The organism is Acidaminobacter sp. JC074 (assembly GCF_022496765.1).
Lineage (GTDB): Bacteria > Bacillota > Clostridia > Peptostreptococcales > Acidaminobacteraceae > JABXKX01.
On record NZ_VANV01000009.1, the window covers coordinates 172,586 to 230,256 of the forward strand.

A 57,671-nucleotide genomic window follows, 5' to 3' on the forward strand; every position below is an offset into this window, starting at 1 on the left:
GCCAAAAGGCGTCATTTTCTACATCCAGCTAATTTTTGCTTTATTTCTTGGTACCGTACGTTTATATTTAATATCTGGATAACCGACTGCAAGACAGGCAACAATCTTTTCCTTTCGACCAATAGATAACTTCCTTTTGATCTTTCTACTAAAGTTGGCTACATAGGTAAAGAAACCTACATATAGTGAACCCAATCCATATGAATCAGCCATCAGTTCCATAGCCTTAGCAGCAAGACCTGCATCTAGATGATGCTCCGCGACAACAAGTATAACAACAGGTGCATCTTTAAATAAAAAACCTTGGCTAAAATCAAAGTCCTTAATATAATTGTTACCAAATACAGCAAGAAATTTCTGGAGCTTTTGAAAGATTGGCAAAACCATATTTTCATAGGACGTGATTTGATCTTTTAAAACAATGTATCTGACAGCTTGACTGTTCTTAGCAGTTGATGAATACCTGCCTGCCTCAATGATGTTCTTAACAATGTCATCGTCGACTGCTTGGTCTTTAAAATGCCTAATAGAACGAAGACCTTTTAACTTATGTAATAACTCTTCACTTGATAAGCTGATGTTACCATCTATTTCTTCTACTTCCGACATATCATAACCCTCTATAGATACAGCCTCAGTCGGACATATGGCTACACAGTGGCCACACATGATGCAGTTCTCCTTTATAACAATGGCCCTATTGTTTTCAATCTTTATAGCAAGACTTGGACAATCCTTTACACAAAGGCCACAGCCTATGCACTTATCATCTATACATACTTTCTTATCCATTAACGCTTCCCTTCTTATAATCCGTTAACAACTTCATATGATAAACCAAATCATACAAGTCATGAATCTTATCATCTAGATCCATGGCATAGAAGTTTTTAGTCCCTTCTTTTCTTATGGTGACCACACCTGCTTCTTTTAAAATCTTTAAATGATGTGAAACAGCTGGTCTTGATAAATGGGTTCTTTGAGTGATTTCTCCGACTCTCATACCTGTTGTACATGTTGTTTCAAATAAAGCAAGTATAATGGACTGCCTCGTCGTATCACCTACAGCTCTAAGCAGGTCTTGATTCTTCTTAAAATCTTCTTTTAGCTCTTCTAGCTTTTGATCAATCATAAACTACCTTTCGTTCAAATTTTTAAACCATTGCTTGTATCATACCACACATTCAAATAAAAGAAACATTGGGAAAGAAATTCAAGACCATTAGAATCAAATAAGCTAGTGGAGGTAATTATTCTGTCGGAATATCCGTTAATACTTGAAGGTTTAATACTTTTATCAGTTTGTTGATTCCATATTCAATAGAATTCACATGTAAATTTGAAACATTGATAGGTAAGTATTCTTTTATAACATCAGTCTCATTAAAATAAAACTTACTAATATCGGCAACTTTAATACTTGCTTTTTCTAGCTTCTTTCTTGAATAACCTTTTGATAATATTAAACAAGTTTGTACAATTGATGATCCAGTCGTGGAGTAAGTTCCTCTTATCATATGAGTTTGAAGGCTTTTTCGCATCTTAATTGATCTGTTGGTATAAAGTTGTCTCATCTTCATCAAATGTCTCTCATACATTCTATTATTGATGTATATACATAAAGTGGCTTGAGCTAAAAGAGAAGTACCCATATCACTATAATATTTCTTTTCTTCAAAATCTCGAGTTAGTCGGCTAGGTAATACTGCAAAGCCTACTCTCAAACCTGGAAATATTATTTTTGAAAAACTACGTAAATAAATGACATGAGTTTTATTAAAGTCATAGGTGATTAAAGGATCATTTGATTTATCCACTATATAATCTGCCATATAATCATCTTCAACAATATATACATCATACTTATAGGCTAATTCAATAATCTTTCTTTTGTCAGAAGAAGTTATACTTGTTCCAAACACATTATGCACTCTTGGCATCATATAAAAAAACTTAATCTTGTATGTTGCAAACATACTTTCAAGTTCTTCTAAATCTATACCCTTTGCATCTCTATTTATGGTCATTACTTGTGCACCATTTAATTTTAAATATTCAATATAACGATGATAAGTCGGTTGTTCAATCAAAATAGTTGATCTATTATTAGGTAGATCCATCTCTGATAAAATGGATAGTCCTTGCTGTATACCAGTTGTAATAACAATATTTTTTTCATCTGTAAATATAAAATCTTCAGTAACCAGCTTCATTACAGCCCTTTTCAATGGCAAATAACCTTGAGGTTCACTGTATTCAAATAAAGAACTTCTATGTTGTTCAATAGCTTGATTGACACACTGTTGATAATCTTTATAGGGAAATAACTTCTGATCGGGTGATGTTGTTTGAAAATCAATTAGGGCTACTTCATTATAAACATCTTCTTTAGTGTTTGATAAGTAAAACCCACTTTGAGGAATAGAATATAAAATACCTTTGCTCTTTAAATAATTTAGAGCTTTTAAAGCTGTTGTTTGATGACACTGATACCTGTCACAGATCTCACGAACCGATGAAAGACGGTCTCCTTCTTTTATGTTTAACCTTATTATACTTTCTTCTAACTCTTGGGCAATCTCTAAATATCTATACATATAATCTCCGAATTGTAGCGCTACAGTTTATTTTTGTTTCATTGTATCATACCTCACCTTATGGTTCAATTAAGCTACAAGAAGGAGGTTCACATGAACATAAATAAAGCTCATATTGCCGCATTTGGCTATTCAATTTTTGTAGGTATATCTTTTTTAATAACGAAACTTATGATACCACACGATTCTCCGAGCATCATACTTGCTCATCGTTTCACCATCGCATTTGTCGTCTATCTTGCATACTTTTATTTGACTAAGACAGGTATTCAAATAACACGAAAGAAAATGCTTTCCATACTCCCCCTAGCACCATTTTATCCATTGATGTTCTTTATCTTACAAGCTTTCGGTTTAAAATATGCAAGCTCTTCTGAGGCAGGTATTATATTTGCAACCATTCCAATTATTACAATGCTTCTAATATCACTGATTGGTAAGCGACCATCACTTGTACAAAGTTTGAGTATCCTCTTATCTGTATCGGGTGTACTCATAGGTTTCATCGGTAATTTTGATACTCTCAACTTCTCAAGTAACTCACTAGGCATATTGCTTTTGTTTATGTCTGCATTAAGTTTTTCAATATATACAATCCTTGTGAAAAAAGCAGTGACAATCGTCAGCATACACGAACTAACCTTTGTAAACATTACCATCGGTTTTATAGGTTTTAACATCATAGCACTGATTGAATCAAATGATATGATGATATTTTTTATAGAATATCTACAAGCATTTAAATCCGTGACCTATGCAGTTTGTATCCTCTATTCAGGTGTAATCGCAATGATTGGAACTTCACTCTTTTCAAATTATGCGTTAAAGCATCTGTCTCCTTCAAAGTTCAGTGTTTATACCAATTTATCTACATTAATCAGCATTGTTTCTGGAGCGGTATTTCTATCTGAACCACTCTATATCAACCACTATATTGGCAGTGCATTTATATTAATTGGCGTTATTAGTAGCAATTTCTCGAACATAATTGAAAAGAAAACACCTCTCCTACTAAAAAGATCCTGAACAATGTCAGGATCATTTAGTATTAACAAGGACTCAAACCTAGTCATATATTTTCTTAGAGATTTCTAAACCAGTCTTACTTACAGCTATACCTCCAAGGGCAGTTTCTCTAAGGGTTCTAGGTAGAGATTTACCTACCTTATACATGGCCTGTACCACTTCGTCAAAAGGTACAATAGAATTCACGCCAGCAAGAGACATATCTGCTGAAATCATAGCATTAACAACGCCTGATGCATTTCTCTTAGCACATGGTGCTTCTACCAAACCAGCAATGGGATCACAAACCAGTCCCATAACATTTTTGAGTGAAATGGCTGCTGCATTAAATACTTGTTCAATGCTGCCTGATCTAAAGTAAACCAGCATACCACTTGCCATGGCTGCTGCAGAACCACACTCGGCCTGACAACCGCCTTCTGCACCTGAAACAGTTGCATTTGATGTAATGAGTTCACCAATTAAGGATGCAACCAGTAAACCGTCCATCATTTCATTTGTACTAAGGCCTAGCTGCTCTTTGGCTGTAAATAGTGCTGCTGGAATGATACCACAAGAACCTGCTGTAGGGGCTGCACAAATTCTACCCATGCTGGCATTGACTTCAGATGCAGACAAGGCCTTACTCATGGCCATCATAACCCATTTGCCAGAATAGGAAGCCATACAGTCCGATACCTTCTTGGCATCGCCACCTATGATGTGACCTCTATAGTTTTCAGGATCTTCTATGGCATGGCGTGTAGACTTTTCCATTACCGACAGGACCTTATAGAGTTCTTCATACACACTGATGCTGTCCTTTTCAAAATACTCATATTCTTTTTTAAGGATGGTCTGAACAATGCCTTCTTGGTTGGCTAGTTTTATAAAGTCTTCAGCATTCTTATACATCTCCAACTCCTTTATCTACTTCAATGTATTTAACACTCTCTACATGAGGTATATTTTCAATCAGTTCTAAAACACCCTCATTTAATGGATCGTCTAACTCTATAATAATAGAAGCTTCTTTATTTTTAGACGTACGACTGACTTCCATGGTTGCAATGTTGATGTTTCTAGTTGCAAAAATAGTGGTCAAAACACTAAGGACACCTTTTTTATCCTGGTGTCTAATAATCACCGTCGGCAAATCACCTTTAAAGGAAACCACAAAATCGTTGATTCTTTTAATAACAATTTCACCGCCTCCTAAAGAAGAACCATAGATCTTGTTGATAGATCCATTGTCATTATAAAATATCATACCAACACTGTTTTCATGCATGCCTTCAAGTTCTGTTTCCATAAATGACACTTCAATATTTCTAGCTTTTGCATGTTCATAGGCATCTCTTAGTCTTACATCATAGGGTTCAAAGCCTAAAATACCGCCAATAAGGGCCTTGTCTGTACCATGGCCTTTATAGGTAGAAGCAAATGAGCCATGTAATAAAAACTCAACTTTTGAAAAGGTCTTATGATTTATGTATTTTGCGACAAGTCCAAGCTTTGCTGCACCTGCAGTATGGGAACTTGATGGACCGATCATAATAGGTCCCAATATATCAGAAAAAGAATATTGACTCATATTACACTCCTTTATTTCTTTATTTAATATTAAAAGTAACACAGAAAGTGTTTATTAGCAACAAAAAAAGAAGCCACATAACATAAGTTATGTGACCTCCAAGCTTATTATAAATATTAGGCAGCTTTCTTAACACTTTGTTCTGCTGCTCTTTCTTTTATCATGAATGAAATACCTAGACCAATTGCTGCCGCAATTGCAGAAATAATGAATGTTGTTGTGTAAGATCCAGCAAGTCTCTTGATAAAGATACCTGTTAGAGCTGCCAAACCATAAGCTTGATAGATAACCCCGTAGTTTGAACCGTATCTAAATGAACCGAACTCTTGGTTTGTAAATGTTGGGAAGAGTGCTAAGAAACCACCATAACCCACTGCAACACCAGCTGCTCCTAAATAGAAGATAACTGTTGAACCTGAGATAAAGCTCAGTGATAACAATGAAGCGATTGTAATAACAAATACAACCTTTAACATATTTAAAGTACCAAATTTATCAGAAAGTGTACCTGATACAAGTCTACTTGATGCATTGGCAATTGCTAATAAAGAAATAACGCCACCAGCTACAGAAGCTTCTAAACCAGCTACTTCAATACCGATATTCTTAGCTGCACCAAGAACCAGTAAGCCTGGAATTACAGCCAACCAGTACATTAACCAAGTTAACTTGAACTTCTTAGTTTTAACCATCTCAGCTGTTGTATAATCACCTTCACCACGTGTAGCAGAAGCCTTAACAAAGCCAGCAGGGTTGTTTGTAAGTAAACCACCTACAATAATTAAAGCCATTGAGATGATACCTAATGTCATAAATGTTTCTGAAACTGTGTTTGTCAGTAATGATCTTGATAAAATCTCCTTGAAGATGATTGATCCACCACCGAATACACCTACAGATAAACCTGTAATCATACCCTTGTATTTAGGGAACCACTTGATTAATGTTGATAATGGACATACATAAACAAAACCAACACCAGCACCTGTGATCACACCATATGTGATAAACAATAGACCAGGCGATCTAACAAATGATGATAAAATCAAACCACCACCATATAAAACACCACCAATAAGAAGTGCCATTCTAGGACCTTTCTTATCTACTATACGGCCAGACAACAATGTAGAAAATGCAAATACAAATTGTGCAAGTGCATATGGGAAGAAAGTTGCGTCACTGCTCCACCCGTACTCTGTTTGTAATGCCGTACCAAAAATACTCCATGCGTATAAACCTGCGATTGTTACTTGAGCTAATAATGCCCCAATTAGTACAAGATACTTATTTTTAATCGTATACATTTTTACCCCTCTCTCTTACAAATAATTGCTGATAAGAAGACTATAAACATTGGAGTAGGTCCAATGTCAAGATATTTTTTCAATTTTCTAATAATTATGCTAAAATAGGTTGTAGAAAGCGAGTAATTATGAAGAATAGATTTAGAATAGGTGAGCTTGCAAAAATCTTTAATATAAGCACAGACACCTTAAGACATTACGATAAGATTGGTTTATTAACGCCAGAACAAGACGATCAAAACCAATACAGGTATTACGATATAACAAGCATGTTTAAGCTCAGTAGAATCTTATTTATTAAGAATTTAGATATTTCTCTCAGTGAAATTGAAGATTACATGAACAATAAAAATGCTGATAGGCTTCTCAACATGCTTAAGAAAAAAGATGAGGAGTTGGAGTTTAAGATCCAACAACTGCAAAATCTTAAAAATAAAATCAACTCAAAACTAGAACTTTTTGAACAATCCAAAACAAAGCTGGATTCCATATACATTCAAACCATCGAAGACCGCCATGGTGTTTTTATTAAAACAACAGGCTTAGAAGATGAAACAGAAATCATTGAAATCTTTAAAAATACTGGTCATTATTTAAAGTCATCTTCCTGGTTGGTAGAAGGGGAAGTTCATACCTCTTTGCCAAAAGAAGATATGGAAATCGGCATCTTTAATCAGTTCAGATACTTTGTCGAAGTCAATCCACTTGATCTAGACATCAAAGACCATATTGTCTGCCTACCCAAAAAAGACTATGCTTGTATGACCGTTATTGGTCCTTATGAAGATCTGGTAAAACACTACCGAACCTTGGTGGACTGGATCAATGAGAATGGCTATTTGATTGACGGTGATTCTATCGAAAACAACATCGTAGACAACGATTACTCAGAATCTGCAGAAGAGTTTATTACAGAGCTTCAGATACCTGTTAGAAAAATAGATTAAGGAGTTAAAGTGACACAAGAGTTTAAAATAACATGCCCCATGGAATACACTATGAACACCATAGCCGGCAAATGGAAACTGGTGATTTTATGGCATATTTATGACAATGAAGTTATTCGTTTTAATGAACTGATGAGGTCTGTTAACGGCATCACCCATAAGATGCTGTCTAACCAGTTAAAAGAACTTGTTAATGATGATATCATTCATAAAGAAATCTATAAAGAGGTACCTCCAAAGGTTGAATACTCTTTAACGGAAAAAGGTAAAACCCTGATTCCTATTATGGATCTTTTGTTTGACTGGGGTAAAAAAAATAGACCTATTATATAGGCCTGAATAGAATTAACCGCCACTAGCTGGAGATAAAAAGGCAACCTTGTCTCCTGTTTTTAGTGGTGTTTTATATTTCTTGAGTTTTAAAAAATTTACATCATTGACAAAGGTAATGGCATTTTTTAATTGGCTTTTACATGAGATGCCAGAATCATTATGTATGACGTCTATTAAGTCTTTAACTGAGTTTGCTTGTAACTTCATCTGTGATGTCTGCATCAAGCTTCTCAGACTTCCATAAAAATAAACATTGATCATCGTATAACCCTAACTTCCTTAATGTCTTTTCTTTTGGTATCCCCTCTTGGTCCCAACCTCTGCAGGCATAGAACTGCTTTTTAAGTGATTCAAGAGGTACTTTTGCATCACTCACACCTGCTTGCGCTTCATGGGTCAAACGTTTTGGAAGCCCATCGTCTGAAGCTTTAAGACCTCTTTTTAAATTGATCATCCGCTCTAAGTTAAAGCCTCTCTCTCCTATTGTTTTAAATCTACCAAGATCCATCTTCATACCTGTTGCAAGCTTGATGCCCTTACTGTGAGGAATCATCGGAAGGTGAATAGGCAAGCTTTTCATATAGTTCAACCTCTTGATAATAAAGGCTGTTATTGGTGTTGTTAATAGCTTGTTTGCCACTGAAGTTAAACCTGAGTTGGGTTTTTCTAAAATATCTTTTGGCAACATCATTTGAAGGGTGAATACACATTGTCCTGCCGCTGAACAAGCTTCCATCATATCTTGACTAAAGATGGTAAATTCAGCTTTGTTGGTTGTCTTATATGGATTCATATTCATACTGAGTCCTTCAAACAAGACAATATAACCTGCATTCAAATGACAGCCTCCCCTATTAGAAACCGCATAACCGAGTCCTTGACCAACAGCACCTCTTGGTTCATAAGCAGAAAGTTCCATACCCTTAGAATGAATGGCAAAGTCATGGCCACCATACTTGTCAGAAAGAAACTTTACACCTTCAGCCAAATCATTGCCAATGCCCTCTCTATAGGCTATCATTCTAATAATTTCAGAAAGATTATCTATTTTACCGAATTCAAGTCCATTGTCCCAAAGACCTTTTTCATTAAGTTCCATAGCAAAGGCAATAACACCAGCAGTACTGATAGAATCCATACCATACTCATCTAATTCCAAGTTCCATCTACAAATGGCTTCTAAATTGTTGTTTAATATATTGGGCCCAAACAAGCCAATGGTTTCAAGTTCTGGACCTTTTACTATTTTATCATGAACTTTAACCTGCCTACCACACTGTATGGGACATGTGATGCAGCCTTTTTTTTTAATTACATGATTTTCTTTTAGACTTTCACCAGATACCTTATCAAAGTCATTGTACCTGCCTGCATTAAAATTTCTTGTAGCTAGTATATTGTTATGATGCATGATGGTTAAAAGCCCCGCTGTTCCAAAAGTCGGTAGCTGTTTCCCTGTCAGTGGATGCATCCTTAACTTACTTATCCAATTCTTATAAAATGACTTAATCGTCGAATCGTAAACCTGTGTTTTAATTTTTCCAAATGTTGCTATGGCCTTTAAATTCTTATAACCAAATACTGCACCAATACCACCACGTCCAGCTGTTCTCTCTCCTGAAAACAAACCGGCATACTTGACTTGATTTTCACCAGCAGGACCTATTACCAGCTTGCCATACCGCTTGGGTAAGGCTTCTTGTACCTGGTCTACATGCATGCCCCACAAGCTCTTTGCATCATGAAAACTTATAGAATCTTCTGTCAACTCAAGCCAGACCTTGTCTGAGGCTTTTCCAGATATAATCAGCGCATCATAACCTGTTTTTTTAAGCATCAAACCGAAATCACCACCACAATTGGATGAAGTAATAAGACCGGTTAAAGGTGAAATGCTAGAGACATTAAAACGACTTGATGCTGGTGCTCCCGTACCTGTCATTGGGCCAGTGGAAATGACCACTATATTTTCTTCTGATAAGGGTTTAATCTTATCATCCAATAGATCATAGATGATTTTAGCTGCCATGACCTTGCCACCTAGAAAGCGCTCACGATCACTGTCTGTCCAAGGATACAAACTTGTTTTTTGTGTGGATAAATCAATTTTTAGTACTTTACCAGCATATGCTTTCAATCCAGCCTCCTTTGAGTGAATATTCACTCACTCCTATTATACTGACAAAGCTTTTCTTTGTAAACAAAATAAATCCCGGTGAAATCAATCACCAGGACATCTTTTAATCTTCAAATCTGTTGCCTTTAATAAAACTTGAACCCCTTCTCATGACTTCACCCATCTTTGACATGACAAAATCATAAGAATTTTCATCGTGTGGTTTTGTACAACCCGAGCAATCCTTCACACCATGTGTTGTAGAGAAATTACCACCGCATTCATCACCTAACATGAAAAGTGGACAATAACAAAACAAACAGTTAAACTTATCCTCATCAACGCCCTTGTGACATGGAAAATACTCGCACTTTTTATTTTGATTAAATTTATAGTTTGCCATACTTGCTCCTTTATATATTGTATTCGTTACTGAATCCATCATACCACTAAAGCAGCTTATTAACTACAACTTTTCTCAAATTAAAGTCTCTTTAAAAGCCTTTGGAGACATACCTTCGTAATGCTTAAAGAACTTGGTCATATTGGCTGCTTCATAAAAACCTAAGATTTCTGAAATCTCATAGTTCATCAAATCACCTTGACTGAGATATCTTTTTATTTCAAGAATCACTCTCTTGATAATAAACTCTTTTGCTGACATGCCAACAACTTTTCTTGTCACCTGGTTGATGTTTTTTTTAGATAAGTGCATCATATGAGCATAATCTTCTACATTTCTTGTCTCGAAATAGTGTTTTTCTACAAAATCTCTAAATACTTTAAAATGTTCATATTCCTTAGAGCTATAAACTTTCTCTTTTACTTGGATATCACCCTTAATAGACACTATAAAGCTTTGAAACAAGGATGCTATTAACTCCACATTCATACGTTCTATACGTTTACTGTATTCCTTATAGAGTAAGTCTAAGAGGATTCGGTGGGTTTGACTAGAAGAAGTCTCTAAGCAGATAACTGGAGACCCTAAAGCTGAGTCTACAAACTCCAAAAACAAGTCCTCACTCAAGCCTTCTACTTTATAAAAAAATGGTTCATTGATATGAAGAATATAGCCCTTTACATCCTTGTTAACCTGAAAACGGTGAACCTGATTTTTCTGGACAAAGATCAAATCCCCCTTCTTATATGCATAAGAATTGAAGTCTACATGATGGTAGCCTGATCCCTCAGCAATATAGAGAATTGCCCAGAAATTTAACCTAAAATCTTTTTCTAACATCCTTTTAGGACGTGTTGAAAAGAAGAGATTTAAATCCACAATCTCAAAGTCCAATGTCTTTTTAGTTTTATAGTCCACACGATCAATGGTATTCATCATAATCCTCCTGACTAAAGACGTCAATCACGACCTTTTCAAGACTCTTGTTCTTATCTTTCATGAGCAACCTCCTGGATACTTGTGACATTCAGTCATGAGAGGAATGGAGGTTAACGGTAAGAAGCTTGAGTAATTATAGCCATCTGCCTTCTGGACCAACTCACAATACTTATGATTGATACCTTGCACTGTTCCGTGTTTTGTTTTGATATTGAAATAGCCACTTGTTCTACAAGACACAGTACCATAATGGGTTCCCTTTTTCTTACCGTTTGGTACATTCGCTTTGACTAAGTCACCAGTCTTAAATCCATGATGATATTTCTGTCTCGGTTTATAAGCTCTTGGAAAACCATACTTATCGAGTAGTGTCCTAGAATGAGAACCTCTACCACATGCACTTATTTTTAGGACCTTCAAATCCTTAGGTCTATCAAAAGACTCTGGTATCTCACCAACACATAAAGCATCATAATAATGTGTCTTTTCAAGACCCATCTTACTTCTGTTAAACTTGGTTCTCCCACCACTTGACACTTCTAAGTGCTCGGTTTTTCTGCTAAGCATTTGATAGGTCGCTTTTCTAGATGTATTCACTCTTGCTGCATCTCTATAGAATCCCGGTCTTCCTTTTGATAGCACCATTTCTATATGCTTAACCCTGATTTGATCAATTTTCTTATGACTGATTTTCAACCTTTGAGACCACTCTTCTAGATTCCTTGAAGCCTTTTCTTGATTACACGTCCTACAAGCAATTGTTAAATTAGATACTCTATCGGTACCGCCATTATTTCTTGATACCATATGTTCTACTTCTAAGATGGGATCTTTACTTTCACCTTTACAATACTGACATGTGTGATTAGTTGTGTAAAGTAAATACTCTCTGACTTCGTATCCGAATAAAGTTCCTTGTTGATATTCTATTCCTGAGATATCAGGCTTCTCCATTAACTGAGTATCAAAACGAACCGTCTCCACACTAATGGCCTTGATAGGACATAACTTATGTAAACGATCTGTCATAGTTTCTACGTTGTCAACAGTGGATTGTACAGAAGGTGGTAACCAACCTGCTTTTCTAGTCCTATTTTGGAACCTCGGTTTTCTATACCGAGTCTTACGATTTCTTCTGCTTTTTCTAAAACTTCTACGATCATCTAGATTTGATTTAATAACTTCTGCTCGATGATCGAGTTCTCCAAGAAAAACAACTTTTGCTTCTACTTTGGCATCTTCGACAATGGCAATACCTGTTGTCTTTGCACCTGGGTCAAATTTGAGGATATAATCCTTAGTTTCAGGATCCACGATTAATTGTTTTAGCCTAATCGTAAAAGGCTCTCTTTTGTGTACTACCGCATAACCCTTGTTCAATAACCATCTTGCTTTTGCAGGATGACAAGGGTTAAGCGGTGTTTTGTTCTTGTTTAATACAAAAACCATAAAGTAATTTCCTTTCTCTTAGAGCGAGCTCTAAGGTATCGCAAGAAAACTCGCCTGCCTCGCCAATGTTATCTACACTTGTTAAGCTACACTCACCGTCCGCACCCCTACAAACTGTTTAAAATGTAACGCTAGTGCTGCAAGCTGGCAGAGCACCTGCAGGTAGCATGATGTAAATAACGTAGTACACTAAGTACTTAAGCTGGTCAACTAGGATATAGAAACATATCCTCGACTTCAGACGTGCTACAAGCCTGCGACTTTAGTCGTGGGTTGTTGACAGCTATCCTTTTATTTTCTGAATCAGTTGATGAGCATCAAAGTTTGTATAAATGTTTCCCTTTTCTTTATGAGACTGCCCCGCAAGATTGGGATTCACACGAATCAAGCTAATATTATCATACTTGCTAGACAGTTCATCAAAAGGATATCTAATGATGACAGGGGTATTATAACCGACTCCTAGTTCAAGTAGGACTATTTTTTCATCTACATCAATAAAATCAATATAAGCTTCCCTATTATCCAGGTTTTCTGCTTCTACAAACATATGGTCAATACGGAGGTTTGGACAAAGTAATTCCCCGCACTCCTTACATCTTGGTATGTCCTCTGTTCTAATTTCAGTCTTGTCCTTCCCCATATATTCCAACATCTTATAGATATCTTCTTTATTGTCATATAAGGTTTCATGACATGATTTAGAACATTGAAATTTACCATAAGACCCTTGCATTGAAAAAATCTTATCTTTTGAAAAACCACCCTTGAAAAATTGTCCATCTGCATTGGTCGTAATAACAAAGTAGTGCTTATCTTTAACTATATCATATAAATCTTTATAGGCCTCAAGCTGGTCTGTTCTGTAATATACATTGTAAATATGTCTGGCCCAAAAGCCCCAATAGGTATTAGCACTTTCTTCTCTTAAATACCAATGATGAGCGATACCATCAGAGATGGTTTTGTAGCCTAGCCTCGCATAAAGCGGATAAAGTTCTTTAAAAAGTCCTTCATCGTTATAGTTGAGACCTGCTGAAGCACTTAAACCTGCACCAGCACCTATAACAATACGGTCAGCTTGGTCAATGTTTTTTATTATTTCATCAAGAAGGTCACTTGATAAACTTGCTTTGGTGTTTATATTCATTCTGATTGACACATGCCACATCGCTCTCTGCATATATGGAGCCCATCTTTGCAAGCGGTCAGTGGGTGCCGTAGAATCAGTTGTTTTTATTTGTATCGTAGTCCCTTTCTTGCTATTTGATAAGCTGCCGCATCATGTGAAGAACAACCTAATCTTTTCATTACTTTTTTTCCTTCTTTTGAAGTATTTCTTGGATTGACATACTTAAATGCTACCCCTCTATTTAAACATCTACTTTCTACAGCTTTCATATACTTAACAAACGGAAATCCAGATAACATTCGTTTATACTTCTTTGTCTGCCTTCTAAGATAAAAGTTTTTTATGCTTAAAATCTAGATTTTCAATGACGACCATTAAACCATTAATTTCAGCATAATTCGTAATATCTACAGCTACTTTGTTTAACATATCTTTGATTTGATTAGAGGATTTTGAGTACATTTCATACTTTAATGTAAAATGGTTTATTGGATTACCGTATCGGTCGACATGACATGATAGCAATTAAGATGATTGACATTAAAATCGACACCTAATGCCCCTACATAAGGACTTGTAATTTCTTTTGGTGCTTCATATTCTAATGATGCATGAAGATACCATATATCTCTTTTTCTTATGAATCGATAGGATACTGCTTGATAGATCTTTTCAATTTTAAAGCCTTTATTTACACGATAGCCATAATGCTATGTCACTTTTTCCATCATTTCGTTTCCATAATTGAAATCAACGTCCTTAATAGTCAAATATTGTCCATATTTTTTTTCTAAACATCTTGGTATTCTAAGCTTTAGTTCATCTCCAGAATATCTACAGTTTTGGTTACCATTTACTTCATCTTTGGACCCTATACAGAAAAACATATGGTTTCGAGCATTTCCCCATTCTTGTTTCCATTCGCTATGGGATAAACCACAAGGCTTAAATTGCTTCTTGAAAAGCTTTTTAGTGCCGAAGCAAACCCTTATAATGCCATTATCTAAATCATTTTCAAGTTTCATTAGTTTGTGTTGAATGTTGCCTAATTTACGTTTTTTATAATGTATATTACGTTCTAATTGCTTCTTTTCTTTCACAAGGTCTTTAAAATGTGTATCCGATTGTTTAAGGTACTTTAGAGTCAAACCAATTTCTTTACTATCTGATGTAAGTCTTTGTATGTCCTTTGTTAAAAACTCAAGACGCATTTTCTTATCAGAAATCTCATCATTCATCAATTCTATCCTTGAATCTATAAGTCCACTTATATGACAATACATACTATTAAACGGTCTAGCAAGTATGCCATATTCTGATATGTACTTCTTTTTGAGTTGATTTCTTTTCATTTTTTTACATGCTAAATCAACAAAAGTTTACGTGATAAACGCGACCAGAAGTCTGCTACTTCATTAAGTACAGAGTAATATGATTCTATTCTAATTTTCTCCTGGTAAGTGACATTAATTACAGACATAAAAAAATAACTCCTTTGATCGATAATAAATAAATCTAGGAATTATTAATATAAGTAAACATATATATAGTGAAAAAAGAAATTAGATAATAAGAAAATAAATATACTTTATTATACCAAAAAAGACACCAGAACACAAGTTCGGAGCGCTGACAACTTGTAAAAATCATGTCAAAAATTAGAAAAGAGATTTAATAAAAGAATGTTAATATATGCTCGCGTGTGTTCGAAATCGTTTTCTATGTTTTTCTGTACTTTTACATATTTTGCTATGTTTTTTGCAACTGTAGCTAACCCGTCGAAACCAACATTGAAAAAAAAATAACACACCTGCAATGGATGAACCCATAGAAGAAGCAGCGACAAAGTCACTGCCCAATCCAGATATAAAATACACATCCATGGTATGCATGAGAATTTGAAGGACTGAACCTATCATAAGTGGCAGCCCTAATCTTATGATACTTTTAAAGTGTTTAAAACTCATTTTACCTACCTAACAAGAGTGATGCACTTGAATTTCTGTCACAACGCATGCATCTACTCGCTTCATATTTTGCATCTTCTAAAGAATAATTTTTATTGACTTGATCAAAGCTTTTGATTCTCATAATAGGATCTAAAGTATCAATTTCTCTTAAATCGTCATCAAAGGTTCTGATGTTTAATACCTTTTCAGGTATTGTAATCGGTTTACCAGTATAAAGACCAGAACCACCTAAATAGGCATCAATAGACTCAGCTGCTTTTTTACCTTGACCAATGGCATCAATTACAATGGTTGGCTTTAAGACGTCACCTGCTAGGAAAATATCGTCAGCCCCTTCAAGTTCTGGCTGGTCCATTAAAGTAAAAGATAAATCGCGCTTTTGTCCAATTGCCCAAACAATTAAATCCACATTTTCAAGCACCAAGTCACTGTTAGCAAAGACTGGCGAAAATCCACCACCGTCATTATATACATCTAAACAAGTCTTTAAATGAACATTTGAATCCTCAATCCTGTCTATACCATAACCGTGTAATAGATTAACACCCTCTTCTTTAGATTGAAGACATTCTTCCTTACTGGCCGGCAGTATGTTCTCTGATTCCAAAGAAACAAGACTCACCTTGGCACCTAAACGTATACTTGAACGGGCAACATCCATAGAAACATCTCCGCCACCGACAACAAGGATATGACCCTCAAATGAGTTCAAGTCGCCTGTATGAACCTGGCGTAAGAAGTCAATGGCAGCCTGGGAGTCTATAGTTGACTCAAGACTTTTACCTATCGGTGTACCTGTAGCAATTAATACAGAATTATGGCGACTTCTTATTTCATCAAACATCGCATCTTTACCAACTTCAAAGTTTCTTTTTATTTGAACACCCAGTTCCTCAATGGTTTTGATTTCTCTTTGAATCTCCACTGATGGTAAACGGTACTTTGGAACACCATAAGAAAGCATGCCACCTGCTTCAGCATTTTTTTCATAAATAGTAACATCATAGCCACTTCTTCTTAAAAAGTAGCCTGCCGTCAAACCTGCCGGTCCACCGCCAATGATGCCTACAGATAAACCTTTATCATCTAGACAGGTCTCCTTTTCCCAAGATTCTAGGGCTTTTGCAGAGATAAACCTCTGTAAGGCTCTAACACCGACTGTACCCGTTATTTCCCCCCTTCTACACCTGTCTTCGCAAGGTCTTGCACAAACAGAACCACATACAGATGAAAGTGGGTTTTCCTGTCTCATCAGCTTGTAAGCTTGATCGTAATCGTCATCTTTCATAAGGGCTACAAAACCTGGTATATGAATACCTGCTGGACAGGCATTGATACACTGGGCTTTAAAAAGACCTCTGCAGATGCCAAGAGAACAAGCCCCCTTTACATGTGACTCAAATTCATCTTCATACCATTCTAAGAGTTGAGATATATTTTTACAGGCAAGCTTTTCTCCGAGTGTTTTACCTGGTTTTGAAAGGCGTATTCTTAAAATGTCTAAAGTATTTTCATCACTAGAGCCATTTGTAAGGTCTTCTATTAATTGATAGAGCTTCTTTAAAGATTCATTTACAATCCCAAGCTCTCTCATAACAAATCTAAGCATAAATCTTGAATAGTCTACCGGACAAAAGTCATCTAAAAATAAAATGCTTTCTTCATAGAACTTTAGTTCAGAAAGTGTTTTTCTGATATCAAAGCCCTTATAAAAACTTCCAAGACCACCACCTACTTGAATCAAAGAAGGTCTTTTTGATGTAAAATGCTTATAGAAAAGGTCTTTTAAAGTCATGGACTCTAAAACTTCTACTTCTTTTACTTGACTTTGGTAATATAGTTTAAGCTTCATCACTGACCTCCTTATAGTTGGTTTTATAAGCCGGTCTGTCTAAATTATGTTTGTAATAAGTCGGTAGTGAATTCAGTGCATTTTCATAACCTAGCATACTGATAGGACAAACCCTGATACACTGGACACACTCATGTTTGATGGCCATCATATCAAAGCATTTAATATGGTCTGTTGTTCTTTTTACTGTTCCTCTATAACGAGATTCCTCTTTAGGAATAGCACCTGATGGACAGGATTTCTGACACATCCTGCATCTGGCACAAAACTCTTCTATATTGTAATCTATGGGCTCATCAAGTTCCAGGTCTGCATCAATTATAACCGATGTGTACTTAATCCTAGTACCACATTCTGGTGTATGAACAATGCCATAAGTTGAAAAGTTTCCAAGTCCTGCATTGACTGCATGAACAGAATACTTGATAAAACCTTCCCAAGACCTGGCCCTGCAATCATATCCTTTAGACCTTATAAAATCTGCAACTTCATGCACATGTGCTGCACAGTGAGCATACCCATAATAGGCTGCCGTATCATGTTCTGGTTTAGGATATCGGTGGACCACTTCATGTGGCATTTCATAACCTAAAAGTATAATGGTATCAAAAATAATTTCATCATCCACTTCCACAGAAATAAATCGCCTGTCTATCTTTGTTACTCCAACAGAAACAAACCCCCGTGATTTTGCATAATCAAAGATGGCTTTTTTGAGGTCTTTTTCATCCATTTGTTTTTCAGGATGCACCTGAGGAAGGTCCTGACCTTTTGCCTCACGAAGAATTCTTTCATATGACGTATGAAGTGTATCCTTGTACCAATCACTTTCATCGACATATTCATCCATCAGTGTACCAAAAAAATTAGGCCTGTTCTTGTTGTTAAAGGCTGGCGGATCCGGTGGGAAGGGGTGGTTTTTAATAGATAGGTCAAATTCCTCAGTATCCACTATGTTGATATAGGGATTGCGGTCTGTGATGACCTTACCAGGATTGTTGAAATATTTGAACATACCATTGGAATAAGACCATCGCTGGATTCTATTATTTTCTGTAGATTCAAGCATTTCTTTTTTACTTTTGTTCCAGCCATCAACAACGGATTGATAGCTCTCTTTTTTATCATCTTCATATTGATGATAAACTTTTACATCATTACTCATAAACGCTCCTTTATAAAATAAGCTATTGCTATACCTTATGGCGCAAGACTGTCGGTTCCCTAGATGATGATCATTAAATAATGACTTATTATGATTTTAAACGAAAACTAGGTCTGGGTCAAAATTTTACTTGTGAGATTTTCCAAACTATGTGCTATAATGAATTTAGTACATCAAACAAAGGGGTGAGAAAAATTATAAAAATACTAATATGTGATGATTCCATTACTATCAGAAAAAAACTGCAAGGGGCTATTTCGATAGACAAAGAGATCGAATATTATGAAGCTAAAAACGGTGTTGAAGCTATAAAAATGTATAAAGACGTGTCACCCAACATTGTGTTTATGGATATCATAATGCCTGAACAAGATGGTATTGAAGCACTTAAGCAAATTATGACTTATGATCCAAAAGCCGTCGTTATTATGTTGTCATCTGTTGGTACCAAAATGAACTTAAAAGTCGCTTTAGAAAGTGGCGCTAGTGATTTTATTCAAAAACCATGGGATATAAAGAACTTGAATACTGTTCTTTCGAAATATATATAAGCGAGGTTGTTATGTTTAGTGTTTTTTTTGGTCAATATCTTTTGAACCAAGGTGCCATAGATAAAGAAGCATTGAGTAAATTGTTGGACATCAGTAAGAAAACAAGAGTTAAACTTGGTGTACTGGCAATTAATTCAGGACTGATGACTGTGGACAATGTTAACAAAGTCAGCCAACTGCAGCAGCAAACAGATATGAAATTTGGTGAAATTGCCATTTCAGAAGGCCTGCTAACAGAACCGGAGTTAGGTATCCTCTTAAGTGTGCAAGATTCAGAACATTTAAAATTAAGCCAAACCTTAATCGATCAGGGCATGATGTCACTTGAAGAAGTAGAAAAACATCTATCATCATATAGATCAGCTTTTTCTCTAAGCGATGAAGCTTTTGAAGAATTAAAAGAAGGTAAAGCTAGAACCATCATTGATACATACTTAAATTTTCAGCAAGATTCATTTGCAGATCTCTATAAGGAGTACATTACCTTATTCTATAAAAACGTTGTAAGATTCATTGATTCTACCATTCATATTGATCATGTAGAAGTCATTGAATCAAGACAATATGATTATATTATCAAACAAGATATTGTAGGTCCTAAAAGAATTTATACAGGCTTTGGCGCAGGCTCTGATGTTTTAATCAAAATAGCCAGTGAATACGCAGACGAAGCATTTCATTCTTTAGATGATTATGCCCTTGATGCACTGGGCGAATTCTTAAACTTAAATAACGGATTGTATTTAGTCAATTTATCTGACTACGGTGTAGACCTATCTTTGGATATCCAGTCTATATCAAAAAATCATTTAATCGAATCTAATAAAGTTTACTGTATACCATTTTACTCTAACTTCGGTAGATTTGACTTATTGATCAGTTTAAATCCAATAGTATAGAAAATGCGGTGCTCAGCACCGCATTCTTTTTATTTATTTTTTTCTTACTTTACTACAAGAGACGACAGTGAATAACCGTCATTCAAATCAGATATAACAGCATTAAAACCCGCTCTTGTAAAGATGCCTTTAAGCTTTTCATTGTATAAGAAGAGCCCGGTTATGTTGTTGACAGTCTTTACTTCAAAATGACCATCTTCATCAAAATACAAGTTCTCATTATTAGACTTATCACAGAACTCTTGAATGATATAACCTTCTTTACAACAGTCTTCAAGCATATAACGCCACTTGTCTGCATCATACTCCTTACCTGCAAAAACACCTTTAGAAGCATAGTAGTCAATCGGCTTTATGATGTACTTGTCTTTATTTTCAACATACTCATCCATATTTTCTTCCATAATTAAAGCTCTTGTATATGGAATACATGCATCGATATAGTCTAACTCTTCTTTGGTAAAGTACTTTCTTACTGTTTCATGATGAAGTGCCTCAAAGTACTTCTTGGTATGAACAATTTGTGATTTGATAGATCCAATAATACAAGTCTTATTGGCCTTGATGCCCTCAATTAAGTCACCCAACTCGTCGTAATGGTCCATCATATCTCTCGTCACCAGTCTTCTATAAATGATATCAACCTTCTTACCGTTTGTATAAAGATAACCATCTGAGTATTTAAGTTCATCCGGCGAAACAATTTCACAATCAAAGCCAGACTTTATAAAAGTTTCCTTAAAAACTTCAAACTCAAGTGGCGAACCTTTAGACATGAAGTCCATAATAATCACCATTGGCTTTTCAGATGCCTGACCACCATTTTCTATAAATTCCTTATAAATAGATGCCACTTCATCTACCCATGACTGATAAAGTTCATATCTTTCAATGGTATATTTTTCAGAAAAATGCTTCATGGCAAAGTTATTAAGAAGAACATCTGTAAGAGGCGTTTCTTCATTCATAGCAGAGGTCCCATCTGTATTTAACTCACAAAACTTATAGGTCCCATCTGGATAATAGAAAAAGTCAAAACGTCCCATAGGCACCTTAGCCTTAAATCTATGCGGGATTAAAATCAAGTCTTCTAATCTTTTGTCAAAGCCCCAGACAGGTCTTACTTCAGGATGATTCAAATAAATATCAATAGACTTATTGACAATCTTATAGATATCCTCCGTCAGCTTTTCAAAATTCTTAACATCTTCTGCCGAATAGATACTCGGATAGTAAAGGTATGGCAGTTGCTTGCCCTTGTAAACCGCCCCTGAATTCCCCACTGCTTCATAGGTTTTTTTATAGTCTTCTTCAATAGCCTGTCTATTTTCTAATGCAAAGGCCATCATTTCCTTATTTATTTTAAACATGAAACTCTCCTCTTAAAAATTTTCCAAACTCAGCTTTACCATAAAGTGCTTTCAACTGATCTGATATACTTCCTGCTTTATAAATTTCAACAAACTGATCCAAATATTTTCTCTCTGATGGGCGTAGAGAATCCCCTGCCTTTTCAATGAGTTCCTTGATAAAGTCATCACTAGATAAAAGACCACACTTAAATACTTCATCTCTTTTAATATGATCTTCCATCCTTACAAGGTCATGATCATTGTAGTCAAGAGATAGCTTGTAGTAATAATCAAGCAGACTACCATTGTAAAAAATGCCTTTTATCAAGGCTGGTACTGCCATGGAATATGGATACGGCAGTGCGTCAGGCATGCGAATCTCAATGTAGTTTTTTAGCCTTACATCCGGGAAGACCATGGATAAACCATGAATCAGCGATTTATTAGATAAAGTCTTTTCCTGGTACAAGTCTTCCATACTTTTCTCATGAGTCTCGACAACATCACCGCCGCATGGTAAAAAGACCGGCTTAATACCTGCTATATACTCAGCATACTTCTTATAATCAAAGGTCTGGTTTAAAACACCATCAGGATACTTGGATCTTGTAATATCAGTATTTTCCCATATTTTTATTCTAAGATTATTTTCAGAATAGATCTTACCTTCAAAAACAGGTGATGCATCAAAAATCTTAGCTATAAATGGCGATAAGAAGTTGGCTACCCTGTATTTTTTTATAAAGTCTGCTTCGTTTTTATAGTCAATAACAACTTGAGTTGAAGCTGTTCCCTTCATCATGTTTCTAGCCATAAAGCCATGCTTGTGTAAATAATCATACATAAGGTCATATCGCGCTTTAGGTAAGAGTGGTAAATCATCTATCTTACTTTGAGGGTGATAACCCAAAGAAACCAAAGCCTGGTCTTCATTCAAGAAAGTCTCAATTTCTGATCGAATGACCAAATAATCTTTTTCAATGTCTTCTAAAGACTCAGAAGCTTTCACACTGATTTCAAACTGGCCACCTGGCTCAAAGGAAATCATATTACCGGACTTGATGATGGATAGAATGTTGCCATCTTCCTCATAATCTACTTCCCATCCTTTTTTAACCATTGCCTTTACAATATCATGTTGGCCACCTGGCTCGTCATAGTGATAGGACCTTAGACTTTCCTTGTCCACTAAGAAGTGTTCAAATTCCACACCAATCATCTCTTCATGGGTCTCACCATCTCTAAACTTTTCAACAAGACGGTCTATTAAGTTTAACCTGTATCTTCTACATCCTATATGGCTACCACTTTCTCTCACTGCATCCCAGGCAACTTCAGAAGCATTTTCAACGCCCTGATCACACAACTTATCGCCACAGCAATCATGTCTTTTGGCCAGTTGGGCTGCTGTAGAAAAGGTAAAGGCAAATAGAATTTCATCTGATATCTGTTTTATTAGACCTCTTTCCTTACCACGTTCAAACATCTGATATATAGACTTAAAGTAACACATGCCGTATTCTTTGTACTTGTCCATATAAGGTGAATTGGTAAACTGCATAATATAGTTAAAAGAAGCCTTATGCTCTATACAGTAGTTATAATAGTTTTTCCAAAGTTTCTTATACTCGCTTTCAATACATCCCTCAAGATCTACATTGGCTACAATACACTCACTCATCTCTTTTCTAAGCTTAAGATACAGCTTAAGAATTAAATCCTCCTTGTTTTCAAAGTGAATATAAATAGTTGCAGGTGATACACCCGCTTCTTTAGCGATTTTTGAAATCGAAGCATTCGAAAAGCCATCTTGCATAAAAAGCTTCATAGAAGCTTCAACAATGGCCATGTATTTTTTCTCATCTTTTATTCTCATACATTTAGTCTACCGAAACAATATACTATTGTCAATTATAAATGAATGTTCATTCACTTAAATTTTTGTAAAAAAAGTAACCCGAAGGTCACTAGAAAATTAATTTATATTCTTCTGCTAATTCTGTCTTACCTGTTATTTCTAATAATTCTACTAATAAATCTCTTATCTCATAATCATAAGGAATAACCTCTATGGCCTTTATAAGCCAGGTCAGTTTATCATCTACATTGTCTATCTTATCTATATGATCTCTAATAAAATGTGAAACATCATTTTCTATTGTATTCTTTTTTAAAGATGCCCATTCATAGTCTTCAGAATACATATAAGGACCTTTATAAACATCAAATAATGCCTTGTTCAGTGCATTAGATTTTAAGATGGACCTTACTCTATCTAAGTCATAGTCAATCATATCCGTTTCAAACTTAAAATGTATAGATTCCTTATTGGTAATCAAAAGATGGTCCAGTTCTAAGCTCTTTAGTATAGTTTTTAAATAATAGACAGTTGAATTAAGATTGGTAGCAGCTTTTTTAGGATCAAATTCACGCCATAACTGGTCCATGATGATTTCTCTGTTGATCACTTCGTTTCTCTTATCAATTAAGTATGCAAAGAGTTCCTTGGTCTTCTTGGTTCGCCACTTGACCAATGAGCCATTTGTTTGATCCCAGACCTGGAAAGAATGAAAACTCTGGATCTTAATCTTAATTTTAGATTCTGTTACCTCTAGTCTTTTAATGGCCTTTTCTAATCTTTTCTTAGCAATAGGCTTAATTAAATAGTCAACAGCTTCTAAATCAAAGGCCTCAACAGCATATTCGGTATAACCAGTTGTAAATATAATCTGTATCGGCAAGTTTTCATCATTAATGATACTAGCCACCCCTATACCTGAAAACTCAGGCATATTGATGTCTAAAAAAACAACATCCACATCATTTTCATACAGATACTTCATGCCCTCCGAGGATTGGGAAAATTCAGCTATGACCTCGATTTCTTCAAAATCTTCAAGCATTCTTTTTAACCTTGAAATAGCAAGTCTTTCATCATCTATAATTACTGCCTTCATGATTGCTCCTTTATCTTATAAGTGACTGTTGTCCCGAAATCTAGTACCGATTCAACTTCTAACTCTTCACCATAATAATACTTCAAACGACCTTCAATATTTTTTAGACCCACACCCTTGTAATCACCATCGGTTAAAAAACCAACCCCGTTGTCTTTAACAACAATATGATAGTAGCCATCAGCCTTAAAAACTCTAACGTTTACTTTTAGGACTTTGTCATGCTTCTCTAGATTGTGTTTGATAGCATTTTCTACAAGTGGTTGAATCATAAGTGGTTGTATTTCAAATGATTCTACATCACTTTGAATGTCTACCTCTAACCTCTTTTCATACCTTACTTTTTCTATGGAACAATAGAGTTCAACCAGTTCCAGTTCTTCATCAATACTAACAGTATTATCAGGCCTAAAGAACTTTAACTTGTACCTTAGATACTGGGCAAACTCAACCGTTAAGTTTTCTGCTTGCTCTGGATCAGATGCTATCAGCGATGCTATGGCATTTAAGGTATTATTGACAAAATGCGGTCGTATTTGTGCCTCTAAAAGCTGTGATCTTGTGTTTAAAAGTTCGCTTGTAATCACAGAACTTTCTAGAAGATTATCCATCTTGTTTCGAATCATCTCCATGGTAAAAGGTTTTGTAATCAGTTCATTGGCACCCGCCTTATAAAGCTGCTGAATAACATGGGCATCTTTGTAATCTAAGATGCAAATAATCGGCAGTTCAAGTTTACTGTATAAGGCTCTGACCTGATCTATGATAAAGACAGCTTGACCATATATGGTCGACACATCTAATATAATGATTTTTAGTTGATTGTTCATGTAGATTTTTTCATCTGACATGGATTGATAAAAAGATATTTTATACTTATTGTCTATAAAACTCTGAAGCAGTTGAATATTATCAATCGACTTAGACACCACAACAACAGGGATATTTCCTTCTCTTTTATCTTCAACTTCATTTAAAATTTCATGATAAGCATCAAAAGACATTTTAATCGTATACCTGTTAAAGCTCACATCAATGTTTATTTTATTAAATAATACTTGTACCTGTTGAAAATCACGTCTTGAGTTGTAGATGATTTGAGCTGCATTCGCTGAAGAAATACTTACAAATACCTTGTCGCCTTCTTTTTCAAAATCAATATAAAGCTTCTTGTCTTTTGCCCCTTCTAATAGGGTTAAAAGCATATTAACAAAGACCAGACGCAACATGCCCGGATCTGATAAGACATTCAAGTCATCTTCTGTTGTCATCTGAACATTCTCACTTATCCCCAGTTCTGATATGATAGACTGTAAAAGAAAATAAACAGAAAACCCTTTTAATTTAACAGGAAGCGAATCTTCGTCAAATCCAATTCTTGAGATGATGTCTCCCAAATTATAATAGAGCACACTAAGCTGAGACTTTGTGAAAACAGAATCATCTAAAACAGATAGCTCAGCCAGTATAGAACCAATCGGCATTTGCAAATCCTGAGTGATTCTCTTATAGAAGTCAAGCTCCTGAGTTTTGGCATAATTAAGTGCAAGACGTGTCTCATAGTTAAACTCTGCCAAGACAAAAGCTTGGAAAATTGTAAAAGATAATGTATTCACGGCAACGAGTGTATTTCCTATATAGAGATTCCCTAAATCAAAAGCCAAATCCAAAACAAAGGAAAGCATCATGAGTATGCCAAACATCAAAAACTGAGAGGCATACTTGTTGTTATCTCTCATCCCTTTAATACTTACATAAATAGCTATTATAAAGAACATGACACCTGATCCACCATACATGGGCAAGAGTCTTGTTGAAATATAAAACGGCGACATAAAGGAAAGCGACAATTCAACCACTACAATAGCAAATAAAATCTTATCTAGCTTTTGGTTATGATAATCAAGCGTTGTGTGGATAATTTTATAGAGACAATAAGGCACTAAAATTGCAGCCAAATAAGATACCTTTACTGCCAATATCTCATTAACATCTTCTACCATAAGAAGAAAGAGATTTTCATTTTCTAATACAAAGTAAACAGTCATCAATAAATATAGAAGCATGGTGTACAAATAGAGCTTATCATCTCGATTCAAAATAAATATGTAGAGATGATAAATCAAAAGGATAACCATCACACCTATAAAAATAGCATCTAAAACGATTAAGAGCAGATTATGATTAGACACATGAACAGGTTCGCCTAAAATAACGGTCTCAGTAAAACCACCTCTTGCATGTTCTTGATTTAGAATCTGAATATAAATAGTGAATGCGTCACTCTCTGGCTTAAAAAATGCAATCTCTCTTTTGTAATTAAACTGACCGCCTTCTACATCAAAACCAAAAGGTGTGTTTGAGTCCACACGCTTACCATCAATGTATACGGCATAATTTGTACGTAAATGAGGCATTCGAAGTGCCAGTATGTCATAAGTCTTATCAAGTCTTAAATCCAGCTTGTAAGTCCCATATGACTGTCTAGGAATAGGCTTATCCAAATAGGTATGGCTATGCCAAGGTGATGGGACTTCTATAAAATCATAAACTGCATCTGATTCGCCCTTTTCAAATCGGTTTATGGCAAATAACCACTGACCATCTAGACTGATGAGTTTATCGTCTTTTAGGCTTGCATGGGCTTGTCCATTGACAATTTCAATTTCTGCAGCATTAGAATCCGTCAGAAAGTAGATACCCATGACCATTATATAAATTGTAAGGATTATAATAATCGACTTTTTTAACATACACACCTCTCCGTCAATTATACCCAATTCCACGTTTAAATAACACAAAGGTTAACAATATGACAAGTTTTTATTTATAAGAAAACACCATCGATCATAAGATCAACAGTGTTATAAATACAAGTCAAGTTCGACTTTATCAATTGTCTTTTTAACTTCTTCAGTTTCAAGTCTCCAAGCTCTAATCCTCTTTTCTTCAAGCATCTTGGCTTCCCTAAGTTTTCTAGCGTAAAACTCTGACTTTTCAACGTTACCGATTTCACTATAAACATCTGAAATCACTTGATAAGTAGTTGTATCTCTATAAGACAAGTCATACAAGTTTGATAAGTATAAAACATTCTCAATCAAGGTTTCACCTTTTGAAATAAACCCTTGTCTTAAATACAGCATGGCCAGCTTTAAATGCGACTCAACTTCAGCTTCTTTATTGGTATAGGTTAAGGTGAGTTCAATGACTTTTTCAAAGCATGCTATAGCTTTGTCTATCTGACCACTTCTATAATATATCTCTCCTAAAGTATCGTTGATATGAATCATCCCAAACCAATAAGATGGTTCATTTTTATCTAATAGCATGGCCTTATCTATACATGCCATGGCTTGAGTTAAATCATCTATTTTACAATAGGAAAGTGCCAAATTATTGTATATGATCGCTTGCACGGTATCAACCGATGGATTCTTTGTATATTGAAGTGTTTGATTAAAATAATCGATTACCAAATCATAATCATTTACCATTTGATATAATGAGCCCACTAAAGATAAAGAGATACAAATCGTATAATCATCCCCTGATTTATAAGCACAATCTAATGCTTTTTTCCCATATTCAAAGGCCGCATCATAATCCAAGTTCTTATAGGAGACTTCTGACAAAGCTATATAGATATTCGATTTTTTCTTAATATCATGATTATCAGAATCCTCAAGATATACCAAACTTTTAACAGCATATAAGAAGGCCTTCTTAGAGTTCGATGTCATCAAATAAAAAGAGGATAGACTGATGGTTATATCGCTTAAGAGTTCTCCATCATTGATACCACTTAAGTCGGCTCGTAGCAAAAGCCTTTCTAACTGTTGAATTTTTTCCTCTAACGCTGCTTGTGATTTTAGACTCTCATTTAGAGACGCTCTTAATTGGTCTATATTTTTGTATAAGTCTGATGTCATTTATAACTCCTTCATAATAATTGATACCTATATCATACACGAAAACACACAAAGAAAAAAAGCCCTAATAATAGGACTTAATTTATAGGGTTAATCAACTTAGACTTAACTAAGAGATTATGAATGGCAGTTATAGCTTCTGCATGCGTTAATTTAGATTGTGGAGATAAAACATGATCACTCATGCCAGAGAACACCTTCTTATTCAATGCATCTTGTACTGAAAATCTTGCCCATGTAGATACTTGATTTAAATCATCATACTTCTTCATGTCTAATTTTGATTGAACTTTTAAATCTGTATAGTCACCTGCCTTATTAAGAATTACCATAGCCTGTTCTCTAGTTAAAGGTTCATCTGGTTTAAAAGTCTTATCTGGATAACCAGCTATCAAATCATTTTCTATTGCAATAGCTACAGGATTGTTAAAATGACGGTCTACATCTGTAAAATCATGACTTTTATTTTCGTATGTCATCAATCCTAGTGCTGTAACTAGATACTCAACAAACTCTGCTCTAGTAACTTCTTTGTCCGGTTCAAAGTCAAGGTTTTTTATAACCTTTCTAGATGCCATATCATTGACATAGTCTTTAGACCAATGATCTTTTACGGAATCAAGTTTCTGCTGATTGTAGATAACCGAATACTCGGAGTTGGACTTAGAATGTACCTTAACAATCTGCTTACCATCTTCATAATAAACCTCTGTAGGAATATGAATGACATGGTCTTCTTCAATACGTACACCAGTGGTCACTCGATCATCTTCAACAACAAATCTCTTTACAGCAAAATCATCAAAAGTTTCTATTTCCTTTTCATCTGACTGATTCACATTGTACAAGTTGATGTTGTAAGCATCTTTAGAAGTCGGTGTAATCACAAGTTTCAAATCATTACTCATGTCAACACCACCAAGAGGCAGTTCATAAGTAAAGTTTTCATGTACCACACATAAAAGAACTTCATTTTCTATCAAATGGTTATTTATACGATCATCGATATTTAGAGTTATATCATCATAATCTTTTTCTGGAATTATTATATCTAACCGGCTTGCTTCTTCAGCATATTTCTTAACTTGACTTGATTTTATTTTGATTTCGTAGCAATCATCATCTTCCATGACTTCTGCAATTTTTAAAGATTCCCCACCCATTTGAACAGATTGGTATACTTTTTCAACCACAGGACCACTTGGAACAAAGAAAGATGGACTTGAAGAAACATTTGAACTATCGTCACCATCCTTTACTTCAGGTTCATCTTTTACCGGTTCTTCAACAAGCTCTACAGGCGGCTCTACAACAATTCTTTTATGGATGTTGCCGGAAAATGTACCATACCATTGTCCATCAACTTTAACAACTTCTGGGAAGATAAGTGGCGGATAAGCCAACCAATCAACGTCATTACCACCATCTAACACTTCTTCTCCATGGTAGCCAAAGCCATCTTTAACTACTATGACATGGGTGCCCTTCATGTAATCAGCCACCCTAATAAATAGCTCATCTTGTCCTGCTAAGGACATCGGCCACTGATTAGGTGTCATCTTATCTAAAAGCACCAATTGCCAGTCTGATAAATCATGCCCATCTTTTAATTCATTTATAGAAGCCTTGTAAATGGCTAAAGCATATACCCCATCTTGTGAATCAAATCCAGTGATATAGATTTCATCATTCATTCTATGAATATCTGTAAGCAATACCGTCTCATTGACCGTCTGTGTTACCCAATCAGATTGGTCATACTCATGACCTACTTGTACTTTACCATTATTGCCTAAGGCAATATATACTTCTTCATAGACAACTTGTGTCATCAAATTATTGTATTTGGTATAGAGAATGTTAAAGTCTTCATCATATACAAAGTAATCAAACCCATCAAACACTTGACCTGTGACCAAATAACGTTCTCCATCAAAAGACACATTGTCATAGTTATCAATTATCTCAAAATCATCCGTTTCAGGGGCTTTATCAAATGCATTTAAATCACTTGATTTGTATAAACCAGCACCTGTAAAAGCGCCCGATACTGCTTCAGTAGATATTAACCATGTATCATTTAAATATCTCACACTAGAAATATATGAATCCTCTAAGACCATATTATCTATAAGAGTAAATTCCTGCATATCAGACGATGTATAAAGTTGAGATTTTTTACTTTCTTCATCATATCCACCAACAAGGTACTGACCATTAATCTTATCAAAGAATGTAATAGATAGACTGGAATTTAAATTATAGGTTTGTCTTTCCCAAGTTTTTAAATCATCAAACTCAATAGAGGCTTCTTTAACTTCAACTGTGTAAACAATCTCAGGACTTGTTTTTAAAACAACAGTGTCACCGTCGTGTAGTTCGTCAGTTCTTAAAGTGACCTGATCAGGTAGACAGACCGATGGATTGTAGTTGGATTTAACCATCCATCTTAGATTATTCCCATATGTACCATAATCAACCGAAATCACTTTAGTGTCATGATTCACATCAAAACCCGTTCCCCATATAAGTGGATTGGTCTTTTGAGTAATTACTTCAGAAAGACCCAAACCAGTATCGTTTTTAGCATAAGCTGCTATTTGATAAGTCGTATCTGGTTCCAAATCCTCAAATCTTATCTCAAACTCTCCCTCTATAGGATGAAACGTGCCTGTTTGAATGTCCTGTCCTTCTTCACAAATAACAAAACCTTTTTCATTTATTTTTGAATAACCATCTTCTACAAGACTTGATGAGATACTTATCTCAAAAGATTTGTATGAAATATCAGACGGATAAGCAAGTTTAGGCAATGCTTTAATATGTCTTTCATATATATTTCCTGCAAATACACCCCTGTAAATACTGCCATATGGATAAAAAGCTATATTTGTATTTTCAAAATCTGTCAGTTCTTTTACATTGTTATAGTTTTCGTCAACAACTGATTCATATTGGTCATCAATCAGTACTGCAAACTCACTGGTTCTCAGTTCAAAATAACCTACAACTTGCTTTTGATTAATATCTAAATTGATCGGATAACGCACATTTTCAGATGTTCCACCTTGTACTTTTTCCCAATCAGAAGCTTCATGACCATCTGATAATTTATCTAAAGATGACTTATATATGAAATCCTCAAATTGATCTGTACCAATAATATAAACATCATTACCATCTATTTCTACATCAAACCAATAAGCATAAGTTGAATGCAGATCAATATCTACCCAGTCAGAGCCATTTACAGATGAACCAACAGATACTTTTTTATACTTTGTTGCAATATAAATACCATCGTACTCTATTGCTGTCATTTCATTATTTTCTTCTAAATGAATCAAATCAAAACTTTCATTATAAACTGCATAGTCCAGCCCTCTTTGATGAGCACCCGTTACCAAGTAATTCGTGCCATCAAATGAAACATCCCCAAAGAAGTCTATTGTCTTACCATCTAAAGTATCATTTAGTTTAATAAATGTAGATAAATCTCTTGAATGATACAACTCAACGGATTCAGGTTCATGCTTAAAATCTGTGAAAGCAATCAACCAGTTGCCATTTACATAAGTGATCATGTTGACATAATGATCTAACTTCATTAAATCATCAAGTCTTTCCCAGTCATGGTAGTTAACCGACTTATAAATCATGCTTTCATTGGTATCAATATTATAACCACCCAATAGATAAATACCATTTTGATAATGAAAACTCGTGATTTTAAAGTATTCTGGAACATCAAGATTTTCTTCTAACCAAACCCCATCTTCAGCGAAAGCAGATGACATACTCAATAGTAAAACTATAAGAAATACTAATATAACTCTTCTCATACATACCTCCCTCATGTGTAACCTCAGTATACATAACATCTCTAAACATCTGATAAACAGCCAATTTTATGTCAAACTATAATACTCTATATGAATAAAGTGCCGCATCACTGCAACACTTTTACCGGCTTATTATTTTGATAATACTGCTGATTAATCAGTATCCTTCTCATAGACCATCTTTTATAAAGGTGTTCAAACCTATTTTTTAAGGCAAACTCATTGGCCATGCAAATTCTAACTATTACAGGGTCCAAGAATGTTCCTGCCGTATCATAGATCAAAGACATGGTCTCCATATGGGCAAAACCTCTCTTGTAAACCCTTCTGGACCTTATAGCATCGTACTGGTCCGCAACAGCCACAATACGTGCAACAATAGGAATGTCTGTCCCTTTTAAACCATAAGGATAACCATTACCATCCCATCTTTCATGATGGTATTTGACAACCTGCATATGAAGCGAATCATCACCATACATGTTAGAAACGGCATGTATACCAAGTACAACATGTCTCTTGATTTCCTCCATTTCAGTGTCGTCTAGTGCAGATGGCTTATAAAGTACACTTGGATTTAATTGTATTTTTCCAATGTCATGGACATAAGCCGCTTCTTCAATTAAGTCGGCCATTTCAGGATCAAAGCCACAAAGCTCAGCAATATAATTTGAAAGCTTGCTGACCCGCCAGTTATGACCTAAAACATTGTCCAAATAATTCTCCCAGTTCTCAATATTTACATGAACTTTATCTCTTAACATATCAACCTCTTAAAATATTAGGGCCTGACCTGTAAACATGCACAACATAGCACCACAAACTAAGAAAGGACCAAAAGGAATTTCTATAGATCTGGATTTTTTCATTTGAGTCACGCCATAGATAGCACCTAAAACAAGTGCAGAATTCAGAAGGATTGAAATACCAACCAAACCGTATAACCATCCCAGTAAAACCATTAACTTTATATCACCCATACCAAGTACATGGTCTGCTTTAAAAACAAACTTACCTATCAAGAAAGTCACAACAGAAAATGTCATGGCAATCAAAACACCTGTCATATGACTGATGATCAAACTGCTTACTTGACCAAGGTTAAATAAGGCATGGAACATAATAACGCCTACCAAACTGAAGATAACCACATTAGGTATAATGGCATATTTGATATCAAAATAAATTATTAAGTAAAAATTCTGAAGTAGTATCAAAATCAAAAGTGCTTGATAAAGATTCTTAAAGTATGCATTTAATACAAACAAAACAATCATGGATACAACCGGTAACAAAGCAACTTCCTTTGTTATCACAGTATGACACCTCATGCAGATCTTATGCTTGTAAAAAGGAAAGAGTCTCGGAATCACCACTCTGGGTGTCAACTCATTGCCACATGCAGCACACTTAAACATATTTCTAGCACGTTTAGCATGTAAAATGGCATATTGTACATATAAGGTCAGCCAGCCTAAAAATAAGCCAAGCATCCCTATTGAAAGTATTTTTATCATCTATTTACACTCCATTCTAGGATTTCATATCTTTTTACATTGTCTTTCTTTCTCATCAAAGGATTAGATTTCTCCACTTCCACTGATGTCCAAGGAATTGGTAGAGCACCTTTTTGGAAGAACTTTCTCGCAAGGTCATAGTCCTTTAGAATTCTTTCTATGACATCCAAGTCATAGTTAATATACACATTACCTTCAACCGTCAAAGTTCCTAAGCAGATAATCGTACCATTGACTGTTCCCTTATGTATGACTTTTCTTGTACGACCACCACCTAAGTTAATCGTTTCAACTCTCTTTGGTCCTATTATTCGTAAATCACCTTCTGCAAAAATAATACCGTCGATTTTGTCACCATTGTTTAAGTTTATGACATGTTCACGTCCATCATCAGGATAATACATAATACCTGTTTCTGATGTCGGACGGCCTTTAATATAACCACTTGATACACTTTCCTCCATATCAAAAGACTCAAATCCAAAGTTCTCTGTTTGTGCTAAAAATTTTTTTCTAAGAAAACCTGAATCATACAGTGTATTAAACGACTCCTCATATCCAGGGTTCAATCTATCTATTTTTGTTGTAGATTGATTCAAATCTGAGTAATCGCCCGCGGCTTCATACATTCTAGGTACTGTAGATGCACTCCAAACATCACCTCCTATCCAGCCATCATGATTGACAGCTTCATAAACGTAATGTAATGAAAAATTTGAGTAGAAACTAGCATGTCTTAAATACTCATAGAAGGTCTTGTTGCCCCCATCTTTCCATCTTGTAATTTTAACATTTGATTTCCATGCCTTTTCGTTATAAAATTTTCTACCACTTGCATTTGGATTAGATGAAAGTGTAACCGAAAAAGCAGGCCTATCAATAAATTTAAAAGTATAGGTTTCAGCTGGATTTGTATTATCACCTTGTAACATCAATAGACACTTATCCTGTGAAGTAAATAAATCTACTACACCCAAATCTCTATTGAACAACTTACCATTAGCATCTTCAACTACTGCTTTACCAGGCATAATAATGTCATCAAACAAAATATTCACACCATTCGAATTGTACTTAATACCATATAATCTGCTATAGTCATCTTTAACAATATTATCTCTAGATATTATCTTAATGGTTGAACCATCATCTAGTCTCGGATCTCCACCTACATCACCAGGTTTAGATATCCCAACAACGCCTTCTCTCATTGCTATAGAAGAAATCTCAGCAGAAGTATTAACAACATCATCATTGACCATAGTGTATCCAAAAATCTTTATAAAAGCCGATGATAAACTAGCTGGCATAACAATTCCATTTGCAATTACATTGCCACCTTTGCTATCAAAATGTATCAGATTAGTACCTCTTGTATTACCAGCAAACTGTGATTTCAATTCATTTACAGCAACAGGGCCTAAATCTGAGAAAAAATGTGGATTCGATAAATCCATAAAGTATTCTGAAGACCTGTTGATACCACCAGTTGCCATGGGTTTATACAATAAGGATTTCATTTTAACAACATCTGATTTAGTAGAACCGTTATAACCCTTTACCCATATAATGGATTCATCTCCATCTATCACGATGTTGCTTCGACTGTATATGTTCCCATAAACATAGCCATATGCACCGTTAAAGATGACGCCTTTATCATATGTTTCGCTTTCATTATTCCAATCACTTTGTTTTGTTTCTACAAGTTCACCCTTACCTTCTTGAGAGTAAATATCACCATTAATAATAAAACCTTTGTCTCCACGCTGATCTGTGATAACAACAGAACCATTGGATGAAATTGCATTACCAAATAAGGGATTAGGACTTATGCCTTCAAACTCAATATAAGTATCTTCCTGAGAAAAAGGTGGTACAATCTTAAGACGACTAATCAAATTTTGTGGTTTTTCTACATTATCGTTAGTAATATCTAACCTTAATGTCATATTCATAGATGATCTATCGTATGTGTCCCACGTTGATTCATACGCAGAAAGTTCTGTCTCATCAGGTAAATTAATATCTTCTAAGTATGAGACAATGGTATAATCGGTATTAGAAAATATAATACCAGCATTTATAATTGCATTTTCAACAACATAGAAGTATACATTTGTATAACAGTCATCATAGAAGTCTTCCATATAATCTTGATATAAATAATCATCCACGATATAGATTTTATCAATCTCAATGACATCATTAATTCTATTATTTATTTCAAGACCTCTATAATTTGCTAAATCGATAGGTAGTTCTGAAGTGCCTACTTGCTCATGCTTTAACTGAATTGAAGGCAGAAGTACTCTTTCAAGCCAGTTTAGATGAAGATAATTTTGAAACTCTTTTGAGACAATGGTTTCTTCGTTGAAAATCGAGTACTTTTCTGTCAACATATAGTCATGAACGTCTTCATCGAGCTCGATTAAATAATCATCTACTTGTCGTAGAATGTTTTCTCCGGCTGCATCAACTTCAAAAAGTTCATTTTTATGGTCAGCATATGCTTTAGATAAAGCCATGTTATTAAAATTCATTGCAAAGATAGAACTGATAAACGCCATCAGTACCAGCATCAAAAGCAATACAACTACAACAAAAGAACCCTTTTCTGATTTCATCACTCATTAACCTCTACTACATCTGTGTATACATTTACGTTTCTATTAATCAACTCTGTATCATCACTCATCAACTTACACGAAATATTCGCAACCAAATAATTAGCTTCAAAGTGCGACTGTTCAAAGGTGGCTTTGCCAACCTTTCCAGCTTTAACGGTAAATGTTAATCCTCTTTCATACTCTGCATCATAATACATCTGCAAAAACTCTTCTGTAAAATTCCATACTTCAAAGTGAACATCATTATGTCTATCCATCAGACCTTCTAATCGAATTGGCAGTAAGTTCTTTGTACCAGACATATAATTTTCATCATCAACTGTAATGGTCTGCCTTGGTGTATGCGTACCAAGATAATCTTTCAGAAACTCATAAGTTTCACTTTGACTTTCATTGTATTTAAAACCCATGATGTCAATAGATGACATCAAGTCATCTTCAAATGAAGCTTTTCTGTTCAATGGCTTGGTTCGTCTATAAACCCTTAGTATATTGTTTGCCTCATCATTTAATATTTTTTCATCCACATAGATTAAGAGATACCTGTTGTAGGTGCTTTCTACATTAAAGGAAACATAGTCCTGTGTAGAGTACATAATGTTTTCCTTATCAGCCATGGTACTTGATTCTTGAGAAGTCGTTGTAATTGTTACCTTAAAGTAGGCATCTACAGAAGAGGGTAAAATTTCTCCATGGTAATCATAATATTTATCTTTAGTACTTCCGATAAACTCATTTGGAGATACTTGCACTTGTTCTGATACCTTTGCAACTAGATCTCTTGACACATCTTTAATATGAACTTTTCTATTAGACCTAGTCATGACACTTGATGCACTTACAAATATGGTTAATAGAAGTGACAATACGACCAGTGTCACCATCACTTCTAAAAAAGTAAATCCATCTTTATTCTTTAAGATATTCATACTTACTCCATAGACACGGTATCAATATTTACAAACGTTGATACTACATCATAGTTGTTAACAATAACTTCCTTATCAGTGTTATTCTCTATTACAATTTCAATAGGCATATGATCTGGCAAGTTCTCTATTGAAGAACGAAAGTTAAATGCAAATAGCTCAACGTCCTCAGCCACCAAAGTTGGCATCTCCACTACATGCCCATTGACTAAGACATGATAGATTATCTCATCATTATATTGATCTAAAGTAATGGTTAAATCCGTTACGTCGTATTCAAATTGAGTTAATCTAAACCCAATGTCACCAGGTGCTTCATGAACAAAATACGGTTCAGAGTTTGTTGTATCACCAATATTAAAATTCACTTCAAAAGTCTTTAACAAACCTCTTAAATCCACGTGTGTATCTATTTCTTCTTTAGCGAAAATGTTACTTTGACCCTCTGGACTTTCAAACTCCAAGTTTCTAATATAGGCCATATCTAAACCCTCAAAGGCATAGTATTCTAGTTGAAGTTCAGCTTCTAACATTTGTAACTCATTTACAGCCAAAGACAGTGTATTAAACCTTACCTTTTGTCTCTGATTTTCTAGGCTGTTGATCAACTCATAAATACTGTCAATATTGCCTTCTAAACTAATCGAAACTCCATGACTTCTTACTTGAGAACTTTCATTTTCTGTATCTTCACCCGTAGTAAAATAAGACATACTCATTATTTGTGATTCATCTAAGGCTATGTTTTGAACTTTGAGATCTGCGCTGAGATCTACATTGTTGAAATCGACTAAAATCATATCATCATCCACATTAGCGGGTAGTCTCTTAAAGATACTCTCCAGCTGATTTTTTATTTTAGTTTGATCTTCTTCTAACATGTCTAAACTTTGATAATAGAGATAAAGAGAATCTCTTTCAGACTGAAGTTCAGCTAACTCATCTGATTTATCTAGATAACTGAAATACAGAGGCATCATGCCTTTTATAACAACTGCATACACAGCTAGAAGTAAAAATAGAACTGTCAAAATCGCTCTTTCAGACGACTTTAAGCCATTCCATTTCTCTTTAATTTTCTTCATTTTTCACCTCAGGTAAAAGTGTTACTTCCATATTGAAGCGTACCACTTCATCACTTGTAAACTCACTATCTGATTTAGATACTTCATTTAGTACAACTGACTCTACGTTTTCATCAGATTTCAGTGCATGAACAAACTCTGCAACAGACTCAAAGTCAACAGTTTCTGCATTATAACTGATGGTATAACCATTGGACTGATAATCTAATAGACCAACTTCACTTGGCATATTGGAAGACACAATTCGAAGCGCTTTCATTTGATTGAGTCTTGATAAATCTATTCTTTCTAATACGGCCTGTACTTTACCTAAATAAGCTTCCATTGATTTCACCTCGTCTGCAAGTTCTTTAGCTGGTAAATATTTGGCTATGTCCTCATTGAGTTCAGTAATGGTAGCATCCATCTGATCAACTGCATAAAATAGATAGCCCGAACCGCCTGCACACACGATTAACATAAAACATACCGTTAAGAAGATGACTCTTCCTAACTGGCTGTGGTTAACCTCACCAGCTTTTTTCTTTTTACGATAAAAATTAATATCTCTCATTTACGCCTCCCTATACAAGCACCTGCAGCAATCAGGCATTCCTGAATGTCACGGGTATAAGGAAGATTAAAGTCAGTCGGTCCTAAGTATTGAACTTTGACACCAAATACATCTTTTAATAAAGTTTCAATACCAGTTATCTTTGAACCATTGCCCATCATATACACACCATGTAAATCTGTTAGTTTACCTTGTTCTTTACAATCATCTATCATCTGCTCAACTTCCATAAACATGGATGAAAATGTAGAATCTATAACAGTCTGAATCTTAACACCAGATTCTGCTGCCTTATGAAAACCAGATTCCTTTATTTCTCTCGCTTCATCCATTGTACAGTTAAGCGTGCCTGATATCTGAAAATCTAAATCTCTAGAACCAATACCAATGACTCTGTTGGTCATTAGTTCAAGTGAATTTATTACATATACTTGCGTCGTATTCACACCTATGTTTAAAACTACATAAGATGTAGTCGACATCCTATTACCACCCCATGCTTTAAGTGATTTCATAAAAGCATTCATAGGATGGTCTATGACATTCAATTTATATTTCTTTGATTCAAATACTTTAACTAAGTCGTCTACAAGTTCTGTACGACTTGAAGATACAATGCCTTTCACAGTACCTTTTTTCATAGAAGACAAATAGTGGCTTATCTCATAGTCTGTTAAATCACCAGAAACCTTTTGATTGAGTTCCAGTTCCAACATAGTTTTGATATCTTTTTTCTTAACACCATCGTAGACAAAAGAATCATAGGTTGACTGACTATCATTTACCACACATGAAATAGATCCAGATTTTATTTTATGTTGCAACAAGACATCGAAAATACTTGCCTTTAAGGTTTCATGATCAATCATAAGTTCACCTTGAAACATGCCCTCAGGAATCTTATAGCTGTGATGCCATAAAAGTCCTGGTTTTTTACCATCTCTAACTAAGGCTATCTTTATCGTGTCTTTCCCGATGTCTACGCCAATCTTCTTAGCCACTTCTTACTCCTTATCAAACTGAAAAGCTTTAAGTCTAACACTAATGCTTTCAATCATTTCATCCGCTTCTTTATTCTCAAAAGTAAAATCAAAAGTTATTGTATTACTCAAATCACTCACTTGCCATGAAAAATCCTCTAAAAGCACAAGTTCCATTCTATTAGAAAGACCTATCTCATAATCTAAACTACCAGACTGGAACTTAAGTTTTGATTCCTCGTTACCATCTCTATCATTAAAAACAATTGTCTTCTCATCTTTTTTGAAACTCATGCCATTTAAGTAATCATGTTCATGTAACAGTACTTCCACATAAGACAGTGCTAACCTAACATCAGTTTCATTCGTGTACTTTTCAACTTCTTCTTTATACAGTTGGAATGTATCACCCAATAAGACTGCAGCAAGCGATAACACAATACATACAAGTGCCATAGAAACGATAACTTCAAGTAATGTAAAACCATGTTTATTACTTTTGGTTTGAGTTATGTTCATATTTACTTCCTTTCGACTGAAAGCTGGTAAGCATTCTCAGTCTTTTGGTATGAGTATTCATAATCATCAGACAATCTAATACCATATTTATTATCCCAAGAATCTTTAGATAGCATAGCTAAACTCACAGGATAATCACCTTCTAATATAAAATACTGTGCTAGAGACTTCTGAATAGTCATGACATGTTTATCAAACACTTGCTCAGAAACCGTCTCATCAAGCTTCCCCATATTAGGAAGAAAGAGAGTTATTAAAACAACAACAACCGCCATCACAAGAATAATTTCTAGCATAGTAAATCCATCTCTATTTCTCATCAAATCACCTCATTAATAAATCATCTAGAAATATTAATTAGATGGGGCGTTTGCCCCATCATAAATTATGGAGTTGTCAGCAATCCAGTAGTAGGTAGTGTTCCCCCAGATGTAATTATCACTGTGAAGTCTTCATTAGCAGGAACATATGAAATTGTTGCCATCATACCGTTTTTCACCATGTAATAGGTAAAAGATAAATCAGCAGCAGTTATTGTCGAGATCCCCTCTGTTCGATCTGCAATCGATCTAAAACCGCCATCTTCTAGTTCATCTAAATTTACAGGAATTCTTCCATTTTCAAGCTCATAAGTTTGTACTGCTTGAAGTACATCTTTAGCAACCTTTAAAGCTTCAGTCTTAACTGCACGTTCTCTTAAGGAACTAACTTGAGGAATTAGAATTGTAATTAAAACTGCAATTACTGCCATTACTGCAATTAACTCAATCATTGTAAAACCTTTTTTATCATTGTATTTTTTTATTAACTTGTTCAACATTTTAAAACCCTTTCTAACTATTAATTTAAAATATCAGTTGTAGGTAATGTAGTGCCAGAAGTGATCGTTACAGTAAAATCTTCGTTCGCTGGTACATATACAATCGTTGCTAACATGCCATTTTTAACCATACTATAAGTAAAAGTTAAATCTGCTGGTGTAATTTCAGAAATCGCTTCTTGTCTATCTGCAATTGATCTAAATCCACCTGTTTTCAGTTCAGCTAAAGATTCAGGAACATCACCATTTTCAAGTTCATAAGTTTGAACTGCTTGTAACACATCCTTTGCTACTTTTAAGGCTTCAGTTTTTACAGCTCTTTCTCTCAGAGAACTCACTTGCGGAATTAAGATTGTAATTAAAACTGCGATAACTGCCATTACAGCGATCAATTCGATCATTGTAAAACCCTTCTTATTGAACTTCTTCATCATTTTGTTTAACATAATTTCCTCCCATAGAAATAAACTCTTTATTATGAACCACGTATGGTTACATACTAGCCTACAACGTTCATCATACTTACAATTGGTAATAATACCGAAGCCATGATGACGCCGACAATCAAAGCCAAACTTAAAATCAATAATGGCTCAATCATTGTTAAAATTCTTGATACAGCTTCATCGATTTCCTCATCAAAGAAATCAGCTGATTTATTGAGCATAGATTCCATCTCTCCAGTTTCTTCACCGACACCTACCATGTGGAGAAATATTGGCGGAAAAATACCAACTGAATCTAATGCATCTACAAATTTGTGGCCATTGTTGATCATATCAACTGCACCATCAAATTTTTCAGTAATGATTACATTACCGATTACTCTTTTTAAAATATTTAATGCACTTACAAGTGGCATACCAGAAGATAATAAAAGTGACATAGATCTAGCTACATTGGATGTAATTGCCTTAGAGGTAAAATTGTTGATCAAAGGAATTTTCAGTTTCAGTTGATCTAGTATCCTTTTACCACTATCTGTTTTCGCATAGTACACAACACCTATAGCAGAACCTATTATCGCCAGTATTATTAGTATTGTATGATCTACTAAAAAATTACTGATTGCCATAATTGCAGCTGTTAATGCAGGAAGTTCTCCTCCCATTGAATCTAATGTTTGTCCAAACATAGGTACAATTTTTATCATTAGAAAGAGGACTATCCCTAATGAAGCTACTGATACAACTGCTGGATATGTGGATGCTGATTTAACCTTTTTAATGATTTTGTACTGTTTGTCATAGTAGACAACTAAGCTTCTTAATACAAAATCTAAGTTACCGGACATTTCTCCAACTCTTACCATTTGTATGAACATATCTGGAAAGACATCGTCTCTTGATGCAAAAGCATCTGATAGCATTTGTCCTTCTAGGATTCTGTCATAGATATCTGTAAGTGCCTTACTTAACTTTTTATTGGTGGTTTGTTTGATAGAAGTTTTAATGGCTTCTACTATGGACACACCAGAATTTAAAATTACTTCAAACTGTCTGCAAAAGAGAATAAAGTCCTTGTGCTTTACCCTGTTTAGAATTGGTATCTTATCTAAAAAGTTTTCATCATTTGCACGACCAATTTTTTTAGCCTTTTGTAGTATCAGGCCATCGTTTAACAGCTTGTATTTTAGATCTTCCTTAGATGCAATGTCTAGTTTTCCCTGTATCAAAGTACCTTCTAATGACCTTGCTTCGTATTGAAAAACTGCCATATTACACCCTTTCTAGTAGACCGGCTAACATCACTTTATCATTAGCTCTTTCAAGAGCTGTTTCTTTTGATATATGATGTGCCTTTACAGCATTGACAAGACTGATATCAAAAGAGTTCATGCCTTCTCTTGTTCCAGTTTGTATCACACTGTTCATTTGCGGTGTTTTTCCTTCTCTAATAAGGTTTTGTATAGCCGGTGTTGTGATCATAACTTCTGTCACACAAACCACACCATCGCCTGTTTGCTTTTGTAAAAGCTCCTGAGAGACAACACCTTTTAGTGTTGTTGACAACTGCATCCTAATCTGTTGCTGTTGGTCTGGTGGAAATGAATCCACAATTCTATCTATTGTTTTTGCAGCACCGATTGTATGGAGTGTTGAGAATACCAAGTGACCTGTTTCTGCAGCTGTAAGTGCAGCTTTAATGGTTTCAGGATCACGCATCTCACCTACTAGGATGACATCAGGATCCTCTCTTAGGGCCGCTCTAAGTGCAGTAGCAAAGTTTCTTGTATCTGTACCAATTTGCCTTTGGTTGATTCTAGACATATTATGTTTATGGACATACTCTATTGGGTCTTCCATAGTGATGATATGTCTTGGATAAGTCTCATTGATGATACCTATAAGACTGGCTAGCGTCGTTGACTTACCAGAACCCGTTGCACCTGTTACAAGAACAAGTCCTTTATGGTGATGGGCAAAGTCTCTTATGGCATCTGGGAGACCAAGTGATTCAAACTTAGGTATTTGTTCTGGTATCAGTCTTATAGCAGCTGAGTAATTGGCAGACTGCTTGTAGACATTAAATCTTAAAGAACCTATCCCTTCGTAAAATTTTGAAAAGTCTACTTCACCGTGTGCTTGTAAATCCTCAAACTGTTTCTCTGACATCTGACTTTTTACCAAGTGTTCTGTTATTCTTGGATTCAACTCACTTGTATAAGGAATATCTCTTAACTCCTTATGGAGTCTAATAACCGGCTTAGAGTTTGCAATGATGTGTAAGTCCGATGCACCAGAATCCTTGGTGTATTTAAGCATGGACTTTAAATCCATAATATCTACGTTATACATTTTTAACCTTCAACATTTCTTGTATTGTCGTTTCGCCATTTAAGACAAGTCTGACGGCAGCTTGTGTTAATGAAACCATGCCTTCAGAGATGGCCGATTGGCGAATATCTTCTATCGTCCCACCACCTTCAATGGCAGTTTTAACTTTACCTTTTACAGCTAACACTTCATGGAGTGCTTTTCTGCCTGCATAGCCTGTATGGTTACAAGATGTACAGCCAACTCGGTTGTAAATTTCTTCTTCACTATCTAGTTCTAAAAGCTTCATGGCTGACTTATCTGTTTTTATTCTCTCTTTACAATGAGGACATAAAACCCTAATCAATCTTTGGGCAATAACAGCCTTTACAGCATCTGTTACCAAATACTTTTGAATCCCCATGTCTATGAGTCTTGTAATGGTAGACGGTGCATCATTGGTATGGAGTGTTGATAAAACAAAGTGACCTGTTATAGATGCTCTTATGGCAATCTGTGCAGTCTCTTCATCTCTGATCTCACCAAGCATGATGATGTCAGGGTCTTGACGAAGCATAGATCTTAGACCACTTGCAAAGGTCATACCGGCTTTGACATTAACGTGTACCTGATTGACACGGTCCAACATATACTCGACCGGGTCCTCGATAGTGATGATGTTTTTCTCTGGAGAGTTTAATTCGCTAAGAAAACTATATAAAGTTGTTGTTTTACCACTACCTGTTGGACCCGTTACGAGTACAATACCATTTGGTGTGTGTATCAAATCAGAGATAAGCTTGTAGTTCTCATTTGAAAAACCAATCTTACCTAGAGGTATAATACCTTTGGTTCTATCTAAGATTCTAAGAACTATTTTTTCTCCAAATACAGTTGGCAAACTTGATACACGAAAGTCGAAAGGCGCATCATCGATGGTCATTTCAATCCTACCATCTTGTGGTTTTCTTCTTTCTGCAATATCCATACCTGCTGTGATTTTAACCCTTGATGAAAGTGTTGAAAAAGCAGATTTCGGAAGTTCCATTTGATCGAGTAGGACACCATCTATCCTGTATCTGATGACCACCCTATGTTCAAAAGGCTCAATATGGATATCACTCGCCTTTTTATGAACAGCATTTCTAAGTATTGTATTTACCTTATCAACCGCTGACATATCTGAATCAAAGTCATTGGTCACAGGTTTTGATGCACTTTCATACAAGTCATCAATGCTTTTCTTTAAGAGTGAAATTTCTGCGCACTTTGGAATAATCCTTTTACCAACAATGGATCCCAGTGTTTCTATGACAATTAGATCTGTTGGGTCAGGAAGAGCAATAACAGCATAGTTATTCTTTACACTGATTGGAAGTGCCGTATATTCCGTGGCAACATCTTTATCAAAGAGACTTTTTTCAAAATCATCTTTTGACATGGCATTTAAATCAACATACTGAACATTAACAACGTCCCTGTAATAAGATGTTAAATCATCTTCTGTGATTAGATTTCTTTCTATCAGGAGCTCGTCTAAGTGTTTATCGCTTGATGATTGTTCTGCTTTTACACTTTCTAAATCCTTAAGATCAATCTTTTGATTGTCACTTAACCACTTAACAAGTCGTCTGTTTCTTCTTATGATTTTTCTAGCCATATTTCTTAACCAATGGAATCAAGTCAGCATCTGAATCCACATGATTAATGATGCTACCAAGTTCCTCTTGGTATTTATTCAACTGTGATACCACAGTATTTCTAATTTCTTGTATATCATCAAGCATCATTTTGTATGAATCTTCTTCTTTTTGTACCTTGTACTTGATTCTTTCCATCATCATCTCTGAGTTTATTTCCGCTTCCATAGCTTTTTTAAGAGCTGATTTCTCTATTGTTTTAGCACGGTCTTTGGCATCTTCTTGCATGATAGCAGCTTCTTTGAGCGCTCGTTTTACAATGGCATCTGCTTTTTCTTTTGCTTCAGCAAGTAGTTTGTCTGACGCAATTTGCGCTTGTTCATGCTTGTCAACTTCTTCAGCCAGACGGTTCTTTTCCTCAACAAGAGAAGTTTTTTCCTGGTTTAGCTGACTCATCATCTGCACCATGACCTTATTGTCATGTATAAGTTCACTGATCTTTGCTTCATAAACACTAGATGACTGTTCGAAGTAATCCTTCAAATCTTTAAACTGCTGGCTAAGAGATTCAATTTCATAAGATGTTTCAGCATTAGATGATAATTCCTCAACCTTTACATGTAGGGATTCATTCTCTGCTTCTAAGGTATCCAGTCTTAACTTAAGATTTAACTTTTCACTCTCATAGGACCTCGATTTTTCATCTAGTCTCATCCGTTCTTGTTCTTTAGCAGCCTTTGAAGTTTCTAATCTGGATTTTAAGTCTGAAATTTCATCTAGCATACTCAGCTTTTGGCTTTCAAAAGTCTTTCTAGCCTTATTGTGTTCTTCAATCAAAATTTGATTTTCAGCTTCAACGGCTTCATTTCTTACCTTTATGTCTTCTAAAAGTTCATGCTTTTGACTTTCAAATTTTATTTTTTCATTAGACAGTTGATCTAAGAGCTCAGCATGTTTTTCTGCATAGTTTAAGTTAACCTTTTGAAGTCTTTCGATTTCTTCTCTAAAGCCATCTGTGTCAGCATCTTCTTTCATCACTTCGATTTGTTTTAGAAGCTCTATTCTTTCTAGTTTTAAAGTTTCAACCAACTCCTCTTTTGAAGACAAGGTATACTTCATTTCTTCTAATTCTTGATTAGAAACAGAATCCATATTAGAAATGGTCTGAGATAGTTCATTTTCAAGTCTTTCTATATCGTTTTGATAAGTTTTGATTCTAGACTCGAAAATTTCTTTATTTTCAGTTTGTTTAAGTTCAAGTGTGTCCAGTTGATGTTTGGTTTCTTCCAAAAGAACCTTTAAACCAGCATTTTCACTTTCAATTTCGTCGATTAATGTCTTATAATGTTCTTTCATGTCTTCTAACTGGGTATCATCTACAGAAGTCATTTCTATTTGAGAGATCTGTTTTTCAAGCTGAAGTTTTTCAAACTCCAAGTTGTTGATAGTTGCCTTGAGCTTTTCTTCTTCACTTGTAAACTGATTTCTGAGAGAAGCAAGTTCTATCTTAGATGTTTCCTCGTAGTTTTCTTTCTCATCTTTTAACTGCTTGATGGCACTTAAAAGCTCCTCATGTTGTTCACGAAGCATATGTGCTTCATCTTCTTTAGATTGAACCTGATTCTGGTAGTCATCTACCATCTGTTCAATGTACTTATTCACTTCGTCAGGTTTGTAACCGTTTAAAACCTTTTTAAAGCGTCCTTCCTTGCCCATAAACTCTCCTTTCAAACAAAAAAACCAGCACTTTAAAGCCTACACAAAAGTGTAAACTTAAAATGCTGGTTAACTCCTAGCTTAATATCTATTTGCCAATCCGAACTATTAAATTTTGTAAATAATCAACTAATCAGTTACCTCTAAGTGCACCCGACCAATTATGGATATTATAATGGATACTTGATTATCAATCAAGCCAATTTATTAAATTCCTTATAAAACTGTACTTTACTCGAAAAAGTGCGAACTTCATCCATCACATCCTCAAGTATCAAATCAGTCTGAGGTATGTTGTAAGGTGTAGACATTTTAGACAAGGTATCTAAATCATCTCTAAGGCTTACCAGTCTGAAGTTCATGCAAGACCCCTTAAGTTTATGAAGCATATCATTAAGGCTTGCTTTTTCTCCATTTCTGATGATGGTTCTCATTTTTTCAATTCTGTCTGGACTGTACTCTGATATAAGAGTCATAGCCAGTTCATAAGTCAAAGCTTTATTCCCCTTTAAAAGCATTTCTACCATCTCAAGTTCAGCGACATCTCCTTCATCGAAGATCTCTTCAATTGCCTTATCTTGATGATGTTTTTCTGTAAAATATTCAGGAATAAAGTTCTGTTTATTGGATAAATGTTTACTAATGCATTTCATCATAGATTCATATGCTAGAGGCTTTGGAAGAAAATCGTCCATGCCTTCTTTTAGTAACTTTTCTCTATCTTCATTCATGGCGTGTGCTGTTAGTGCAATTACCGGAATACTGTTGTAATCAGGATTCTTTCGAATCGCCCGAAGGGCTGTTATACCATCCATAATAGGCATCGATATATCTGTAAAGATCAAATCGACCCTAACTTGTTCTAAGGCTTCTAAGAGTTCCTTACCATTGTTGACAACTATGATTTTCACATTAGAGTTCTTAAACATTTCATGAATAAGAATCTGGTTGATTTCATGGTCCTCAGCTATCAATACCTTTACTTCTGGTACATTCTCATAGACGGTATCATCCACTTGATCGAAGTCCTCACAAACTTCAAAGGGCAGTTGAAAATAAAATACCGAACCTATGCCTTTAGAAGAAATCACGTCCAGTTCGCCACCCATTGCATGAACCAGCTGCCTTGAAATCGACAGCCCAAGCCCAGTGCCGGCGTACCTTTTCTTGTAAACATCCTCTAATTGGTCAAAGGCTTCAAATATCCTCTTTTGCTCATCTATTGGAATACCAATACCAGAATCTTTAACAACTATTTTCATGGTAGACTCGTCTTCCATATACTGAAATTCAAGCCTTACCAAGCCTTCTTCTGTAAACTTAATGGCATTATTAATCAGATTAATAATGACCTGTTTTAACCTTAAACCATCCATGTAGACTGCATCTGGCAGTCTCGGGTCAAGGTTAACATAAAATTTTATACCCTTCTTCTTCGCCTCCAGTTCAAACATCGGCACGATCTCAGAAACTAAATCTCTAAGAAGAAGTGGTGATTTAACAATTTTTATTTGTCCTGACTCTATCTTAGAAAAATCTAAGATGTCGTTGATGATATGAAGTAAACTCACACCTGACCTGTTAATAAAGTTCAGAAGTTTTGACTGTTCACTAGACAAGCCTTCTGACTTTAACAAGACATTTGTAAGTCCTAATATACCATTCATTGGTGTTCTAATCTCATGACTCATATTTGCCAAAAACAAGGACTTGGCACGATTCGACTTCTTTTCAATTTCGGTAAGACGATTTAATTCCTGTTCACGAAGTGTCTCAGACGTCTTATCGATAAAAATGCAGACAATCCCTACCTGTACTTGCTCATCTGAAATGATGGGTAAAAGTTCTATTTGATAGTTTTTTACCATGCCATTTTTCATAACGATTCGATAGGAGTTCTTGATATTAGAACCTGAAAAAGATCTTTTTAACAAAAGCTTTATAAGCTCATGTGATTCTAAACTCAGTGTATGGAGCTTTGAAAACTCAACCACATCCCACACATTCTCAAAGTCGCTCAGCTTTATGCCAAACATCTGCATATTGCTGACATGTCTTTTGTTTTTAAAGATGAAACTGCCATCCATATCAAAGGCTACAAAACTATAGAGCTTGACTTTTTCTTCTAAATTTTTTAGTAAAGTATAAGAACTTAAATCTTTGTTCTTCCAAAATTTGTTCTTATTTTCTTTAACTACAAACTTATAGTAAAGACCAAACTTTTCTTCATGTCTTGTACCTGTGAAATGGATTTCATCGGTATAGTCATCCTTATAAACAATGTCATTAAGTTCCTTCAACTGTTTACTGGATTCATATTTTTTTATAGCTTGAGAAAGCTTTTCCTCCAAGCCTAGCAATGATTGACCTCTATGGTCTGAAGGAAAAATGTTTTTAAGCGAACTGTTGTATTCAAACTGATTATTATGAAGGTCATAAAGAGCAAGACCTTCATCGGACTGCAGTTGCTGGTTTATAAATATCAATCCTTTTGATTCAAGCAGCTCATGATCATACTTTTCTAAAAGCTTTACATCTTTTTTTCTTTCATACAGCAAATAAAATGTAAAGAACACGAAGAACACTATCATACCAAACATTATGTAATCCGACATAAATCATCCACTTCTACAGCACTTTTTTTTTAGCTAAAGACATTGTAAATACAAAAGTCTCCACTGACTTGTCAATATCAATCTCATAATTATCGAGTACCAGCGGCATGCCCAGCACCCCTCTCATATCTTCTATCACTTCATCCACATAGCCTTGATACAGAGTCGATCTCATAAACTCTACCAGATTAGAATTTCTTTCTAATTTGATTGTTTTCAACTCAATTGGCGTTAAAACATCAAAGTTTTTAACCTCAATTCTAGATCCGTTTATAAAAACATGGATATCACTTGGTCCTTTACCAACAACATACTTTGTAAAACGCTGCATGATAGCCTTTAGTCGTGATTCCTTAAACTCTTTATCATGAATGGCTACCCTGGCTATTTTACCAGAATAACCTCTATTCATCATACGATAAGCTAAAATATTCAGGCTGTTTACAATAGACTGTTTTGTCATCGGCTTTACAATATACTTATCAATACCTAGATTGGTTGACTTTAAAATCTCATTTACATCATTCACTTCTGTGCATACAACGATGCCGCATTCTGATCCTGATCTTCTAATGTGCTCGATGACACCAAAGCCATCTATCTCAGGCATTCTTAAGTCTGTGATAACTATATCTGGCTGATACTTTTCAAACTTCTCTAAAGCTTCTTTACCATTACTGGCAACATATACTTTACCCACTAATTCTTTAATCATCTCTTTTGTGATGGATTGAGTGATTAAGTCATCCTCAACAAACAAGACTCTTAAATTTACTAAAATCTCTTTTACTCTCATCATCGTCTCCTAACATGTAGACTAACTTATCGCCATTTAGCTCAACGAATAAGGTGATATCATCATAATGGATAAGACTAAACAAAAAATAAACAAAATGTTAAATTAATGTCGAATTTGCTAGAATAATTTCATTTTTGCTACAAAAGTAAAGTTTTATTGCACATGTCAAAGCCTTGGTATTGGCGGATTTTCATTTATGTAAATCAAGAAAATTAATTTTTTACATAAATTTTTACGAAGTACCTGCCTGAGTTCTTTAAAACATACTCATAAGTAGAAGCTGCAGTCCAGTTCTTAACATGAACACGGTCATCATTTCTATAAACAATGTATTGATACATGGCATTTTCTACATCTTCAACATCAATTTTAAGGACATCCCCTTTGACCTTGTAAGTTGGTTCATTGTACTTTATGATGCGGGTCGATCCTGTAGAAGAAAGAATGTTTTTACATTCTACCATAGACGCTACTGACTCCAAGCCGTTATCTGCTATTACTTCAACGTGATACTTACCTGGCTTTACATCATAATAATTAAATACTGAATGTACCTTTGTAAATAAATCCACCAACATGCCATCTTTAAATATTTTATAGGTATAAGATAGAGCTGGTCTATTTGTTTTCACAAAGACAATCAATGCTTTCGCACCTTCTTCACTTTCCTTTATGTATGATTTCAATCCTACAATCTTTAATGGTTCTATTAATATTCTATTTTTATTCAATTCATATTGCTCTAAAATCATTTGTCACCTCAAAAAAACAAAAACCGGTACCCTAAAAAATTAAGATACCGGCTACTTTTAATCCTAAACGAAAATCGAGCAAACCAATTATGATATTTTGTACAAACTCTACAAATTTCCAGCTCTGTGTCCTTCCACCTGTAATGTCATAATACACGTTTTATATTTTTTTGTCAACATATCATAACGATTCGTCGAAAACTAATTCTTTTTTACTACAAAATGCATAACCTCTTTGAAATCGTAGTTCACGATGTTACCAGCCTTATCTACAAGCTTCATAGATGCCAGACCCCAAGTACCGGGTTCACTACCCTTTGGTAGGATATAAGTGTCCGTATACTTCTTCCACTCACTAGCCTGACCCTTAAAGTAAGTTGTGTAAGTGTTTGAATGCTGTAAATAAGTAAATGTTTCTTTACCTTGTGGACTTCTAAGTCTGTAAGAGATTGTTCCTACACCAGACAAATCATCTTTTGCATAGAATGTGATTTTTACCTTTGTTTCACCGTTAGGTTTAGATGGATTTGTAGGTGTTGCTTCCACAGTAATTCTATTTAAGTCTATTTCAGCCTTCTTACTGTCAGGACTCTTAGTTGTTACATGGATAATAACAGGTCTTTCATCTCTAGATGAATACGAGAAGCGTTGTGACCCATAGTTAAGTGCTGCATCTTTCATCTTAAGATACGACACCATGTAATTACCCGATGCATGGAAGTCTGTTACTGGGAATCTTACCTCAGCAAGCCCTTCAGAATTGACATTGCCATAACCTTCAAGTCTATATTGCTGACGGTTAGGACCTACTAAAGCCGCATATACAGGATAGTGTGATGCCATTTCCTGATTTTCTTCAAAAGCCCATGTTGCAACTACATATTGAACTGGTTTGCCATCTTCTCTACCATTTTCAATGCGAAGCTTTAATGAGTTCTTAACATATTTAGGTGCTTGTAAATCTTCATTTGAGTTGTTGATGTACATCATCCAACCAAAGTCAGTAATGCCTTCAAATCTCTCATTGCCAGCACCATCGATAAGGACTATTTGATCCACATGCCAGTAACCTGCTTTACAGTTCTTTGGAAGTGTAAAAGAGCCACTTAACTTATCACTTAAACCGCCACCTCTAGCTGATAGATAGATATCCTTAAATGTACCCGCTTCAGAGAATATTCTCATGTAAGCATACTTGGCCTTTAAGTTCTTATCACCATGTGTATCTAAAGTCAGATCAATCTTAACGCGTTTTGTTTCATTTGCATCTCCGTCAACTTCGACTTTGATGTTTTTAATCTTGCCTGGATAATCATAATCAGGCTCTAGGTTATAAACTTCAAACTGTAAGTCTTCTCTGATTTGAACCACATATCTGTCACCTTGCATGATTCTATTTTGAATAAACTCATGTTTTTCAGGTGCAACTGCCATTAATTTATCTGGATTGAAAACATAGAACGATACCGATTCAGCCATATCTTCATTTGGATTGTTACCATGTGCATAAGCTGTTACGAATGATGTTTGTTTAGTTGTTGCCCAACCATCACCATCTTCACTTGTCTTATACCAGCCACCAAGTTCAGCCCATTCAGCCTTTAGTTCATCACTGAATAAGTTTTCCCACATAAAGTGTGTCTTCTCATGTACAATAAGCTTTTGCATATGAGATATTTCTGTTGTAAATGCCGTATCCATAAACTCAATATATGAATTTCTATTTTTTGACGGCCAAGCAACAGCTGGTGCTTCAGGATAAAGTGGATGCGGATGACCATCTCTTCTTCTTAAGAGGTATCTTAAACCCTTTACCTTATGGAAGCCTTCAGGCATTTCTTCAAATGCATTGATGATTAAAACAAGCTCTTCAGCCTTAAACTGCATAAATGATTCTCTGCCTTCATCTGTACATACCAGTGAATCATAGTTCCTTATAACTGTTGTTACACCATATCTTTCATTAAGAATTTTTTCAACTTTATTTAAGTCTTTACCATGGTTTGTAACAAATCTAACACTAGCCTGGTGTAACTTCTTAGAGAAATAGGTACCAGATACGCCATCTACAACCGCTTGACGAGGTGTTGCATTAGTGAGTGCTGCTTCAGAAAGTGTGACAACTTTTTTACCGTTTTCTGTTGTAATCTTAATGTCATTTGTTAAATGCTGGTCTGTAATTCTCCATACAGACTCTTTGATTTTTCTCGAGCTAGTATTTACATCTTGAGGAATTTGCTCCATAGTCTTTAATAAAGCAGAAGCATACTCAGCATTCCATTTGTCATTGTAATCATCTAAGATAATTGAATACTTCTCTCTTAACTTGAAAGAGGCAGATGATAAATCCATTTCAATGATCTTATTACCTAATTTCACTTCTGGTGGTGTCACGATATGAGCTGTCGTTTCATAACCAGCCGTCGAACCATCAAATGACCACTCATAAACAAACTTATCCGTCTTATTGGTTCTAACTTGAATCTCAGTAACAGCTGTTCCCGATTCTCTATTTATGGTATCAGAACGCTCTAAGAAATAATCAGCCCCGTCAATCTTTAACTTGTAAGCACCTGCTGGAAGATCAGTAAATGTAAACACACCTTCTCCAACAACTTGAGTTACCAGAGTTTTCTTAGCAGACACTGCAATAATCTTTAGTGGATATGAAGGATCATAACCTTCTACAGTACCATTTATATTAAATGTCCCTGTATTTTCTTCAGGTGTTAAAGAATCTCTTGTTACATTTTCAGGCTGAGATTCAGTAATTGGTGTTGCTTCAACAACCGGAGTCGTCTCAACGACTGGTGTAGTTTCAACGATTGGCGTCGCTTCAACAACTGGTGTTGTTTCTTCTTTTACGACATAAGCTACAGCAATGGATTCCTTTTTTGTTGTATTGCCATATGCATCTTTTGCAGTAACAAGAACTGAGTAGTTGCCCTCATCAAGATCGTAAAGGTATTTAAGGTTGTTGGTTTGCTTAAAAGTCTTAAATAACTTGCCGTCTTTCATAAAGTCAAATTGATAATCAACACCCGCTTGACTACCAATCACCATAGCAGATAAGTAAGGATTGTCCCCTTGCTTAAGGGTTAACTCAACTTGATCAAATAATTTAACATCTACTTTTTTAAAGTCAATAAGCTCAGACTTTTCAGTATCAACCACTTCATTATCTTTCATTGCAGAGTAGTAGATTTGATACTTACCTGGATCTATTTGGTCAACAATTGTCTTTTCTTTGTAAGTATTAATTGTCTTAAAAAGTTGATTGTCTTTATAAACTTCCAGCTTGTTTTTGTAACTTGAGTCTATATTTCTTACGTATATAACCAACTGACCCTTATTAGGTTGTGGATGTTTTAGAATTTTGGCTTCTGTACTAACAATTACATCTTTAACCATATCTTCTAAGTTTACATCCACTGTTTTTGATGTCTCAGTTACAGACTTACCATCTTTATCTGTAATTGTAACTCGAATCTTATAGACACCTGGATCTGTTTGACCAAAGTTAAAGTTAGGTGATTTAGAGTTGATGGTTTTAACAACCTTATCACCTCTCATGTAATCGTACTTGTACTTTAAACCTTCACCATCTGCTTTGACCAGTAGTGTAATCGAATGAACCTTGCCATTCTTTTTTACTGGTATGACTTTAAGCTCATTGATTTTTAGACCTTTGTCTTCAACAACTTCAGCAGCCTGAGCTTTGACTTCTTCTACTTGACCAACTTGAACCGAGTTAGACTGCTTAGAAACACTTCTACCACTTTGATCTGTTGCTGTTACCTTGACAACATATGTACCAGCTTGCAAGCTGTAGCAGTTAAATGCTCTTGATTTTGTTGTAAAGTTCTTAACCACTTGTCCATCTTTCAGGTATTCAAACTTATACGACTTAACATTACCTGATGCACTAACAACAGCCAATACACTTTCACCATTACTGGTCTTTAATACTTCAGCACTGACTTCTTTAATTTCTACGTCAGCTACTTCATTCTGCGCCGCGTAAACAGGTGTATAATATGCAAAACACTGTCCACACCATAAAGATAAAATCAATATTACAGTCAATATTAATTTCAATTTCTTCATTAAAACCCTCCTAGAACTAACCTTTTTCCATTAGTGGATAAATAAAAAACCGGCATCAAAAACGATGTTTTTGATACCGGTAAATTTCAAGCATGCATACTATCCACCTTGCCAGTTATACAATTGTACAAATCTTCATGTAGCTCTCAGCTCTAAGTCTGTTCACCATGTGACTATAATATACTAAGAAAAAATGTCTGTCAACTAGAACTTTTTAAGCTTGTATTCTTTTTTTAAGTTCTTGAGTCATGGTTTCAAAATAAGTTTCATCAATGATATACTTCTTTTTTATCAGGTAAAAAGCAAGCAACATACAGATCATAGGAACTATAACCATACCAAATCTGATGGAAAGTCTCATAGCCATTGTGCCTTCTGAAAGTACTGAATTTGCCTGATTTGTAATATCTGATACAAGTCCATTACCTTTTTCTATTTCTAAATCAGCAATCTTTGAAGTTAATGAAACCACACCTGATGAAATCAAAACAAGGGTTACAATAGACTGCTGAATGGCAGCCCCAATTTTAACCATAAGTGGTCTCACAGAAAAAATGATGGATTCGTTTCTTGAACCATTAATGAACTCATTGTACTCAATGGTATTAGCAGTCATGACAATAAGGGCCACATAAAAGAGTGTAATACCAAAGAAGGCTAAAAATCCACTTATGTACAAGAATATCAAATTGATCTTAAAGAAAATACCATTCATAAAAAATGTCGAATAGCCTATGGTCATGATGATGACACTTAGCCTCATTATTTCCATACGCTTCATGCGCTTTGAAACTATAGGAAATACACCTAAAGCCATAAGAGTACCTACCGCAAATACAATTGTAAAGATGGTTAAATACTCGCCGCCATAGCCAAACTCAAAGTAAAAGAAGTTCAGTCCAAAAGCCACAAATATTTCACTGGCTATGGTGTGTAACAAAATAGCAATGGTCATAATCACTAATTGGTCATTCTTTGTAAGAATATGAAACATCTTTTTCAAGTTAACTTTTTCGTGATTATCAGTCCGTTCATTTTCCCTTACACCAAAGTAAGTAAGGAGTGTAAAGGCTAAAAATATAAAGGATACACTGATACCGATTATTTTATACATGACAACAGCATTACCTGTTACTATAACAGGAATTAAGCCACCTGCTAGAAACTGACCAATGCTTGCAAAAACAACCACTAAGTTTGTTAATGAGTTTCTTGTCTCATTGTCACTGGCTAGGTTAGGTAAAAGTGACCAGTAGGCAATATCATTGATTGTAAAAGTCATGCCCCATGTAATATAGACAATGCCGAAAAAAACAACAAAGGCCCAACCCTCAGGTCTAATTGAAAACAAACAGATGGTTGCAAAAAAGTTTAATAAACCACCTATTAAAATCCAAGGTCTAAACTTTCCTGATTTAAAACGTGTATTTTCAATGATCATCCCCATCATTGGATCATTGATGCCATCCCATACTCTAGCGGCAATCATGATGCCTGAAATGGCCGTAAACTGAGGAATCGTCAGTTTCATTGTGTACTGTATGTAAGAAAGTGTAAACATAGAAACCATTATAAATAACATGTCACGACCTATACCGCCGATGCTATATGACCATTTGTTTCTACTCGACAATTTCATTTTAACCTCACTCTCAAATAATCTAAATACATATCAATTTGACAAGATAATATGTCCCTTGAATCTAAACCAAGTTCTTGGGATATAGATTCTCCCTTGTAGGCTATTCTCTGACCAAATCCCCATAATACACTGGCCATAGTCGATACAAGCATCTTTAAATCTTTCTTTAATTCTATCGAGCCATCTTTTATGCCCTCTAGTATTATTTTTTCTATCAAAACATCAGAAACCATAAACTTGCTTCTCGTGTCATCAGAAACTTTCTGGGG

The 57,671-nt window shown here is 35.1% G+C and carries 49 protein-coding genes (1 of these 49 cut by a window edge); 5 read left to right on the forward strand and 44 right to left on the reverse strand.

The features are described from left to right. Nucleotides 1-18 precede the first annotated feature (18 nt). The 3 genes from EZV73_RS11305 to EZV73_RS11315 form a co-directional block, all read right to left on the reverse strand. Complete coding sequence (locus EZV73_RS11305; protein WP_240840423.1) at nucleotides 19-792, reverse strand: nitroreductase family protein; 774 nt, start codon at nucleotides 790-792, stop codon at nucleotides 19-21. Further along, nucleotides 785-1,132, reverse strand: a complete 348-nt coding sequence (locus EZV73_RS11310) for a helix-turn-helix transcriptional regulator (protein WP_240840424.1) — start codon at nucleotides 1,130-1,132, stop codon at nucleotides 785-787. The genes EZV73_RS11305 and EZV73_RS11310 overlap by 8 nt, the downstream gene beginning before the upstream one ends. Before the next feature lie 118 nt (nucleotides 1,133-1,250). Further along, a complete protein-coding gene (locus EZV73_RS11315) occupies nucleotides 1,251-2,597 on the reverse strand; it encodes a PLP-dependent aminotransferase family protein (RefSeq protein WP_240840425.1) in 1,347 nt (448 codons plus the stop codon). A 93-nt stretch (nucleotides 2,598-2,690) separates the two neighbouring features. On the opposite strand from EZV73_RS11315, the gene EZV73_RS11320 reads away from it, so the two are divergent. After that, nucleotides 2,691-3,623 (forward strand): DMT family transporter, encoded by a 933-nt coding sequence (locus EZV73_RS11320; RefSeq protein ID WP_240840426.1) that lies wholly within the window; start codon nucleotides 2,691-2,693, stop codon nucleotides 3,621-3,623. A gap of 39 nt (nucleotides 3,624-3,662) precedes the next feature. Here the strand turns inward: EZV73_RS11320 and sdaAA are convergent, their stop codons facing one another. The 3 genes from sdaAA to EZV73_RS11335 all read right to left on the reverse strand — a co-directional run bounded on the left by sdaAA (nucleotide 3,663) and on the right by EZV73_RS11335 (nucleotide 6,503). Next, complete coding sequence (sdaAA, locus tag EZV73_RS11325; protein ID WP_240840427.1) at nucleotides 3,663-4,517, reverse strand: L-serine ammonia-lyase, iron-sulfur-dependent, subunit alpha; 855 nt, start codon at nucleotides 4,515-4,517, stop codon at nucleotides 3,663-3,665. Next, nucleotides 4,510-5,196, reverse strand: coding sequence for an L-serine ammonia-lyase, iron-sulfur-dependent subunit beta (sdaAB, locus tag EZV73_RS11330; RefSeq protein WP_240840428.1), 687 nt, complete (start codon nucleotides 5,194-5,196; stop codon nucleotides 4,510-4,512). The genes sdaAA and sdaAB overlap by 8 nt, the downstream gene beginning before the upstream one ends. Before the next feature lie 116 nt (nucleotides 5,197-5,312). Then, complete coding sequence (locus EZV73_RS11335) at nucleotides 5,313-6,503, reverse strand: OFA family MFS transporter (protein ID WP_240840429.1); 1,191 nt, start codon at nucleotides 6,501-6,503, stop codon at nucleotides 5,313-5,315. Between the two features lie 128 nt (nucleotides 6,504-6,631). Here EZV73_RS11335 and EZV73_RS11340 point away from each other — a divergent pair, with 128 nt between their 5' ends. Together EZV73_RS11340 and EZV73_RS11345 are read left to right on the forward strand one after the other, a co-directional pair. Next, the gene (locus tag EZV73_RS11340; protein ID WP_240840430.1) at nucleotides 6,632-7,450 is read left to right on the forward strand and encodes a MerR family DNA-binding transcriptional regulator; all 819 of its coding nucleotides are present in this window, start codon (nucleotides 6,632-6,634) and stop codon (nucleotides 7,448-7,450) included. 39 nt (nucleotides 7,451-7,489) lie between these two features. Beyond that, the gene (locus EZV73_RS11345) at nucleotides 7,490-7,783 is read left to right on the forward strand and encodes a helix-turn-helix domain-containing protein (RefSeq protein WP_240840626.1); all 294 of its coding nucleotides are present in this window, start codon (nucleotides 7,490-7,492) and stop codon (nucleotides 7,781-7,783) included. Nucleotides 7,784-7,795: 12 nt separating this feature from the next. On the opposite strand, the gene EZV73_RS11350 is transcribed toward EZV73_RS11345, so the two are convergent. The 11 genes from EZV73_RS11350 to EZV73_RS11400 all read right to left on the reverse strand — a co-directional run bounded on the left by EZV73_RS11350 (nucleotide 7,796) and on the right by EZV73_RS11400 (nucleotide 18,809). After that, nucleotides 7,796-7,990 carry a MoaD/ThiS family protein gene (locus EZV73_RS11350; protein WP_240840431.1) on the reverse strand — a complete coding sequence of 65 codons (195 nt, stop codon included), beginning with the start codon at nucleotides 7,988-7,990 and terminating at the stop codon, nucleotides 7,796-7,798. Then, the gene (locus tag EZV73_RS11355; protein ID WP_240840432.1) at nucleotides 7,965-9,920 is read right to left on the reverse strand and encodes an aldehyde ferredoxin oxidoreductase family protein; all 1,956 of its coding nucleotides are present in this window, start codon (nucleotides 9,918-9,920) and stop codon (nucleotides 7,965-7,967) included. Before EZV73_RS11355 ends, EZV73_RS11350 begins: the two co-directional genes overlap by 26 nt. 103 nt (nucleotides 9,921-10,023) lie before the next feature. Then, on the reverse strand, nucleotides 10,024-10,302 hold the full coding sequence (locus EZV73_RS11360; RefSeq protein ID WP_240840433.1) for a cysteine-rich small domain-containing protein: 279 nt from the start codon (nucleotides 10,300-10,302) through the stop codon (nucleotides 10,024-10,026). A 75-nt stretch (nucleotides 10,303-10,377) separates the two neighbouring features. After that, complete coding sequence (locus EZV73_RS11365; protein WP_240840434.1) at nucleotides 10,378-11,238, reverse strand: AraC family transcriptional regulator; 861 nt, start codon at nucleotides 11,236-11,238, stop codon at nucleotides 10,378-10,380. Between the two features lie 60 nt (nucleotides 11,239-11,298). Continuing rightward, nucleotides 11,299-12,690, reverse strand: a complete 1,392-nt coding sequence (iscB, locus tag EZV73_RS11370; protein WP_240840435.1) for an RNA-guided endonuclease IscB — start codon at nucleotides 12,688-12,690, stop codon at nucleotides 11,299-11,301. Nucleotides 12,691-12,973: 283 nt separating this feature from the next. Beyond that, a complete protein-coding gene (locus EZV73_RS11375; protein ID WP_240840436.1) occupies nucleotides 12,974-13,873 on the reverse strand; it encodes a Sir2 family NAD-dependent protein deacetylase in 900 nt (299 codons plus the stop codon). A gap of 53 nt (nucleotides 13,874-13,926) precedes the next feature. Further along, nucleotides 13,927-14,121: a hypothetical protein gene (locus tag EZV73_RS11380; RefSeq protein WP_240840437.1), complete on the reverse strand. Its 195-nt coding sequence runs from the start codon at nucleotides 14,119-14,121 to the stop codon at nucleotides 13,927-13,929. 25 nt (nucleotides 14,122-14,146) lie between these two features. Continuing rightward, nucleotides 14,147-14,284, reverse strand: coding sequence for a hypothetical protein (locus tag EZV73_RS11385; RefSeq protein ID WP_240840438.1), 138 nt, complete (start codon nucleotides 14,282-14,284; stop codon nucleotides 14,147-14,149). Between the two features lie 248 nt (nucleotides 14,285-14,532). Continuing rightward, nucleotides 14,533-15,174: a hypothetical protein gene (locus EZV73_RS11390; RefSeq protein WP_240840439.1), complete on the reverse strand. Its 642-nt coding sequence runs from the start codon at nucleotides 15,172-15,174 to the stop codon at nucleotides 14,533-14,535. Between the two features lie 616 nt (nucleotides 15,175-15,790). Then, complete coding sequence (locus tag EZV73_RS11395; RefSeq protein WP_240840440.1) at nucleotides 15,791-17,644, reverse strand: FAD-dependent oxidoreductase; 1,854 nt, start codon at nucleotides 17,642-17,644, stop codon at nucleotides 15,791-15,793. Further along, nucleotides 17,634-18,809, reverse strand: coding sequence for a reductive dehalogenase domain-containing protein (locus EZV73_RS11400; protein WP_240840441.1), 1,176 nt, complete (start codon nucleotides 18,807-18,809; stop codon nucleotides 17,634-17,636). The genes EZV73_RS11395 and EZV73_RS11400 overlap by 11 nt, the downstream gene beginning before the upstream one ends. 185 nt (nucleotides 18,810-18,994) lie before the next feature. Between EZV73_RS11400 and EZV73_RS11405 the strand changes: the two genes are divergently transcribed. Together EZV73_RS11405 and EZV73_RS11410 are read left to right on the forward strand one after the other, a co-directional pair. Next, nucleotides 18,995-19,360, forward strand: a complete 366-nt coding sequence (locus EZV73_RS11405; RefSeq protein WP_240840442.1) for a response regulator — start codon at nucleotides 18,995-18,997, stop codon at nucleotides 19,358-19,360. An 11-nt stretch (nucleotides 19,361-19,371) separates the two neighbouring features. Then, nucleotides 19,372-20,259, forward strand: coding sequence for a hypothetical protein (locus EZV73_RS11410; protein ID WP_240840443.1), 888 nt, complete (start codon nucleotides 19,372-19,374; stop codon nucleotides 20,257-20,259). A gap of 44 nt (nucleotides 20,260-20,303) precedes the next feature. Here the strand turns inward: EZV73_RS11410 and EZV73_RS11415 are convergent, their stop codons facing one another. From EZV73_RS11415 to EZV73_RS11545, 27 genes are all read right to left on the reverse strand, one after another. Continuing rightward, complete coding sequence (locus EZV73_RS11415) at nucleotides 20,304-21,629, reverse strand: glutathionylspermidine synthase family protein (protein WP_240840444.1); 1,326 nt, start codon at nucleotides 21,627-21,629, stop codon at nucleotides 20,304-20,306. Next, nucleotides 21,622-23,487, reverse strand: a complete 1,866-nt coding sequence (locus EZV73_RS11420; RefSeq protein WP_240840445.1) for a glutamate-cysteine ligase family protein — start codon at nucleotides 23,485-23,487, stop codon at nucleotides 21,622-21,624. The genes EZV73_RS11415 and EZV73_RS11420 overlap by 8 nt, the downstream gene beginning before the upstream one ends. A 91-nt stretch (nucleotides 23,488-23,578) precedes the next feature. Then, nucleotides 23,579-24,568, reverse strand: a complete 990-nt coding sequence (locus tag EZV73_RS11425; protein WP_240840446.1) for a response regulator — start codon at nucleotides 24,566-24,568, stop codon at nucleotides 23,579-23,581. Then, nucleotides 24,565-27,321 (reverse strand): histidine kinase, encoded by a 2,757-nt coding sequence (locus tag EZV73_RS11430; RefSeq protein ID WP_240840447.1) that lies wholly within the window; start codon nucleotides 27,319-27,321, stop codon nucleotides 24,565-24,567. The genes EZV73_RS11425 and EZV73_RS11430 overlap by 4 nt, the downstream gene beginning before the upstream one ends. A 111-nt stretch (nucleotides 27,322-27,432) precedes the next feature. Beyond that, a complete protein-coding gene (locus tag EZV73_RS11435; RefSeq protein WP_240840448.1) occupies nucleotides 27,433-28,500 on the reverse strand; it encodes a tetratricopeptide repeat protein in 1,068 nt (355 codons plus the stop codon). Nucleotides 28,501-28,577: 77 nt separating this feature from the next. Continuing rightward, entirely contained in the window at nucleotides 28,578-32,342 is a 3,765-nt protein-coding gene (locus tag EZV73_RS11440; RefSeq protein ID WP_240840449.1) for an S-layer homology domain-containing protein, read from the reverse strand. 107 nt (nucleotides 32,343-32,449) lie between these two features. Further along, entirely contained in the window at nucleotides 32,450-33,106 is a 657-nt protein-coding gene (locus EZV73_RS11445) for an HD-GYP domain-containing protein (RefSeq protein WP_240840450.1), read from the reverse strand. 9 nt (nucleotides 33,107-33,115) lie between these two features. Further along, nucleotides 33,116-33,859 carry a prepilin peptidase gene (locus EZV73_RS11450; protein ID WP_240840451.1) on the reverse strand — a complete coding sequence of 248 codons (744 nt, stop codon included), beginning with the start codon at nucleotides 33,857-33,859 and terminating at the stop codon, nucleotides 33,116-33,118. Further along, nucleotides 33,856-36,486: a DUF2572 family protein gene (locus tag EZV73_RS11455; RefSeq protein WP_240840452.1), complete on the reverse strand. Its 2,631-nt coding sequence runs from the start codon at nucleotides 36,484-36,486 to the stop codon at nucleotides 33,856-33,858. Before EZV73_RS11455 ends, EZV73_RS11450 begins: the two co-directional genes overlap by 4 nt. Further along, the gene (locus tag EZV73_RS11460) at nucleotides 36,486-37,418 is read right to left on the reverse strand and encodes a prepilin-type N-terminal cleavage/methylation domain-containing protein (protein WP_240840453.1); all 933 of its coding nucleotides are present in this window, start codon (nucleotides 37,416-37,418) and stop codon (nucleotides 36,486-36,488) included. The genes EZV73_RS11455 and EZV73_RS11460 overlap by 1 nt, the downstream gene beginning before the upstream one ends. Nucleotides 37,419-37,420: 2 nt before the next feature. Then, nucleotides 37,421-38,503: a hypothetical protein gene (locus EZV73_RS11465; protein ID WP_240840454.1), complete on the reverse strand. Its 1,083-nt coding sequence runs from the start codon at nucleotides 38,501-38,503 to the stop codon at nucleotides 37,421-37,423. Further along, nucleotides 38,490-39,056 (reverse strand): PilN domain-containing protein, encoded by a 567-nt coding sequence (locus EZV73_RS11470; protein WP_240840455.1) that lies wholly within the window; start codon nucleotides 39,054-39,056, stop codon nucleotides 38,490-38,492. Before EZV73_RS11470 ends, EZV73_RS11465 begins: the two co-directional genes overlap by 14 nt. Next, a complete protein-coding gene (pilM, locus tag EZV73_RS11475; RefSeq protein ID WP_240840456.1) occupies nucleotides 39,053-40,057 on the reverse strand; it encodes a pilus assembly protein PilM in 1,005 nt (334 codons plus the stop codon). Before pilM ends, EZV73_RS11470 begins: the two co-directional genes overlap by 4 nt. A 3-nt stretch (nucleotides 40,058-40,060) precedes the next feature. Beyond that, nucleotides 40,061-40,555 carry a type II secretion system protein gene (locus tag EZV73_RS11480; protein WP_240840457.1) on the reverse strand — a complete coding sequence of 165 codons (495 nt, stop codon included), beginning with the start codon at nucleotides 40,553-40,555 and terminating at the stop codon, nucleotides 40,061-40,063. 2 nt (nucleotides 40,556-40,557) lie between these two features. Next, nucleotides 40,558-40,875, reverse strand: coding sequence for a type II secretion system protein (locus EZV73_RS11485; RefSeq protein ID WP_240840458.1), 318 nt, complete (start codon nucleotides 40,873-40,875; stop codon nucleotides 40,558-40,560). 65 nt (nucleotides 40,876-40,940) lie between these two features. Next, a complete protein-coding gene (locus tag EZV73_RS11490; protein WP_240840459.1) occupies nucleotides 40,941-41,375 on the reverse strand; it encodes a type II secretion system protein in 435 nt (144 codons plus the stop codon). A 20-nt stretch (nucleotides 41,376-41,395) separates the two neighbouring features. Beyond that, a complete protein-coding gene (locus EZV73_RS11495) occupies nucleotides 41,396-41,821 on the reverse strand; it encodes a type II secretion system protein (protein ID WP_240840460.1) in 426 nt (141 codons plus the stop codon). 53 nt (nucleotides 41,822-41,874) lie between these two features. Further along, a complete protein-coding gene (locus tag EZV73_RS11500) occupies nucleotides 41,875-43,092 on the reverse strand; it encodes a type II secretion system F family protein (RefSeq protein WP_240840461.1) in 1,218 nt (405 codons plus the stop codon). A 1-nt stretch (nucleotide 43,093) separates the two neighbouring features. Further along, a complete protein-coding gene (locus EZV73_RS11505) occupies nucleotides 43,094-44,173 on the reverse strand; it encodes a type IV pilus twitching motility protein PilT (RefSeq protein WP_240840462.1) in 1,080 nt (359 codons plus the stop codon). Beyond that, a complete protein-coding gene (locus tag EZV73_RS11510) occupies nucleotides 44,166-45,791 on the reverse strand; it encodes a GspE/PulE family protein (RefSeq protein ID WP_240840463.1) in 1,626 nt (541 codons plus the stop codon). The genes EZV73_RS11505 and EZV73_RS11510 overlap by 8 nt, the downstream gene beginning before the upstream one ends. Beyond that, nucleotides 45,784-47,487, reverse strand: coding sequence for a hypothetical protein (locus EZV73_RS11515; protein WP_240840464.1), 1,704 nt, complete (start codon nucleotides 47,485-47,487; stop codon nucleotides 45,784-45,786). The genes EZV73_RS11510 and EZV73_RS11515 overlap by 8 nt, the downstream gene beginning before the upstream one ends. Before the next feature lie 194 nt (nucleotides 47,488-47,681). Then, nucleotides 47,682-50,102 carry a response regulator gene (locus EZV73_RS11520; protein ID WP_240840465.1) on the reverse strand — a complete coding sequence of 807 codons (2,421 nt, stop codon included), beginning with the start codon at nucleotides 50,100-50,102 and terminating at the stop codon, nucleotides 47,682-47,684. A 13-nt stretch (nucleotides 50,103-50,115) separates the two neighbouring features. After that, nucleotides 50,116-50,898, reverse strand: a complete 783-nt coding sequence (locus tag EZV73_RS11525; protein ID WP_240840466.1) for a response regulator — start codon at nucleotides 50,896-50,898, stop codon at nucleotides 50,116-50,118. A gap of 215 nt (nucleotides 50,899-51,113) precedes the next feature. Further along, nucleotides 51,114-51,653, reverse strand: a complete 540-nt coding sequence (locus EZV73_RS11530) for a hypothetical protein (RefSeq protein ID WP_240840467.1) — start codon at nucleotides 51,651-51,653, stop codon at nucleotides 51,114-51,116. Nucleotides 51,654-51,854: 201 nt separating this feature from the next. Then, complete coding sequence (locus EZV73_RS11535) at nucleotides 51,855-55,760, reverse strand: PKD domain-containing protein (RefSeq protein ID WP_240840468.1); 3,906 nt, start codon at nucleotides 55,758-55,760, stop codon at nucleotides 51,855-51,857. Nucleotides 55,761-55,974: 214 nt separating this feature from the next. Then, on the reverse strand, nucleotides 55,975-57,399 hold the full coding sequence (locus EZV73_RS11540; protein WP_240840469.1) for an MFS transporter: 1,425 nt from the start codon (nucleotides 57,397-57,399) through the stop codon (nucleotides 55,975-55,977). Next, nucleotides 57,396-57,671: the final stretch of a TetR/AcrR family transcriptional regulator gene (locus EZV73_RS11545; RefSeq protein WP_240840470.1), read on the reverse strand. 348 nt of this gene lie beyond the right edge of the window; 276 of the gene's 624 nt are visible here — the last part of the coding sequence; its start codon lies off the right edge, out of view — the gene reads right to left on this strand; its stop codon occupies nucleotides 57,396-57,398. Before EZV73_RS11545 ends, EZV73_RS11540 begins: the two co-directional genes overlap by 4 nt.

Bases quoted from the DNA above. Each gene is read 5' to 3' on its own strand.
- EZV73_RS11305 (WP_240840423.1), bottom strand. From the start codon at position 792: ATGGATAAGAAAGTATGTATAGATGATAAGTGCATAGGCTGTGGCCTT.
- EZV73_RS11310 (WP_240840424.1), bottom strand. From the start codon at position 1,132: ATGATTGATCAAAAGCTAGAAGAGCTAAAAGAAGATTTTAAGAAGAAT.
- EZV73_RS11315 (WP_240840425.1), bottom strand. From the start codon at position 2,597: ATGTATAGATATTTAGAGATTGCCCAAGAGTTAGAAGAAAGTATAATA.
- EZV73_RS11320 (WP_240840426.1), top strand. From the start codon at position 2,691: ATGAACATAAATAAAGCTCATATTGCCGCATTTGGCTATTCAATTTTT.
- sdaAA (WP_240840427.1), bottom strand. From the start codon at position 4,517: ATGTATAAGAATGCTGAAGACTTTATAAAACTAGCCAACCAAGAAGGC.
- sdaAB (WP_240840428.1), bottom strand. From the start codon at position 5,196: ATGAGTCAATATTCTTTTTCTGATATATTGGGACCTATTATGATCGGT.
- EZV73_RS11335 (WP_240840429.1), bottom strand. From the start codon at position 6,503: ATGTATACGATTAAAAATAAGTATCTTGTACTAATTGGGGCATTATTA.
- EZV73_RS11340 (WP_240840430.1), top strand. From the start codon at position 6,632: ATGAAGAATAGATTTAGAATAGGTGAGCTTGCAAAAATCTTTAATATA.
- EZV73_RS11345 (WP_240840626.1), top strand. From the start codon at position 7,490: ATGGAATACACTATGAACACCATAGCCGGCAAATGGAAACTGGTGATT.
- EZV73_RS11350 (WP_240840431.1), bottom strand. From the start codon at position 7,990: ATGAAGTTACAAGCAAACTCAGTTAAAGACTTAATAGACGTCATACAT.
- EZV73_RS11360 (WP_240840433.1), bottom strand. From the start codon at position 10,302: ATGGCAAACTATAAATTTAATCAAAATAAAAAGTGCGAGTATTTTCCA.
- EZV73_RS11365 (WP_240840434.1), bottom strand. From the start codon at position 11,238: ATGAATACCATTGATCGTGTGGACTATAAAACTAAAAAGACATTGGAC.
- iscB (WP_240840435.1), bottom strand. From the start codon at position 12,690: ATGGTTTTTGTATTAAACAAGAACAAAACACCGCTTAACCCTTGTCAT.
- EZV73_RS11375 (WP_240840436.1), bottom strand. From the start codon at position 13,873: ATGCAGAGAGCGATGTGGCATGTGTCAATCAGAATGAATATAAACACC.
- EZV73_RS11380 (WP_240840437.1), bottom strand. From the start codon at position 14,121: ATGTTATCTGGATTTCCGTTTGTTAAGTATATGAAAGCTGTAGAAAGT.
- EZV73_RS11385 (WP_240840438.1), bottom strand. From the start codon at position 14,284: ATGTACTCAAAATCCTCTAATCAAATCAAAGATATGTTAAACAAAGTA.
- EZV73_RS11390 (WP_240840439.1), bottom strand. From the start codon at position 15,174: ATGAAAAGAAATCAACTCAAAAAGAAGTACATATCAGAATATGGCATA.
- EZV73_RS11395 (WP_240840440.1), bottom strand. From the start codon at position 17,644: ATGAAGCTTAAACTATATTACCAAAGTCAAGTAAAAGAAGTAGAAGTT.
- EZV73_RS11400 (WP_240840441.1), bottom strand. From the start codon at position 18,809: ATGAGTAATGATGTAAAAGTTTATCATCAATATGAAGATGATAAAAAA.
- EZV73_RS11410 (WP_240840443.1), top strand. From the start codon at position 19,372: ATGTTTAGTGTTTTTTTTGGTCAATATCTTTTGAACCAAGGTGCCATA.
- EZV73_RS11415 (WP_240840444.1), bottom strand. From the start codon at position 21,629: ATGTTTAAAATAAATAAGGAAATGATGGCCTTTGCATTAGAAAATAGA.
- EZV73_RS11420 (WP_240840445.1), bottom strand. From the start codon at position 23,487: ATGAGAATAAAAGATGAGAAAAAATACATGGCCATTGTTGAAGCTTCT.
- EZV73_RS11425 (WP_240840446.1), bottom strand. From the start codon at position 24,568: ATGAAGGCAGTAATTATAGATGATGAAAGACTTGCTATTTCAAGGTTA.
- EZV73_RS11430 (WP_240840447.1), bottom strand. From the start codon at position 27,321: ATGTTAAAAAAGTCGATTATTATAATCCTTACAATTTATATAATGGTC.
- EZV73_RS11435 (WP_240840448.1), bottom strand. From the start codon at position 28,500: ATGACATCAGACTTATACAAAAATATAGACCAATTAAGAGCGTCTCTA.
- EZV73_RS11440 (WP_240840449.1), bottom strand. From the start codon at position 32,342: ATGAGAAGAGTTATATTAGTATTTCTTATAGTTTTACTATTGAGTATG.
- EZV73_RS11445 (WP_240840450.1), bottom strand. From the start codon at position 33,106: ATGTTAAGAGATAAAGTTCATGTAAATATTGAGAACTGGGAGAATTAT.
- EZV73_RS11450 (WP_240840451.1), bottom strand. From the start codon at position 33,859: ATGATAAAAATACTTTCAATAGGGATGCTTGGCTTATTTTTAGGCTGG.
- EZV73_RS11455 (WP_240840452.1), bottom strand. From the start codon at position 36,486: ATGAAATCAGAAAAGGGTTCTTTTGTTGTAGTTGTATTGCTTTTGATG.
- EZV73_RS11460 (WP_240840453.1), bottom strand. From the start codon at position 37,418: ATGAATATCTTAAAGAATAAAGATGGATTTACTTTTTTAGAAGTGATG.
- EZV73_RS11465 (WP_240840454.1), bottom strand. From the start codon at position 38,503: ATGAAGAAAATTAAAGAGAAATGGAATGGCTTAAAGTCGTCTGAAAGA.
- EZV73_RS11470 (WP_240840455.1), bottom strand. From the start codon at position 39,056: ATGAGAGATATTAATTTTTATCGTAAAAAGAAAAAAGCTGGTGAGGTT.
- EZV73_RS11480 (WP_240840457.1), bottom strand. From the start codon at position 40,555: ATGAACATAACTCAAACCAAAAGTAATAAACATGGTTTTACATTACTT.
- EZV73_RS11485 (WP_240840458.1), bottom strand. From the start codon at position 40,875: ATGAGAAATAGAGATGGATTTACTATGCTAGAAATTATTCTTGTGATG.
- EZV73_RS11490 (WP_240840459.1), bottom strand. From the start codon at position 41,375: ATGTTGAACAAGTTAATAAAAAAATACAATGATAAAAAAGGTTTTACA.
- EZV73_RS11495 (WP_240840460.1), bottom strand. From the start codon at position 41,821: ATGTTAAACAAAATGATGAAGAAGTTCAATAAGAAGGGTTTTACAATG.
- EZV73_RS11500 (WP_240840461.1), bottom strand. From the start codon at position 43,092: ATGGCAGTTTTTCAATACGAAGCAAGGTCATTAGAAGGTACTTTGATA.
- EZV73_RS11505 (WP_240840462.1), bottom strand. From the start codon at position 44,173: ATGTATAACGTAGATATTATGGATTTAAAGTCCATGCTTAAATACACC.
- EZV73_RS11510 (WP_240840463.1), bottom strand. From the start codon at position 45,791: ATGGCTAGAAAAATCATAAGAAGAAACAGACGACTTGTTAAGTGGTTA.
- EZV73_RS11515 (WP_240840464.1), bottom strand. From the start codon at position 47,487: ATGGGCAAGGAAGGACGCTTTAAAAAGGTTTTAAACGGTTACAAACCT.
- EZV73_RS11520 (WP_240840465.1), bottom strand. From the start codon at position 50,102: ATGTCGGATTACATAATGTTTGGTATGATAGTGTTCTTCGTGTTCTTT.
- EZV73_RS11525 (WP_240840466.1), bottom strand. From the start codon at position 50,898: ATGAGAGTAAAAGAGATTTTAGTAAATTTAAGAGTCTTGTTTGTTGAG.
- EZV73_RS11530 (WP_240840467.1), bottom strand. From the start codon at position 51,653: ATGATTTTAGAGCAATATGAATTGAATAAAAATAGAATATTAATAGAA.
- EZV73_RS11535 (WP_240840468.1), bottom strand. From the start codon at position 55,760: ATGAAGAAATTGAAATTAATATTGACTGTAATATTGATTTTATCTTTA.
- EZV73_RS11540 (WP_240840469.1), bottom strand. From the start codon at position 57,399: ATGAAATTGTCGAGTAGAAACAAATGGTCATATAGCATCGGCGGTATA.